This window comes from Acinetobacter sp. UC24323 (genome assembly GCF_024151445.1).
Taxonomy (GTDB): domain Bacteria; phylum Pseudomonadota; class Gammaproteobacteria; order Pseudomonadales; family Moraxellaceae; genus Acinetobacter; species Acinetobacter baumannii.
In genome coordinates, this window is sequence record NZ_JAHIBY010000007.1 from 1 (window position 1) to 57,671 (window position 57,671).

A 57,671-nucleotide genomic window follows, 5' to 3' on the forward strand; every position below is an offset into this window, starting at 1 on the left:
ATGTCAGTAGAATTAATCCACCCAATCGCAATGGACCCAGGTCTACGTTTTGCGATCCGTGAAGGTGGTCGTACTGTAGGTGCTGGTGTTGTTGCTAAAGTAACTGCATAATCACTTTTCAGTGAAAAAAGCGCTCCTTTTGGGGCGCTTTTTTTATATCGAATTGTTAGACAATTCAGTTGAAAGCTGGCCTTAACTGATACTTCAATGTCCCTATTTGCACTTAAGCCTTTTTATTAAGTTTGTATGATAAGAATCAAGAAAACGAACAATAAAGTTTAAGTAACTTAGGTTACTGGTAAGGAGCTTTCAATATGAATGCTAAAGTGAATATCACAAATCGTGCAGGGGCAAGCTTTCCTGTACGTCGTATGAACTTTGATTTTAATGATGTGCCAGAATACTGGATGAATGGTTCCGCTGGACTTACACATTTTATGACAGCGTTATCCGCGCTATTTCCGGCTGGTGAAAAGTTCTTTATTGATAGTGTGCGTGCTGTGCGTTATCACCCAGCAATTAAAGACAATGAAGAGCTACAAAAAGAAATTAGTGCTTTCATTGGTCAAGAGGCGATGCATACTCAAGAGCATGTAAACTTTAATGCTTCTGCCCAAAAATTTGGTCATGATGTTGAAACTTTAGAAAAGTTCACCGATACGGCTATTCAAACTGCCCGTAAAACTTTTGCAAAGCTCGTAAAACCATTTGGTATGACGCAAGAAATGGTGGACCTGACTGCTACTACAGCCCTTGAACATTTTACTGCAACCATTGCATCTCAGCTTTTAGTTAATACCCATATTCAAGAGTTGATGACAGATAAAACGATGTCAACCATGTGGTATTGGCACGCAATAGAAGAAAATGAACATAAAGCAGTCGCATTTGATGTGTATGAAGGTGTCTTTGGTAAAGGTGTAAAAGCTTATGCTTTACGTACAAGTTCACTTGTTTTCGCAATGGCTCTTATTTTCGCAATTCAATCTTCGTTTGTGGTTCGTCTTTTAAAGCAAGACCATAAATTAAACTTAGATGAGTTGTTTGTGATTTATAAATATGGTTATAGCCCGTCGAAAGGCATTATTACAGGTATGGCTAAAGAGATGTTGGCTTATTTTAAGCCAGGTTTCCACCCGAATGATTTAGATACGGTTAGTTTGTTAAAAACTTGGAAATCTAAACTTGGACTTTAAGCTGAAAATAAATGAAAAGGGCTGTTAGCAGTCCTTTTTTATTGTCTATAAATTATGACTCACTTTTAAAAGATACTTGTTAATTTTGCCCTAGTATGAGGCTATTGATGACCTCATCTGATAATTTGCTGGCCTCATCTGCACTTAAATAGCGCCTTTAAAGGCGTATTATTATAAATATTAAGAAAATAAATAAGGATATAAGTGAATTTTCGATTCGCTTAAAGGAGTCTGACATGAATGCTAAAGTAAATATTTCTAATCGTGCCGGAGCAAGTTTCCCTGTGCGTCGTATGGACTTTGAGTTTGCTCAAGTTCCACGCTATTGGGCAAATTACGATGCAGGATTAACTCATTTTATGACAGCATTATCGGCTCTTTTTCCGGAAGGAGAGCAGTTCTTTGTAAACAGTACTCGTGCTGTGCGAAATGATCCTAAACTGGCTGATCCAGCACTTCAAAAAGAAATAAGTGCTTTTATTGGCCAAGAAGCTATGCATTCTAAAGAGCATCTTGCATTTAATGCTTCTGCGCAGGCGTATGGATATGATGTTCGTAAAATGGAAAAACAGACAGGTAAAGTTATTAAAGTAGGTACTGCAGTTGTAACCAAGCTAATGAAACCTTTTGGTTATACAAAAGAAATGATTGATTTAACAGGTACCTGTGCTTTAGAACATTTTACCTCAACTATTGCGGCGGAGCTTTTACAAAACCCTGAAATTCAAGCCATGTTCCAAGATGACACTATGTATCACTTATGGATGTGGCATGCGGTAGAAGAAAACGAACACAAAGCTGTAGCGTTTGATGTGTATACCAATATGTATGGGCAGGGGCCAAAAGCTTATTTTATGCGTTCAACTGCTTTAATCATTGCAATGGCCTTAATCTTTGCTACTCAGTCTTATTTTACTGCTAAGTTACTTAAGACTGATGATAAATTAACATGGAAAGATACCAAATACATGCTTAAGTTCATGTATGGCCGTAAAGGTTTTATGACCCGTCAAATTCCAGAATTATTAGATTTCTTAAGACCAAAATTCCATCCAAATGATTCGGATACGACAGCTTTATTGGCCACTTGGCGTGAAAAATTAGGTCTTTAAAAAACTGACTGGAAAAGAGCAATTTAATTGCTCTTTTTTTTACTCGTTTTTTCTATTTAAGTTTCTATAATACGTTTACTTTGAAATCTAAAAATGTGTTGAAACTCATGATTCGTACTATGCAAGCCTCAGATATTGATAGTGTTGCTCAAATTGAGAAGCTTGTTCAAACACACCCATGGTCTAGGCAGCAATTTGTAGAATCTTTAAATTCTTACCAATGTACGGTAATAGAATTAAATAATAAGGTGGTTGGTTTTTGTATTTTACAACCTGTATTAGATGAAGCGAATTTATTGCTCATGGCAATTGATCCTCAAATGCAAGGTAAAGGATTAGGATATCAGTTGTTAGATGCGTCGATTGAGCGTTTAGAAAATCACCCCGTACAAATTTTTCTAGAGGTACGTGAAAGTAATAAGGCCGCTATTGGTTTATATGAAAAAACAGGGTTTCACCAAATTGATGTGCGTCGTAACTATTATCCAACCCAAGAGGGTGGACGTGAAAATGCCGTTATTATGGTAAAAAGCTGTACTGATGATTTTGCTTCTTTATTCTAAGAATGCCTGTCTTGTTGCTGTTTGAACAACAAGACAGAAGCAGGTTATTTAATAATTAAATTATTCCATTCAGAAGGTAATGTGGTCATGAGGGAATTACCCAACTGATTGATCTCTTCTGGTGATAATGACCTATTTAAGCGGCGCCATTGCCCATCAAGTAAAAGTTCTAGCGGTGTATATTGAGATTTATAGTTCATTTTAGCTGAGTGGGGAACCCAATAGCCTAAGTAGACATATTCTAAACCGAGTGTTTTTACATATTCGATTTGATTCAGAATTGAATAAACGCCTAAAGATCTACGATGTTCATCTGGGTCAAAGAACGTATAAACGGCAGATAACCCATCATCCATTAAATCACAAGTCGAAACGCTAATAAGACGATTGTCTTTCCATAGTTCTAAGAAGAAACTATCTGTACAGCTATGGACCAAGAATTTTTCAAATTGATCTAAACTTGGCGGAAACATATCACCATCGGCATGTCGCTCGTTAATGTAACGCTCATATAGATCATAATGAATTTGTGAGGCTTGCCGTGTTGGTAGAACAGTCATGGTGAGATCTTGATTTCGCTTCCATGCTTTTTTTTGCATGCTGTTCATTTGGAAATCGGCAACAGGTACACGACAAGATAAACACTGCCTGCATAAATGACATTCAGGACGGTATACAAAGTCGCCACTACGACGAAAACCTAATCGCGATAATTCAGAAAGCGTCACCACATCAATCCGATGAATCGGGTCTAAAAAGACCATGCGTGCTGATTTATTTTCTAAATAGCTGCAATCATGAGGTGGAGTAATATAATATTGCAGATCATTTAAAAGGGACTTCGGGTGATATGATTTCATGATTGGTCCCTCCTGTTATCATTCCATTAATTTTGCATTTAATGCTATTGTTTTACTTGAAAATACACGTTCTTGATACTTTTTCCAATTGATAGAGGGGTGAATAATTACATCTTGTAACGATTTAAGATATTCTTGCCGAGAAAGTGTACAAGCCCCAAGACTAATTAAGTGACTATTTACAAGTTGACAGTCAACCCAAGGAAGCTGATTTTCTTGACCAATTAACATTAAAGTATAAAAAGCCATTTTGGAAACATCGGTTTGGGTACTAAACATAGACTCGCCAAAACAACCTTTACCGATCGTTACCCCATATAAACCACCTACCAGCTGCTCTTCTTGCCAGACTTCTACGCTATAGCCATAACCGGCATCAAACATTCCACAATAGCCTTCAATAATATCTTCACTAATCCATGTTTCATTAGCATAGCTTCGAGGTAGTGAACATGAGCGAATGACTTGCTCAAAAGCACGATTTACCGTAATGGTGTAATCATATTTTTTCATGTTCCGAATAAGCGATTTACTCGGTTTATAGTTTTGAGGATAAATGATACAGCGTGGTTCAGGGCTCCACCAACAAATAGGTTCATCTTCATTAAACCATGGGAAAAGCCCATGTGTATACGCTTCATAGAGTGTGGAAGGGGAGAGGTCAGCGCCTATACAAATTAAACCATGACCATCTGGATCTGATTCCTCCGGATCTGGGAAAATATATTGAGATAGAGGCAGTGTTTTCATAAAACCAAAATAATATGTGCTTTAAGGCTATGCTATAAAAATTAATACGGGGCAGCCAGTAATTATTATAAATTCCAAAAAAACAGCCGTTATAAAACGGCTGTTTTGAAATATCTAAACTTAAAGGTTGTCTAGATATTTTTCGGCATCTAGTGCAGCCATACAGCCTGAACCCGCCGAAGTAATCGCTTGACGATAGATACTATCAGCAACATCACCAGCAGCAAAAACGCCTGCTACAGAAGTCGCTGTTGCGTTACCTGAAGTACCACTTTGTACTTGGATATAGCCATCACGTAAGTTTAGCTGACCTTCAAACATAGAGGTATTTGGTTTATGGCCAATTGCAATGAATAAGCCTTGAACTTGTACTTCTTGTTTGCTGTCATCTTTCGTAGATTTTAAGCGAACACCTGTTACGCCAGTATTGTCACCAAGAACTTCTTCAACCTCATGGTTCCAAACAATACTGATTTTGCCTTCTTTTTCTTTAGCAAATAAGTGATCTTGTAAAATCTTCTCAGAGCGTAAAGAATCACGGCGGTGTACAAGTGTCACATGTTCAGCAATATTTGATAAATAAAGTGCTTCTTCAACAGCAGTATTACCACCACCAACAACCATCACATTTTGGTTCTTGTAGAAGAAGCCATCACATGTTGCACATGCGCTCACGCCTTGACCCATAAATTTTTGTTCAGACTCTAAGCCAAGATATTGAGCTGTCGCACCAGTTGCAATAATTAAAGCATCACAAGTGTACTCATCCATATCACCTTTAAGAACAAAAGGACGTACATTTAAGTCCACTTCATTAATATGATCATAGACAAGTTCAGTACCAAAGCGTTCAGCATGTGCTTGCATACGGTCCATTAGGATAGGACCAGTCAAACCTTCAGGATCGCCCGGCCAGTTGTCAACTTCGGTTGTTGTTGTAAGTTGGCCGCCAAGCTGTAAACCTGCAATAAGTGTTGGTTTAAGATTTGCACGTGCTGCATAAACAGCTGCACTATAACCCGCAGGGCCAGAACCGAGAATAATTAACCGAGAATGACGAGCACTCATTGAGGGTATCCTTATTTATTTCGAGAATTTTGAAAATTATACGTGAAATTGCCGACCAATAGCGTTAAATCAATGTGGATAATATTGATCAGGTCAATCGAATTAAGTTATATAACAATATAGAAGAGCCTTATGTTAACAACAACTGTAAAGAATCATGCACCTTTTTTGTAAGAACAGGTGCATAATATAAAGTTCAATCGTTGAAGATCTGAAATGTAGGTCTTCACATCTCTAAACCAATAATTAAATGGGTTACAGGACAGTATATGACTGCGGTGTCAAGTGTTTATGCACAGCGCTTATTGATGACATTATTCTTGGTCTCTTTTGGGATTTATATGTTTCTGGCGACAGTAACATATACACCATTTGATCCGGGCTGGATGCATATTTCAAGTGATACTCAGCAAGTATCCAATGCAAGTGGTATTGCCGGTGCATGGATTGCAGATTTGCTGTTTGGCTTTTTAGGTTGGGCAAGTTTACTTATTCCAATCTTCCTATTTGCTGAAGCGATTCAAGTCTGGTGGCCACATAGTTTTCTAAACCGCCCATTCCGTTATGCTGCGCAGTTCTTCTTAATTCTTGTTGTTTCGAGTTTGCTTTACCTTCACTGGAATGTACCTGCAGATACTTTAGATAATGCGGCAGGCGGGATTATTGGTTATGAGTTGGGGCAAAGCTTATCTCAACTGTTAACAATTTATGGTGCGACATTATTTCTCCTTGTTTTCGGAGTGGTATTGTTCACTTTGGCATTTGGGGTGCAGTGGAGCAAAACATGGGTTACGCTCAAAGCAATGCCTGGTTATTTACAAGATTTATTCTATAAAAATGTATCTCCTAACGAATCTGCTTATGACTTAACCACACAGCCTGCGAATAAAGCAGCAACGGTAAAAGTTGCAGAGATGCCTAAAGCAGAAGAAGTTACGGATGAAGTAGAGCTAAATGCCCAACCAGAAAAAGCTCAAAGCAAAGCGAGCTCTACACGACATGATGAAATAGCAGAGCGTTTATTTGCTGACGTTTTAGCTAAAGAACAAAGTCAACCTGAAACAATTGAAGAAAAACCAACTCCTCAGCCAGAAAACTTTGAGCGTACACTTGAGCAAGCCCAACAGCTTAAAAAAGACAGTGAGCGTTTAGTGGCTACGGGAGAGGTTTGGCGTGCTTTACAGCGTGATGATGTAAGCCATAAACAAGAAATTGATGCGCTGTTACGAGCTGCTGATGATTCAAGTGAACAGCCTTCGACTCATGAGCAATTTCAGCAAACAGTTTATCAGGCTAAACAAAATCAACCATCGAATACTCATCAAGGTTTAGATTGGAATGATGATGAGATTTTTGATGAACTACTTGCTGCAGTTCCAAATAGTAAAACAGCAACTGACGTGCATACGCCATTTGTTCAAGATCATCATGTTGAACCAGAAGTTACGCCGCAAGCTCCTCAAACATTAGTTGAGTCATCTGTACCTGTATCGAATTTAAATCAGTCACCTAAAAATTTATCTAATGAAGAAGTCTTTGATGATTTTGACGACTTATTGATTGATGAAGATATCCCGCCAGCAACTCAACCGATCAAGGCAAGTAGCTATGCGCAATCTTCAGCTTTTGTAAAAGCGCCTATTCAAACTACGATTGGTGCTGAGAAGCTGTCAAAAGAAGAATTTATTGAAGCTTGGCAGGAAACTGCTGGAAAGCCTCAGGATGACCTTGAGGATGAGTTTGATTTTGATGCGCCTTTAACAGATGCATCAGGTCGACCAATGTCTCGTGCCATGCAAGTGGCTAAAAAGCGTTTAGATTTACCAACATTACCGGGTTTTGAATTGCTTGATAAGGTTGACCCAAATAAGAAAGTTAACTTTACCGAGGAACAGCTTTCCCGTTTATCTGAATTGCTTGAGATCAAGTTACAAGAGTTTAACGTGAAGGCTCAGGTGGTTGAAGCTCAGCCGGGTCCAGTGGTTACACGTTTTGAATTAGATTTAGCACCGGGTGTGAAAGCATCTAAAGTGACTAATATTTCCCGTGACTTGGCACGTTCAATGTCTATGGCTTCTGTACGTGTAGTAGAGGTTATTCCGGGTAAACCATATATTGGTATTGAAGTTCCAAATAGTGCTCGTGAAATGGTACGTTTGATTGAACTATTGGAAACACCCGCATATCGTGACCCAAGTGCTCTCATTAGTATGGCAATGGGTAAAGATATTTCAGGTAATCCGGTACTAACAGACTTGGCAAAAGCACCGCATATGTTGGTTGCGGGTACTACAGGTTCGGGTAAATCTGTTGCTGTTAACTCGATGATTTTATCGATGTTACTTAAATATACCCCTGACCAATTGCGTCTGATTTTAATTGACCCGAAACAGCTTGAATTAGCCAACTACAACGATATTCCGCATTTATTAACACCTGTCGTCACTGACATGAAAGATGCAGTGAGTGCTTTAAACTGGTGTGTAAATGAAATGGAGCGCCGTTATAAGCTTATGTCATTCCTCAAAATTCGTAAGTTAAGTGACTACAACCGAAAAGTTGAAGAAGCGCTTGCAAATGGAGAAGACTTGATTGACCCGACATGGAAACCAAGTGACTCAGCGACACAAGAGCGCGCGCCTCGTTTAACGCCATTACCATCAATTGTGATTGTGGCAGATGAGTTCGCTGATATGATCATGCAAGTTGGTAAGAAAGCAGAAGAAATGATTACGCGTTTGGCGCAAAAATCTCGTGCTGCTGGTATTCACTTATTGCTTGCAACTCAACGTCCATCGGTAGATGTCATTACAGGTCTTATTAAAGCCAATATTCCAACGCGTGTAGCTTTACGTGTAAACAGTAAAATTGACTCACGTACTATTTTGGATGCAGGTGGTGCAGAAGACTTGTTAGGCCACGGTGATATGCTGTTCTTAGGACCAGGTAAGATTGAGCCAGAACGTGTGCATGGTGCATTTATTAGTGATGATGAAGTTAACCGTATTTGTGATGCATGGCGTGAACGTGGCGAACCAGACTACGTAGATGAGATCTTAACTCCATTTGATGAGGAGCCTGCTTCGCGTGGCTTTGAAGAAGGTGATGGTGGTTCAGACCGTGATGCACTTTATGATCAATGTGTATCGTTTGTTTTAGAAACTCGAAAAGCTTCTACATCTTCATTACAGCGTAAGTTTAGCCTTGGTTATAACCGTGCCGCTCGTATCATTGATCAAATGGAAGAGAATGGTATTGTGAGTGCTATGGGGGCCAACGGTAAGCGCGATATTTTAGTTTAATATCTACAGTTAAAATTAAGCCTCTTCGGAGGCTTTTTTTATGGTTAAAAATAATAATTACTACGGGTAGTTTGAGATTTTATCAAATAGTAAAAAATGCTAATGTGTGCTTCTCAATAAATAACAATGAAACAAATCAGGAGGACAACATGTTAGTCGCGTTAATTACGTTAGCTTTTATTCATTTTTGTGCGCTTATTACTCCAGGGCCTGATTTTTTTCTGGTATCACAGACTGCAGTGAGCCGATCTCGTAAAGAAGCAATGCTGGTTGTTGCAGGGATAACAGCGGGTGTTATGTTTTGGGCTTCTTTAGCATTGATGGGCTTAAATATTATTTTTGAGAAAATGGCTTGGTTAAAGCAAGGTTTACTTATTGCAGGCGGTTTATATCTATGCTGGTTAGGATACCAAATGTTGCGTTCGGCATTTTCAAAAAATCAGCAGGAAGAGGTGACAACTGTTGAATTACCGAAAGCGCCGTATTTATTTTTTATGAAGGGATTACTCACCAATTTATCGAACCCTAAAGCTGTGATCTATTTTGGTAGTGTATTCTCTTTATTTTTAGCAAATCCTCAGCTTGATCAAGTCCATTGGCTGCTTTTTATTATTGTGTCGGTTGAAACAATTTTATGGTTCTGCTTTGTGACTTTTATTTTTTCATTACCGAGCTTTAGAGCCGCTTACCGTAATTTTTCAAAATGGATTGATGGTATTTCTGGGGGAATTTTTACCGTTTTCGGTATTTTCCTGATTGGAAATCGATAATTTTAAATAAGAAAAAAGCCTCTTTATGAGGCTTTTTTATTTTTAAGCAAACTTTGCTAAAACTTCTAAAAACGGTGCTGATTGACGTGGGAATTTAGCAATCACGTCATGAATGCGTTCGCCTTCCGGATTAGTCGCATTAATATCTCGTCCATCTGCAACAAATTTAGTTAAAAGACGTTCATAGTCATTTGGACGCATATGTTTGAAAGCATGGTAGAGCACATGGAAGTCTGCGTTCACACCATTTGGAGGAAGTTGGTTGAGGTAGGCAAAAACACGCTCATCGGACCATTCTTCATTGAAAGTTGCTGGCTGTGATAATGCCATGACAATCTCCTCATTTTAAAAAAGGCAAAATAACTTGCGTTATTTTGCCTTGATTCTGCTTTATTGAATAGTCAGAAATAGAATTATCGTTCTTCAGGTAAATTGATATTCATTTCTAACATTTCGATGTTTGCTTCAGAACGAACTTGCATTTGGATATGCTGTTCGCCTACACCACTAACATAACGACTGACCACCTGCATAATTTCTTTCTTCATTTGGTCAATCTTGTCTTGGCTTAAACGACGGCCTAAACCTTGTTCTGATGCAACAATGACTTTTAAACGATCTTTGGCAGTTTGAGCACTTGATGGTTTTTCTTCACTGCTAAATAATTTACTCCAGAATCCTGCCATATCTACGCTCCAAATAGTCGTGCTAACCAGCCTTTAGGTTGAGCTGTGATGTGTCGATAAGGGCGGTCTTCGCCAAGAAAGCGAGCAACCAAGTCATCATACGCTTGTCCAGCTTTAGTTTCTGAATACAGAATAACTGGCTTACCTTCGTTTGATGCTTGTAATACACTTGGACATTCAGGAATAACACCTAATGTCGGTACGCGTAAAATATCTTTAGAAATATCATCAATCGTCAGCATTTCCTGACGGTCAGCACGTTCAGGGTTAAAACGTGTAATACATAAATGTTTACGTATACGTCCTTCGTTGTGTTCAACTTTTTTAGTTTTGCTATCTAACATTCCGATGATGCGGTCAGAGTCACGTACTGAAGAAATTTCAGGGTTTGTCACAATGATTGCTTCATCTGCATGGTACATTGCTAAAATTGCACCACGCTCGATCCCCGCAGGTGAGTCACAAATAATGTAATCAAATTCTTGAGAAAGCTCATCAATTACACGAGCAACACCTTCGTCGCTCAAAGCATCTTTATCACGGGTTTGGGAAGCCGGCAAAATGTAAAGGTTTTCGATATCTTTATCGCGAATAAGGGCTTGTTGCAGACGTGCTTCATTATTAATTACATTGACGAAATCATAAACAACACGACGCTCACAACCCATAATTAAATCAAGGTTACGTAAGCCTACATCAAAGTCAATCACAACAGTTTTATGACCACGAAGGGCTAAACCTGTTGCAAAAGATGCACTCGTTGTAGTTTTACCTACACCACCTTTGCCTGATGTTACGACAACAATTTTGGCCACCGAATCCACTCCTATTATGGTCATACATACACCCTTAAAAGGGCTGTTTTTTGGTGATTTGCTTAATAAACTAAAGTTCTAGAGCTTCAAATTCAAGCTCTTGCTTTTCATTTAAATAAATATGTACTGGCTTTTTTACCACATGTTTAGGGATATCATCTGCGACACAATATGTTCCGGCAATGGAAACGAGTTCAGCCTCTAAAGATTGGCAAAAAATGCGTGCAGCAGCGTGCCCACCCGCACCAGCAATGACTCTACCACGAACCGTGCCATAAATATGTATATTTCCTGAAGCAATCACTTCGGAACCACTATTCATGCCAGCTTTTAAAATAATATCGCCTTGGTCTTGTACAAGAGATTGGCCTGTACGCAAAATTTCATCATGATAAGAGGTAATATGGGCAACTGCATTATTATTTAGTGGTTTTTTTGTTTCTACTGAAGCTTGTGTAGAGGTAGGCTTCTCTACAATTGCAACTTGCTCTGCAGTTGGTTTAATACGTTGTAATGGCTGATCTGCCGGTAATACAGGGAACTGAATGGCGCGTGCTTCGTCGCCTAAAATACCGTCAATGACAGCCATAGGCTGTAAGCCCATGCTGACTAACAGCTGAATTAAAGCAATAAGCTCTTGTTCAACAGTACTATCTATAATAACGACAGTTCCCTGATAGGAACCTTCATTTAATATATTTGATAATTGCTGGCGGATCACATCATGATCATTCGTATCGAAGGTTATCCTGCTAAAGTTAACCATTCTGCCGGTAATCCGGATATCAGCCATAAGTCTTCCTTCAAGGCGTTAAAACGAGCTGTAATATCGTTAAGTTTATTGTAAATAGAGCAAATGCTAGAACAAATCGTACCAATTCTCTAGCGTGATTTATAAAAAAATAAATAAATGCTTATTCTTTGATTCGATCATACTCCGCGAGTGTTTGTTGCCACTGTTTAACTTTAACTTGTTTACGGACAGCTTCTAGCGTTTCAAAAACGACAGACTCAACCAGCTGCTCAAGTTCATGGTTATCAATATTTATATGGCTAATTTTTTGAGAAATTAATTGATAAGTTGAATTAGGATGTGCGGCTGAACCTTCAATTAACGGTTCTATTAAACCAGCACTGATATTTTCACCAAGACGTTGACCAATACTTTGAATTTGTTGCTCAATACGTCCCCCTACAAGTGGAATAAGCCTTAATAATTGTGTTAATTCAGGCGTATCTTCTATTGCCTGATCTACGATTTGTCCGACAGCTCGGGTGATTGCAGGCTTTTGTTCTTTTAAAGCAGTTGCTAAAGATTCTTGTAATAGGGAAGTTAGGGTTACGGTAAATTGTTCACGATGATGATTAACCAAATCATGAATAATTTGTTTATGGCTAGAACTCGTTTCAAGCTCGTATCGAATACCGTCAATTACGGTAATCACCACGCGGTCCGACAACTCTTCCATAACCACACGGTAATAAAAGAGCCCTGTCTTTCTCCAGCTTTCAGGAATAACCGGGTAACCAAGTTCGTGTAAACGGTATGCAATAATCCCGGCACGGAATAAACGTAGAAAACGTAGCTGAGGAATAATAGCTAAAATTTCATACCAGTGAATGAAAGGGAAGAAGAACCAACGCTTATGATGTTTATAAACGATAGCAATTCCCCAACGGACCAGTAGTTCAATAATTAGAAAACCAATAAACCAGGCTTCAGAGGTAATAACCCACGGATGTAAATGGGTACGGTAGAAAGACAATATTTGGGGCAAATGGATATGTTCAAAGAACCATGCCCCAATACTGCTCATTAAAAAGAAATTGGCTGCAAGACAGAACAGATTGAAAATGATAATAAACACCATAAAGATGTCGTAGACCAAAAACAGCTTAAATGAAAGGCTGCTTGAATCTACACGGTGATATTTCGTTTGCTTTCCAGAACTGTTTTGCATAAAAGTGGATTCTTTTTTAAAGATTCGTAGTCGCGTATTGAGCTTTCATTTTCTCGATGAGCTGATCTTTTTCAGTCCAGAGTTCATGTACCCATTGTTGAAAACGTTCACGGTAAACTGGGTCATCTTCATAATTACCCCCGAGAACCCAGTCTGGTATTTCAATTTTTCGAAGATTGACCGCAATTTTTGAAACGTCGCCTAGCCAGAAATCGCCATAACCTGGTACGCCATCAGGGTAGACAATGGTCATATCAACTAAAGCATCAATTTTGTCGCCCAAAATATTTAACGCCAGAGCCAAACCACCTGCTTTAGGTTTTAATAAATGTTTATATGGTGATTTTTGTTGGTCGTGTTTTTCCTGAGTAAAACGAGTCCCTTCCAAATAATTTAATAATGTAAAAGGTTGACTTAAGAGCTGTTCACACGCTTTACGTGCTTCCATCATATCGCGGTCTTTGAGTTCAGGGTTTTTCGCGATTTGCTCTTTTGTATGACGCTTCATCATTGGGAAGCCTAAGATTTTAAAAGCTTGACCCACGAAAGGAATAAAGATGAGTTCCCACTTGGTAAAAAAGCGGGTAAGCGGCATACGGGTTAACCCGAAATATTGGTTTACCGTGGTATCAACCCAACTTTGATGGTTACAAGTCATTAAATAACGACCTTGCATATTCAGATCAAGGCCTTCGTCAATGCTAATGTCCCATTTTAAATTAGGTAAAACATGATCAATCAGCCAATTATTAACACCAAGCCAGCTATTAGTAATTTGAATATTGGTTTCATCAATTTTTGAAGACTTTTTAAATAGCTTTGTTAAACCTAAAGCTAAGACAGGTGGTCCATGAAAAAAAGTGCTACCTGTGATGACTGTACCTACAGTGAGTCCACGTGTAATTTTTTTTAGCGCAGATTGCTTATTGGGTGCAGTTGACATATAAATGGCCCCGAATATCCAAAATCCATAGAAAGTTGTTCAACTATAACTATCGTGAAATGAAATACAACGGTATCTTAGACAACAATGAAGAAATTGTGATGAGTGCACACCTTAAAGTGCATCAAAATATTACAAAAAAATAACTAAACTGTTTATTATTAACAAAATATCAATGTTTTATACTTCCTTTTTGTTTCATTATTCATTCAACAACAAAACACTCAAAGTGAGGAGGCATGCAATGCGTGCATTAGTTATTTCAACAGTGGTAGGGGCAGCAGTAGTACTTTCTGGTTGTCAAACAACAGGTAATAACCTTGGTGGCGTTGAATACGATAAAGCCGCATTAGGTACTTTGATCGGCGCAGCAGCTGGCTACGGTATTTCTAAATCAAATGCAAACTCTAGCCGTCAAAACAACCGTGCTGCGGCAATTGGTGCAGTTCTTGGTGCAGCTGGCGGTTTATATCTTGACCAAAAAGAGAAAAAATTACGCGAACAAATGGCTGGTACTGGTGTAGAAGTAGGCCGTAACCCAGATGGTTCTGTTCAATTGATCATGCCTGGTAGCATTACTTTTGATACTAACAAATCAAACATCAAGCCAAACTTCTATGCAACTTTGGACAAAGTAGCTCAAACATTGGCTGAAGATAACAAGAGCGCGATTTTAGTTACTGGTTATACAGATAACACTGGTAATGACTCTATTAACATCCCATTATCTCAAGCGCGTGCTCAGTCAGTTAAAAACTATTTAGCTGGTAAAGGTGTTCCATCTAGCCGTATCGATGCACAAGGTTATGGTTCTTCTAACCCAATCGCAGACAACTCAACTGCTTCTGGTCGTGAACAAAACCGCCGTGTAGAAATCAGCATTTATGCTAAACAATAAGATCTAGTTTATTGTTTAAAAAACCACCTTCGGGTGGTTTTTTTATGGGTGAAGTATAAAAAATAATCACGACATTCTGCGGCGCATAAATTGCATTATTAGACATCATTTATACATATCCGTAGATTTACTATTGGGATTCTAAAAAAGAGATGACTATAATCATGCTCGAAAAATTAAGAGGTAATACACGATGTCATCTGCCAGTCAACTGAACAACAAGCAAGAAGAAGCCATGAAATATACTCAAGGCCCTTTATTGGTGCTTGCTGGCGCTGGTTCAGGTAAAACATCGGTAATTACGCGTAAAATTGCTTATTTGGTGCAACATTGCCGTATTCCTGCGCATCGTATTACAGCGATGACCTTTACCAATAAAGCTGCACGCGAAATGAAAGAGCGTGTCACTAAGCTTTTATCACGTGAAGAAGCAAAAGGTTTGTCCGTTTCGACCTTCCATACTTTTGGTTTAAATCTTTTACGTTTAGAACTTAAAAATTTACCTTTAAAAGCTAATTTTTCGATTTTGGATGCAGATGACTGTAAACGTATTTTGATGGATTTGATGCATCGCGACAATTTATCGGGTGCAGAGAGTAAAGAACTAATTGCCAAGGCAATGAAGAAAATTTCAGATTGGAAAAACGATCTGATTTTGCCTGAACAAGCACATTCGACGTGTGAAACTCCTGAAGATGTCCAGTTTGCCCATCTTTATCAACTTTATGAACGTAATTTACGTGCTTACAATGCAGTTGACTTTGATGACCTCATTGTTATGCCAACCCGCTTATTGCAAGAAAATGCAGAAGTACGTGACAAATGGCAAAACCGTGTTCGTTACTTGCTAGTGGATGAGTATCAAGATACCAACACCGCGCAATATATTTTGGTGAAATTACTAGTTGGCGTAATGGGGCAGTTTACTGCCGTAGGTGATGATGACCAGTCAATTTATGCATGGCGTGGGGCTAAGCCTGAAAACATGGCTTTGCTTAAACAGGATTTCCCAAATCTTCATATTATTAAGCTTGAACAAAATTACCGCTCGACCAGCCGTATTTTGAAAGCTGCGAACTGTGTAATTCAAAATAACCCGCATATTTTTGATAAAAAATTGTGGAGTGATAAAGGCCATGGTGAGGTCATCAGAATTATTACCTGTCGTAATGATGATGATGAAGCAGAACGTGTAGTCAAAGACTTACTGACTCACAAACTTATGAATGGTAAGAACTGGAAAGATTACGCTGTATTGTACCGTGGTAACTTTCAGGCGCGTGTATTGGAAACACAACTTCGCCAAATGCAAATTCCGTACAAACTCTCTGGCGGTACATCGTTCTTCGCTCGTGCAGAAATTAAAGATGTAATGAGTTATTTACGTCTTATTATTAACCCAGAAGATGACAGTGCTTTCTTACGTATTATTAATACGCCTAAACGTGCGATTGGCCCAGTTACTCTTGAAAAACTAGGTTTATTTGCACAAGAAAACAATTTGTCTTTACTTGGTGCTTCTTCTGACCAACGCTTAAGTATGGTGCTTCCTAAAAAGGCAGAAACTCAATTGCATGAGTTTGCTGATTTTATCTCGACGTTTACACGTGAGTTGTTGGAAGATGATGAGCCTGTGCCTAAAGTTCGTCAAATGATGAATGAAGCGGGTTATATCGACTATATTCGTGAGCAGTCCGCAACGCCTGCGCAAGAGAAAAGTAAACTCGATAATATCGAGAACTTGTTTAGTAGTATTCAAAACTTAATTAATCGTGCTGAAGATGTTGATGAAAAGAACATTGAAAGTGTGATTCGAAAACTAGTCTTGCTTGATATGTTAGAGCAGCAGCAAGAGGAAGAAGATACTGATAAAGTGAACTTACTTACTCTACATGCCGCTAAAGGTTTGGAATTCCCATATGTCTATATTATGGGTCTTGAAGAAGAGCTGTTGCCGCATAAGAATTCGATTGCTGCTGAAACAATTGAAGAAGAACGCCGTCTTATGTACGTGGGAATTACCCGTGCACGTCAAGGCTTAACTTTGACTTTGGCAGAGCAGCGTAAAAATGGTGGTCAAATGAAACAGATGACCCCAAGCCGTTTCCTCGATGAGCTTCCGCAAGATGAGCTCGAATGGTTAGGGCGTAAAAAGAAAATTGCAGCAAATGTTGATCCTAAAGAACAGGCTCAACAATATTTGGCAAATTTAAAAGCTTTATTAAAGCGTTAATTTTTTTAATTTTTAGGAAATCCCATGAAAGTTCAAGTTAAATTGCTCGATCCGCGTTTAGGTAAAGAGTGGCCTTTACCTTCATATGCAACAGCAGGGTCAGCAGGTTTAGATTTACGTGCCTGTTTAGATGAAGCAATTGAGATTGAACCAGGCCAAACTGTTTTGGTTAAAACAGGTATGGCAATTTATATTCATGATGTGAATTTTGCTGGTTTAATTCTACCGCGTTCAGGTTTAGGCCATAAACACGGTATCGTGCTTGGCAACTTAGTTGGTTTGATTGATTCGGACTATCAAGGTGAGTTGATGGTTTCAGTGTGGAACCGTGGTCAAACCACCTTCCGTTTAGAACCGGGTGAGCGTTTAGCACAGTATGTTTTAGTTCCAGTAGTTCAGGCTGAATTTGAGCAAGTAGAGGAATTTGAAGAAACTTTACGTGGCGCAGGCGGTTTTGGTCACACTGGTAAACAATAATTAATTTATAAAAAATAATGAAAAGAAACGCTTGTTTTACAAGTGTTTCTTTTTACACCTTGAATGTTACAATGAATTATATTACAAAACGCTTTACTCATATTCTTTTAACTTTTTTTAGCAAATACCCATTTTTCAGATTTTGAATACTCTATGTTTTTGCGATAGATCAAATTGATCTTTAAATAGAAGATACGCTATGAATGTAAGACACTCATTTCCAAAAAATATTTTCCGTGCTTACGATATTAGAGGCAAACTTTCTTATTTAACTACGGACGTCGTCCGTTCAATTGCCTATGGATTGGCACAACAATATAAACAAGCAGAACAAACTCAACTGATCATTGGTTATGATGCGCGCCTAACGAGTCCGGCTTATGCGCATTTAATCGAAGAGATATTAGTAGAGCAGGGTTTAAATGTTACAAATATTGGTTGTTGCTCAACCCCGATGATGTACTACATTGCACGGGAGTTTGGTGGTAATGGCATAATGGTAACAGCTAGCCATAACCCTAAATCAGATAATGGTATTAAATGGATTTTAAGAGGTGAACCTCCATCTCCTGAAATGATCCAGCAAGTAGGTGAATTTGCGCAAACTTATGTACCTACTCATACAATTTCATTATTAGAATTATCAACTCCTCAATTTAATTCAGAATTTTGTAAAAAATACCAACAAGCAATCTTTAACGATATTCAACTTAAGCGTCCTTTAAAAGTTGTATTAGATGGCCTGCATGGATCGGCAGGGCACTGCTCAAAACTCGTACTTGAAAAAATGGGTTGTGAAGTCATTGCTTTACGTACAACTCCAAATGGTGAGTTTCCTGATCATGCACCAGACCCTTCACATGCTGCGCATTTAAAAGAACTACGTAAAACGATTATTGAACAGGGGACAGATATTGGTATTGCCCTTGATGGTGATGGCGACCGTGTCGTATTACTTGATGAAAAAGCCAATATACTTACCGCTGACCGTTTATTGTCACTATTTGCACAAATGTGTCTGGAGCAGCAACCAGACAAAGAAATTGTATTTGATGTGAAATGCTCGCTCATGGTTCAAAGAACCGTAGAACGACTTGGTGGTAAACCCAAAATGATTCGCACGGGAAGTAGCTTCCTCCGCACGTATTTATCTCAATCAAATGGTAACGCCATTTTTGGGGGCGAATACGCGGGTCATTATGTATTTAATGATGGGCGTGGTTTTGGGTATGACGATGGTTTGTACGCTGCATTACGTGTAATGGAATATTTCACTAAGTCGAGTGCGACAACAATTTCTGATTTATTTTCTAATTATCCTGAAAGATGCTGTACCGAAGATACTTATATTGGCACCCATCAGTCCGACCCTAAACATGTACTACAAGATATTGAAATTTTAAGCCATCGTTTGGGTGCTCGAATTAGTAAAATTGATGGCGTACGTCTTGATTTTGATGATGGTTTTGGCATTATTCGAGCATCAAATACAGGTGAGTATTTTACCGTAAGATTTGACGCTGATAATCCTTTACGTTTAAAGGAAATCCAGCAAAAATTTATTGATATGTTGCAAGAGCGTTATCCGCAAATTGCACAAGAACTTTCTGAGGCCTAATAAGGAGAGGCGCAATGCCACAAGATCAGCATCTCGGCGTCGACAAAGCAAAAATCTTGATTGAAGCTTTGCCATATATTCAACGTTTTTCTGGTAAGACGCTGGTGGTGAAATACGGTGGTAATGCGATGACTGATCCTGAATTGGAAAGTTCATTTGCCCGCGATATCGTTTTACTTAAAACTGTGGGTTTAAACCCGATTGTTGTGCATGGCGGTGGCCCACAAGTTGACTCTTTCTTAAAGCAATTAGGACGTGAGTCTGACCGTATTGATGGTATGCGTGTGACCGATGAAGCTACGATGGAAGTGGTTGAAATGGTCCTAGGCGGTAGCGTAAACAAATCTATTGTTAATTTGATTAATAAACACGGCGGCCGTGCAATTGGCTTGACTGGTCAAGATGGCAACCTATTACGTGCCCGTAAATTATTAATGGAAAAACAAGAAGAGGACGGTTCTATCAAACATATCGATTTAGGTATGGTTGGTGAGGTGACCGGGGTTAAAACTGACGTATTAGAGATGTTTACTCAAAGCGACTTTATTCCTGTTATTGCTCCATTAGGTGTTGATGAAAAAGGTAATACTTACAATATTAATGCTGACTTGGTGGCTGGGAAGGTCGCAGAAGCATTAGGCGCAGAAAAATTAATTCTGCTGACTAATATTAGTGGCGTATTAGATGAAAACAAAAACCTTTTAACCGGTTTAACGACACAAGAAGTTGACCGTTTAATCGAAACAGGCGTAATTTACGGTGGAATGATTCCTAAAGTAGGCTGTGCGCTTGACGCTGTAAAAGGTGGTGTTGTGAGCGCACATATTGTTGACGGTCGTGTACCGCACGCAACATTACTTGAAATCTTTACAGATCACGGGGTCGGTACGCTCATTTCTAACCGTACACAAACGACTCACTAATCCTTATTAGTTTTTATTAAAAGATCATGCTAAGTGGTCTTTTTTTATGCCATTTAATTTTGGTCATTTTTTTGTCATGAGCTTTGACTAGTGTAGTGGGTGTCACTAGGAGCGTTCATTATGCTGGAAAAATTTAATCAATATCGCCAAACCTGGACTTTACCTTTAAATCGCCATAAGGCTAACAATCAAACACAATTCCGCTTTGAATGGGTTGATAATTTAAAAGAATTACAAGATGTACAACGGTTTCGTGCACAACAATTTAGTAAACAATTCGGCATTCAATTTGAAGATAATTTAGATCAAGATATTTACGATTTTGGCTGTGAGCATGCTGTATTAAGAGAAAAATGGACAGGAGAGATAGTTGCTTATACACGACTTAAGCTCTTCCAAGGCCATGAAATAGGGCAAAGTTACAGTGCTAATGAGTTTGATATTGTTCCACACTTGTCGCATTTGCCAAATGTATTAGAGATAGGGCGTACTTGTGTACATCCACGTTTTCGTAATGGTAAGGCACTTTCAACATTATGGCTGAATCTTGCACCTAAAGTATTGTGGTCAATGCGTGCTAAATATTTGATGGGATGTGTCAGTATTCATCTGCAAGATAATTTGGCTAGAGCGTACTATACGCACCGTCAAATTCAGCAGTTACCGGACACTAAAACCATCGATATTCGTTCTAAGAAAATCTATGAACCTGAATATCCGGAGTTTAGTTTCCCTCAAGATGAGCGGATGCCGAAACTATTCCAAATGTATTTGAGTATGCAGTCTAAATTATCCAAAGATGCCTTCTTTGATGCTGAATTTAACTGTCTCGATTACTTTGTATTTTTAGAAGTGAATAAAATTGCCACTTCGTTTGTAATGAACAAAATGGCCCAGCGATAAAGTTATCTTATATTTTGTAATAGCGAGCGCATATTGGGATTTACAAGCCAATTTACTCTCATGCACAATAGTACGCATGGGGTAATGAAGTGAAAGTTTAAAAACAATATGTGCCAGCTATTAGGAATGAATTGTGCAACACCAACGGATATCACTTTTTCTTTCCGTGGTTTTTCACAACGCGCAGGAATTACCTCTGACCATAGTGATGGTTTTGGTATTGCCTTTTTTGAAGATAAGGCATGCCGTTTATTTGTAGATAACCAGTCTGCAGTTGAATCACCAATTGCTGATCTTATTCGTAATTATCCCATTAAATCACGTAATGTAATCGCACATATTCGTAAGGCGACTCAAGGCAAAATTACGCTTGAGAACTCACATCCTTTTATTCGGGAGTTATGGGGACGTCACTGGATTTTTGCCCATAATGGCGATTTACATGATTTTAATCCACCCTTAAGCGGACGTTTTACGCCGGTAGGGAATACCGATAGCGAAAGAGCATTTTGTTATTTATTAGATCAACTGGTAGAAGTATTTGGTTATGAAGAACCAACGCTTGAGCAGATATTTGAAGTATTAGAAAAGATTTCCCCTCAAATTGCAGAATATGGGACATTTAATTTCTGTTTATCGAATGGTAAAGCTTTATTTAGTTATGCAATTACTAAATTACATTGGTTAGTTCGAGAATATCCATTCAATAATGCACATTTAATTGATTTAGATGTTGAGGTTGATTTTAGTCAGGTGACGACTCCTGAAGATCGAGTTGCAGTAATTACCACGGAACCTTTAACTCATAATGAAACATGGATTGCTTATCAACCTGGTGAAATGATTTTATTTCAACATGGTAAACCTATAAAAAAAGCGATTACTCAAGTTGAAAGATTAATACGTGAAGAGAAAAATCCTGAACTTAAGCGTATTACTCGTGCTGACCAATATTAATTTTTTATTAAAAGAAATGTAGTTTCTTGAGAAATATATATTTTTGTTTATTTAATAATAAAGTATTTTGTTTAAAAAATACTTTATCTTTTTAGTTGGTTAATATTAATTAATTTTTTAAAAATCAAAATCTTAACTATTTATTCATTTTTATTTATTTAAAGCCGACAAAATAGCTTTGTTTTTATTTATACCCTTTAAAGATAAGATGCGGTTTATGCAACAGTCATTGAACATCATTGGGGGTGATGTATGAAAATGAAATGGGCTTCAGAATATAATACTGGTATTGACGTTATTGATGAGCAACATAAACGAATACTGGATTATATTAACGAGATTGATGATGTAAAAGATGATGAGGATAGACGTCGTATTAAAGATGTTTTAGACAATATTATTGATTATACACAATCACATTTTACCTTTGAAGAAAGTTTACAAGAGGAAGCAGATTATAAATATAGAGTGCCTCATAAACGTGTACATGACTTATTTATTAAAAAAATAGAGTTATATCGTGAACGTTTTGAAATGGGCCATACCATTGAAGCAGAATTACAAGAGATCTTGGCTAAATGGTTAATTAACCATATTCAACATGATGATGCCGATTATGTGGGGGCAGTAAAAGAAAATATGATGGGGATTATTAGAGAAAAAGAAAAGAAGAAAGGAAAGAACTGGTTCGCCCGTTTTTTCTCATAACCTTAACTAAAAAAACTCTAATATACAGTTAGCGCGGCAAACTATCGTTTCGGTGGTTTGCTTTTTTTATTGTGCAAACTTTGATTTTCATGCATGAGACGGGCAAAATATCTATAGACTTTTTCAAGGAATGCATAATGCAGGACATACCTATGTCACGATGGTTATCGCCTCTTATGGCGTTTTGCTTATCTTTTGTCATCATGGCCACTTTGGCACCAACCATGGGAATCCAGATTGATCGTCAAATCGATTTCTGGTTATTGTGGTTTGGCACTATGTTGTTATTGGCATTACCAGTTTGTTATTTGGAAATTGCTTTAGCAAAACGATCAAAAACAACCGCTTTAAATGCGTTATCGAGTTTAACTCGTGAAGCTGATAGTTCCCCTAAATGGCGTGTGGTTGGCTGGCTTGCTGTTGTTTTTATTCCTTTCTTAGCGGGTAACGTTCTAAGTACTGCAAGCAATATATTAGTTGCGCAGTTTGCCCCAAGCATTTCCGGTCAAATTATTTTTGCAGGCCTTGCAGTTGCTGCCTTGGTATTATCTTTTATTCCACGCCAAATACTCATTTTATTAATGACCTTAGGAGTAATCGCTTCTATTGTGTTGGCAAATACGATGGGCTCGACTTTACAGCCTTGGCATTGGACCAGTGTTGAGTTTAAGGAGTGGGGTAATGCAACTGTACTTGCACTTGTCGCGAGCGGGTTAGGTTTAGGGCTTTACTGGCAAAATAGTGTAGGTGCTGTTCAGGCGCAAGAAGGCGCAACAAAAACTGTTCTTCCAATTTGGTTAGCTCAGCTCATTGCTGTGGTTGCTTTTGGCTTTTTCTCGCTTCAGGCTCAATTACCCGTTTTAACGTGGATATTTACCGGAGTAATGACATCCGCGTTATTTGTGCAGTTGGCTAGAGAACAACTTGCTCAGCGACAGCTTATGTCTGTTTTACAATGGGTGATTATTGTTGTAGCAATTGCAGTTTGGGCGGTGCCGGAAGTTCATAATTTATTCACGCTTATTCTTATGCTGTGGGGCTTACTTATTTGCTTAATCTATGCAGTTTTTGCAGGTTGGATTATGAAAATTAGCCACTTACGTAAATCGATGAATTTTAGCAATGAGCTTTTTTATAACTTGTGGCGTATTGCTGTACGTATCGTATTGCCGCTTTCAATTATTGTGGCAATGATTGCTGTAATTGGACAAAGTATCTAATGGAACGTACACAACAAGTTTGGGTCGCTTTTGCGGTACCGGAACAACAGTTTTTAATTTCTGTTCCATTTGAAGAGGGAATGACTGCTGCACAGGCAGTTCAAGCAAGTGGTTTATCAAATCAAGTTGATTTGCCTGAACCACTTCAGCTCGGCATTTTTGGAGTAAAAGTAGAAACTGATGCGGTATTACACGCGGGTGATCGAGTTGAGGTTTATCGACCATTAACGATTAATCCAAAAGATATTCGCCGGAAACGTGCTGCGAAAAACCCTGTAGGCAGATACATTAAAGGCAATCGCTTTAAGCAATCAGCTCAATAAGCAAAACCCCTCAAGTATTTCACTAGAGGGGTTTCTTTTTATTAGAAAAAACGATTATAGTGGTGGGGCAGTTAAAATTGCTTCTTTGGAAGCAGGTAAACCTGGTTGCGATTCTGGAATAGTCTCTAAACCTTCAATTTTAGTTACGGTTCCAGTTTCATCAAAGTAAATTTTTAAATGCTGACCATGTGCTGCGGGGATTTTCGCTTTTTTAGCATATGTTCCCGGGATATAGTTGTAGATATAGTCCCAACGTTGTGGATTGAGGGGATCAGTCACTGTTGGGCTACCAAGCAAAAAGCGCACTTGCTGGAAATTCATGCCGACCTGTACTTGAGAGGCTTGAGCTTTAGTCAATGGAGTCCCTTGAGGAATATCAACCTTATATACACCAAAGATTGAACAACCAGCTAGGAGTGAAGTGACGAATAACGTCAGCACGAGTTTTTGCATTTTGCTACACTATCCCAATAAATTATGATGCATTTGATCAAAGGATAGATCATACTTCATCTAAATTCTATTGCCTATTCCAACTTGAGATTTGTTGAGAGACCTTTTTTCATGCCTATTTCCAATCAAGATTTGCGCAAAGCTGGACTTAAAGTTACCCTTCCACGAATTAAGATTTTGGAATTATTAGAAAATTCAAAACAACATCATCTTAGCGCCGAAGATATTTACAAAACTTTGTTAGAGCAAGGGGAAGATGTCGGACTTGCAACAGTTTACCGTGTGTTAACACAATTTGAAGCTGCGGGTATTATTCAACGTCATCATTTTGAAAATAACCATTCTGTTTTCGAAATCATGCAAGAAGATCATCACGATCACTTAGTATGCCAAAACTGTAACAAAGTCATTGAATTTACTAATGATGTTATCGAGAAAGAACAGCATTCTGTAGCAGAACAACATGGGTTTACCTTAACGGGTCACTCATTAAATCTCTATGGTTACTGTAATGAACCTGAATGTCAGGAAGCATTGCGCAAGAAATAATCGTTTTCACATAAAGAAAACAAATAAAAAAGGAAGGTTACGTTTAACCTTCCTTTTTTTATGAAGAAATTACTGGCGGTCAAAAGTTAAATGCTGTTTCCCGTCTGATAATTGATCAGGACCTTCATTTGCAAGTTTAATGGTTAAACGTAAATCGTTCGGTGAGTCAGCATGTTTAAGTGCATCTTTGTAGGTAATTTGACCAGCTTTATATAAATCAAATAAAGCTTGGTCAAAGGTCTGCATACCAAGTTCACGTGAGCGTTTCATCAAATCTTTAATTTCATGAATTTCACCTTTACGGATGTAGTCTGAAATTAATGGTGAGTTAATTAAAATCTCAATTGCTGCACGGCGTGAATTACCATCTGGTGTTGGAATGAGCTGCTGCGCAATCATTGCCTTTAAGTTAAGTGACAAGTCCATATAAAGCTGACTATGACGGTCACTTTCAAAAAAGTGAATAATACGGTCGAGCGCTTGGTTGGCGTTGTTAGCGTGCATGGTAGCTAATACAAGATGGCCTGTTTCAGCAAAGCCAATCGCGTAGTCCATGACTTCACGAGAACGGATCTCACCAATTAAGATCACATCCGGCGCTTGTCGTAGTGTATTTTTCAAGGCAATTTCAAATGAGTCGGTATCGATCCCGACTTCACGCTGAGTAATGATGCAACCTGCATGTTCGTGAATAAACTCAATCGGGTCTTCAATGGTAATGATATGGCCCTTAGAGTTATGGTTACGATGGCTGATCATTGAAGCCAATGAAGTGGATTTACCTGTACCTGTCGCGCCTACGAAAATAATAATGCCGCGTTTGGTCATCGATAAATCTTTAAGTACAGGCGGTAACTGCAAGTCATCAATTGAAGGAATCTTGGTTTCAATACGACGTAGTACCATGCCCGGCATGTCGCGCTGCTGAAAAGCACTGACACGAAAACGCGCCGTTTTTTCACGGTTCATAATGGCAAAGTTACATTCACGAGTTTCTGCAAATTCTTTGCGTTGTTTTTCGCTCATAATGGAATGTAACAGTTGACCAATCACTTCCCCAGAAAGACTGTTTTTTGAAATTGGAACAATTTGCCCGTTAATCTTCATAGAGGGCGCAACGCCATCTGTAATAAAGAGATCGGAAGATTTTTTTTCAACCATCAGATTGAGCAAGTCATTAAAATCCATAATTGTATTCTCGCTATTTTGTTGTTTTTATAGGAATGATTCAGGCTGTTTTGCCGCAGTACGTGCGGTTTGCGGGCTAATTACACCGCGAGCGACTAAGCCTTTTAAGCTTTGGTCGAGTGTGGTCATGCCATGATTGGCACCAGTTTGAATGGCTGAGTACATTTGCGCGACTTTGTTTTCACGAATTAAGTTACGAATAGCCGGAATACCAATCATGATTTCATGGGCTGCGACACGGCCACCGCCATTCTTTTTAAGCAGGGTTTGTGAAATAACCGCTTGTAAAGATTCTGACAGCATGGCACGAACCATGTCTTTTTCTTCGGCAGGGAATACGTCAATCACACGATCAATAGTTTTTGCTGCCGACGTGGTGTGGAGCGTACCAAACACCAAGTGACCTGTTTCGGCAGCGGTTAATGCCAAGCGAATAGTCTCAAGGTCACGCATCTCACCGACCAAAATAATATCAGGGTCTTCACGCAGTGCTGAGCGAAGTGCTTCATTAAAGCCGTGTGTGTCACGATGCACTTCACGCTGGTTAATGAGACATTTCTTAGACTGGTGTACAAATTCGATTGGGTCTTCCACCGTTAAAATATGGTCATAGCGGTTTTCGTTAATATAATCGAGCATCGCTGCAAGCGTAGTTGATTTACCCGAACCTGTTGGCCCCGTCACCAGTACAATACCGCGAGGATAGTCGCAAATATCTTTAAAGATTTGTCCTAGACCTAGATCTTCCATGGTGAGGACTTTAGACGGAATGGTACGAAATACTGCACCAGCACCACGGTTTTGGTTAAATGCGTTAACACGAAAACGAGCAACATTAGGTACTTCAAAAGAAAAGTCAGTTTCGAGTTTTTCTTCATAGTCACGGCGCTGTTTATCATTCATGATGTCGTAGACCAAACGGTGGACATCTTTATGTTCTAGAGCTGGTAAGTTAATACGACGAACTTCACCGTCAACACGAATCATTGGTGGCATGCCAGCAGAAAGATGTAAATCGGACGCGCCATTTTTCACAGAGAAGGCGAGTAGCTCTGTAATATCCATAATTTCCCCAAGTAAATCAAAATATGTCATTATTTTGTAGAATAATATACGGCTTTCACCGAGGCTTACCAACACCTCGCTTTAGGTGAAAAGCAAAAAAGTTTTTTGAAAATGAGAACCTTGTCAATGAATTACCTGCAAGATGCGCGACAGCACGTATTACAGCAAATCAAAACAGCTTGTGAACTTGCTCAGCGTGCGCCTGAAACTGTGCAACTTTTAGCCGTATCGAAAACTCATCCGAGTGAAAGATTGCGTGAAATGTATGCAGCAGGACAAAGGGCATTCGGCGAAAATTATTTGCAAGAAGCTTTAGATAAAATTGATACTTTACAGGATTTGGATATTGAATGGCATTTCATTGGTCATGTTCAGCGGAATAAAACTAAGCATTTGGCCGAGCAGTTTGATTGGGTTCATGGGGTAGATCGTTTAATTATTGCAGAACGCCTATCTAACCAACGTGGTGATGACCAAGCTGCGCTTAATATTTGTTTGCAAGTCAATATTGATGGGCAAGACAGTAAGGATGGTTGTGCACCGGAAGACGTTGCCGAGTTGGTTGCTCAAATGAGTCAACTACCGAAAATCAAGTTACGTGGTTTAATGGTGATTCCGGCTCCTGACAATACAGGTGCTTTTGCAGATGCCAAAAAATTATTTGATGCGGTAAAAGTCCAACATGCTCACCCAGAAGACTGGGATACATTGAGTATGGGAATGTCAGGGGATTTAGAAGCCGCAATTGCCGCTGGTTCAACCATGGTACGTGTAGGCACAGCTTTATTTGGGGCTAGAGACTATTCGCAAAAAGGCTGATGTAAGCGATTTCTTACAGAAATTGCGGCCTTTTGCGGCTATGGCAGACAATGCTTTTTTTGTACTATGAACTCATCAGGAAACAGGATGTTTCTAAGAATAACAATAAAAAGTCATGAATGGATGCAGACAGGTACGACAGGAGTCATACCAACGCAGAATCTAAAAAAGCCCCGACAGGATGTCGGGGCTTTTTATTTTTAACCCACTATTTCAATGGTACTTGCACCAGCGCCAAGTGGTTTCACTTGAATTTGTACAGGAATGCGTTCATGCATTTCTTGAATGTGTGAGATGAGAATGACCTGACGTCCCTGATTTTGCAGTTGGTCTAAAGCATTCATGACCATGTGCAAAGATGAGGCATCTAAAGTACCAAAACCTTCATCAATAAACAGTGATTCAATTTTCATTGAACCCGATGCCATATTGGCAATCGCTAAAGACAAGGCAAGGGCAGTTAAGAACGACTCACCGCCAGATAAAGAGGCAACTGAGCGGGTTTCTCCATCCATGTCGTGGTCAATAATGGCAAGACTTAAGGACTGATCAAGACGTTTTAGCGTATAACGCTGAGAAAGCATCGCCAGTTGTTGGTTGGCATGTTCAACTAAAATATCTAGGTGATATTGCTGAGCGTAGTCACGGAACTCTTTACCTTTAGCATCACCAATCAAGCCTGAAATTTTGCTCCAGCGATGTTCTTCTTGTTGAATGTTTTGAATTTGCTCAGCGTATTTTTGCTGTTTGGCAAGGTTTTGCTGATGTAATTCAAGCTTCAGCTTTAGCCCGTCACGCACTTCAAGCTGTGCTTTGAGCTTTGCAATATTGTCTTGAATGAGGGTAACGAGCTTTTCGTATTCAATATCTGGCTGAGTTTGTAAGTGCTCGCTTAATTGCTCTTGCATCGTTTTAAGGGCAGAAGAGGCTTCACTTAATAAACGCTCGGCATGATTAAGACGGTTACGAATATCTTGCTCTTGAGCTGAATTAATCTGTATGAGTGCCGTAAGATCAGATGCTTGAAAATCAGTATGGGCTTTTAACCAGTTTTGAATTTGCCCATCAATCTGCTGTTGATGTTGTCCTGTGTGTTGATGCTGATGTTTAAGTTGATCGAGCGCCTGTTTTTGCTGTTCAAAGTGTTGTCTGGTTTGTTCGAAACGCTGTTTAGCCTCATGATACGCCGTTTGTTGTTGCTGACGTTTAGCGTCATGCTCAATTAACCATTCATGCGGCTTAATATCCGAACGGCCTGTCATTTGCTGAATGAGCGATACCGCTTTTTCATTATTTTGTTGGCCTTTAAGCGTAATCTCTTGGAGATTTTGATCGATCTCATCAATTTGCTTGGTCATTTGCTCAAGGCTAGCAGACAGCATTTTAAGTTCTTGCTGCTGTTGTTCAAAACGCTGTGAAAGCTGTTCTTGTTGTTCAAGTTGCTTAGCACGTGCATCAAGAATAGCCCAAGTCTGCTTAGCTGTTTGGCTACTTGCTTGCTGCCATGCGTGCTGTTCGGTTTCTGATAAACACTCGACAATATGTTGAACTTGTTGTTGCCATTGCTGTGCGGTATTAAGCAAACTTTCATTACACTGAATCGTTTGAACAAGCTGATTGTGTTGTTTAATCGCTTGGGTTAAACGCGCATTTTCTGAATCAAATAAACTTATGGCAGTTTGTGTCGTTTGTCTCAGCTCATTAAGTGTTTGTAAGATTTGTTCAGGAGCTTGATTAAGCTCAATGTGTAATTGATTGAGGTTAAACGCTTGCTCAAGTTCTTGCTGTAAGTGCGTCTGTTTTACTTGCAGTTGAGCTAGATATTTCTGAACTTGTTCAAGCTCGGCCCGGCACTGAGTAAGTGCATGTTGCTGGGTTTGCCATGCATTAAACTTAGTTTGTTCGAGTGCAATAGCTTGTTGCTCTTGCTGTTGCTGTAAATCGAACAAGGCCTTGGAGACTGCACTGTCATCAATACGATAAGGATGGTGGGTGCTTCCACAGACCAAACACGCTTCACCTTCTTTAAGATTGGCACGTAACTGTTCAATATTTTCGGTGTGTAGTAAACGTTGCTGTTGCAGGATGTGCTGTAACTTTTCACGTTCAGTTTTTGCTGTTTGGTAGTCTTGTTCAGCTAACTGGCAAACGGTTTTAAGTTGGTCTTCTTGCGCGGAGGCTTGAGTATGTTTTTCGGTGAATTGCTGAAGCTCAGCATATAGCTCATGATAAATTTTTATTTTCTGTTGAATCAGATCTAACTGTGTGACTTGAGCAAGTTTCTGATCTTTATCTTTACGCTGTTGTTCAAGCTTTAACTCAACTTGTTCAACTGTGCCTAGTGAAACTGTGAGTTGTTCGAGTTCACTTTTAGCTTCCGATAGCTTTTGGCGAGCAAGGGTAGGGTTACCGAGCTGTTCTTCAATCGTTTGGTAATTTTGAATAAATTGCCCAAGTTGATGAAGATGCGCTGAAAGGCCCTTATCTAATACAGCATATTGCTGAGTCTGGATCAGCTGCTGTTGTAGATGAATTTTGTTCTGCTCAAGCTGTGCAATATGCTGTTGTACAGCTTTTTGCTGCTGTTGTAGTGGGCATAGGTTTTGCTCAAGTACCTGTCTTTTTTCTTTGCACTTTTTATATTCATCGGCAATAAAAGCGCGTTCTTGAATGGACTGTCGAACTTGATTTAAAGCATGTTGATGCTGTTGCTCAAAATCGAGTGTTTGTTTGAGCTGTTGTTCTGCAAGTTGATATTGTTTTTGTCCCGTTTCAAAAATTTGCACCAACTCATTAAATTTGGTTTGAGCTTGCTGAATTTGCGGCTCAAGTTGTTGCAGTGTTTGTAAATTTTGAGCTTGCTGAAAAACTTGTGGGCGTATTTCAGAGAAAACTTCAAGACGTTTTAATTGCTCACGTTCACTAGCCAGTTGTTGATGATGATTTTGCTGAGTTTGAAACTGTTGCTGTTTCGCTTGAACTTCTTGCTCAAGTTTTGCTTTACGTTCAAACCACTGTTGCTGTTTGTCTAAGACATGTTTTTGCTGTTCTAACTGTTGATAGTTTTGTTCGGCTTGCTGGTATTGCTCGGTAAATGCAGCAATCTCTTCATCAGACAAAATTTCAATATGGCCTAAAAACTCTTCCAGCTGTTTACGCTGCTTTGCAATATCGGCTGTTTTACGAAAAGCCAGTTCACCGATTTTGGCGAAAATGCTGGAGTTGGTCAGGTACTCAAGTAATTCACCACGTTCGCTGTCTCGAGCTTTTAAAAATGCAGTGACTTCTGACTGCGCAAGTAATACGGCACGAGTAAACTGCTCAAATGAAAGCTGGGTAATTTGCTTAACTTTTTCATCAACCGCTTTGGCTTTGTCGGCAAGTACCACACCGTCGGTTAAGCATTTTAAGTGGCGCTGCACACTTTGTAATTTACCATTTGGGTTTTCACGTGCACGTTTAATTTCCCAACGAGCCAAATAACGTTTTTGATCTTGAGCAATAAAGCAAAGTTCAGCAAAACCATGTCCTGTACCACGACGTAAGACAGTTAAAGGAGAGTTGGTCAGCAACTCAGAGCCATCAACATCTTTTAACTTACCATCGCTGTCTTTAAGGCGAGGAACCCGATTAAATAAGGCCAGACACATCGCATCTAAAATGGTCGACTTACCTGCGCCAGTTTTCCCCACAATTGCAATGAGACCTGCATGGGCCAGAGGTGCGCTTTCAAAGTCAATAAAATGTTCATCAGCAAGCGATGCCAGATTTTTTATTCGAATGGATAAAATTTTCATGGCATATCCTTAATGGCTTGCATCATTTTCAAGATGTTTTTGTGCTTCTTGTACCAGACTCAGAAAATCTTTTAAGACCGCATCATCGGCGCTGTAACCTTGTTTTTCCCAAATATTTTGAAAGAGTTTTTCTGGTGTTGGCGGTTCAAGAGCAATGTGTTGGGTGGTATTTGAATTAGTCGTGTCTTTGTTTACGTATTGACGTGAAATACGCACTAGACGATAGCGGTCAGGTGGCAGAGCTGCTTCAAACTGCTGACGTAAATTAGGCTGTGGCGGCGTTAAACTATAATATTCAATATCGACATATTCACGGTGGTCAATATTTTCAATCACGCCGTGAGGCAAGGCTTTGAGTTGTTGCAGTACCTCGTTTAGCTCACCACGAATGCGGTGCAATTGTATGCAACGCGGAATTTCGACAGCTTCAAATTGCAAACGGCTGTCTGTGTCTTGAGCTGGGTCAATTTTGACCTCAACCACTTGGTGTTTATAGTTAATTTCGCTAAAAGAAAGCGGAATGGGTGAACCGCTATAACGAATGTGTGGCTGACCTACTTTTTGTGGTTTATGTAAGTGCCCTAAAGCGACATAGTCGACAGCATCTTCAAATAAAGTCGTCGAAAGTGCCTCTTCATTACCAATAATAATTGGACGTTCAGAGTCAGATGTTTCTCCACCTTGCATATGCGCATGCGACATCAAAATCAGGGCTTGGTCTGGTGTCTTGCGACGTTTGGCTTCGGCAATGAGTTGCTGGTGCAAATAGGCAATCGCATTTTTGCTATTGGTGGTATGTTCGTTAAAGCCCGTAATTTCAGCCGAACGTAAAAAAGGCAGGGCAAGGCACCACGCCACAATATCTTGATTTTGGTTATAGATAGGTAAAAGCAGTCGATCGAGATCTAGGGTTTTATCTTCATTCCAGCGAACCACACCTACGGTTTTTGCATTGTATTTTTCTAAAAGCGGTTCGACCTGTTCAATACGGTAGCCTGAGTCATGGTTACCCGCAATCATGAGTGTTTGCATGTGCGGTGCAATACGATGGGCATCTGCTAAAAATTGGTAGAGTTGTTTTTGTGCTTGTGAACCCGGGTTAATGACATCAAAAATATCGCCAGCAATAAGCAGGGCATGTGGTTGTTTTTCTTGAATTTGAGTGAGCAACCAGCTTAAAAATTGTTGGTGTTCGTAGTGTCGTGAATGATTATAAAAAAACTGCCCCAAATGCCAGTCAGAAGTATGTAGAAAATGTACGGACATAGAAACAGACATCAAGCCAAAATAAACACAGATACGTTAGCATAAATTGGCAGGAGATTTTATCAAGACATTTTAAAGTGCTCGTTATTTAAGCCCCCAGTAAAACTTGAATTAAATTTTTCACTTTAAACTTTGCTTTGTTACTATCAGGTCAAACCATGAACTTTGAGAATAAAATGACTATTCATAAATACGAAGTAAAAATACAGTGGGAAGGCAATACGGGTACAGGCACTTCATCTTATCGTTCATATAAACGAGACTTTAGTATTCAGCATCCTCAAAAGACCACTATTCAAGGTTCATCAGACCCTGCCTATTTAGGTGATGTGACCAGATGGAACCCAGAAGATTTATTGGTCGCGTCAGCTTCTGCTTGTCATAAGCTTTGGTATTTACACCTATGTGCAGTCAATCATATTCACGTTGTGAGTTATGTCGATCATGCACTTGGTTTTATGGAAGATACAGATCCGATCAAACGTGGTCATTTTACCCAAATTATTTTAAGACCCGAGGTTGTTTTAGAAAAAGGTGCTGACCAAGAGCTTGCAGCAAAACTGCATGAAGAAGCACATCACGAATGTATGATTGCCAATTCGGTGAATTTCCCAATTATATGTGAAGCGAGTTTTAGCTTTGCTGAATAAACCATATGAAATAGCCACCGATAAAAGCGGTGGCTATAAATTAAAAATAAATAAAATATTTAAGCTGCATTTTCATCGACTTGGAAAATACCAAAAACGTTGTGGTCTAAATCGACAAAGTAACCATGCCAAGCGCGGCCCGGAATAGCGAATTTATCCATTGCCACAATGCCACCTTGCGCTAAAATTTTTGCAGCCACTTCATCGAAGTTTTCCACCTGAACCGAACAAGTAAATGCATTGGTGCCATATTCCATTGGCGGTGTTTGAGCAGGGCGTTTTAAGAGTCCTCCCATAATTGAAGGTGTCTCTATGCGGTAATATTCAATCGGTAAGCTTTCATCGAGTTTAAATTGCCAACCAAACACAGCTTGATAAAACTGCGCATCGCGGGCAGGGTTTGAAGACTGGATTTCAAAATAGGCAATATTGTTCATATTATTTAAATCATATTTTTATGGTGTAAAAAGTATACGCATAGCCTTTATAGCCACGAAAGCACTATTGTGTATGGTGAGCGTAAAATAAATGAAAGTGCTAGAAAATAAAAACCGACGATTCGAGTGATGAGAGAATCGTCGGTCAAAAACTTCATCAAGGGTTTCGGCTGCTAACAAAACCTAATCCGAAGGAAGAAAGAGTCGTAATGAAAGGTCACCGAAACAATTTTGCGGATGCCGTGCAAAGGAAGTATTCGGTTGCTGCGACCTTGTTACCCTATATAACGTCAAGAGATCAGGATTGGTTGACAGAAAAATGAAAAAAAATCGAAAAAAATTTATAATTATTTTTTGAACCCATAAATTAGGCAAAAATATGACCAAATTACGTTCTTACTTTCTCTGGTTTTTTGCTTTATGCATTGTGCTAACCTTAATTGTCGGTGTGATTGCAGCACTATTACCAGCGAGTGTAGGCGGTATTTTAACAGCCGTTCCATATTTAGGCGCAATGATTTTTGTCTTATTTAGATTTTTAAAGAAAGAACGCCGTGCACCGACTGTATCAGAAAAAAAGAAATTTACGTTAGGTTTTACTCTCATATTTTGGGGCTATAACTTGTGTGGTGTTTTATTTGGTCTGTTTTTATTTTCAAGAAAAGACCCTGAGATTTTGCAAAACTTTATGCTTTACCTCAAACAGCCTCAGTTCTTAAGTATTATGGTGATTATGCTTTTAATGTTAGCTATTCCACTTTATTTAATTACTTATTGGTTTTATGGCAAACAAGCACAGCGCATGGCTAACAAAATGTTTAATGTGTCATAACTCACCACAAAAACTGATACGATTAGATCGTTATTAAATTTTATAACTATATTAATTAAAAACTGCTGTCCTCGGTTTTGGAGGAAATATGAATAAGAATGTATTAATCACAGGTGCCAGTGGCTTTATTGGAACGCATTTAATTAGGTTCCTGCTACAAAAAAATTATAACGTGATTGCGGTGACACGGCAGGCTGGAAGGGAATCTGACCATCCTGCCTTACAGTGGGTACAAAAGTTCGAAGATATTTCGACCCGTCAAATTGATTATGTGGTGAATTTGGCCGGTGCAAATATTGGTGAGAAACGCTGGACCGAGTCACGTAAAAAACAACTCATTGAAAGCCGTGTAAATACGACCCAAAAACTGTATGCATGGCTCAAGCAATCTCAAATTTTTCCTGAAGTGATTGTCTCTGGTTCTGCAATTGGTTATTACGGTATAGATGCTCAAGAAAAGTGGACAGAGGTGTGCACTGAACAAAGTTCGCCACAGCCCATTTTCATGTCTCAGCTTTGCCAAGAGTGGGAACGCGCAGCGTTAGCAGACTCTCAGCAAAATACTAAAATTATTCGTTTAGGCGTTGTGTTTGGGCAGGGTGGCGGCATCTTGCCTAAAATGTTGCTTCCTATTCGACTCAATTTAGTCGGTCAAATTGGTCATGGCAGTCAACCTGTAGTGTGGGTACATATTGAAGACGTATTAAACGCAATTGAGTTTATATTCAAGCATCCTCAATCTGCTCAAATTCACAATGTCGTGGCACCAGAAAATGTGACCCAAAAGGTATTTGTTGAACAAGCTGCCAAAGTTTTGAATAAGAAACCAATGTTGTCGGCACCTAGTACAGTTTTTCGCTGTTTGTTAGGAGAGCAGTCGCAATTGATCTTAAATGGGCAATACGTCAAACCCGCAGCTTTACAAGCAGAAGGATCTGAGTTTGCTTATCCTCAATTAAAAATGGCTTTAGAAAATATACTCGCCTCAGGCTAAGATTTTATTTTGCAAGCGCTCTGGTGAATATGCTTTGGCATCAACTAAGGCTGGTTGACCTAGCATAAGCTGACGAAGCAATTGCGCAGAACCTGCGCCCATACACAAACCATTTCTAAAGTGACCAAAGTTTGCCCACAGGTTATCCATTTCAGGCATTTTGCCAATGTACGGAACGCCATTTGGTGAACTTGGTCTGAGGCCTGCCCAGCGATGTACAATCGGGAAATCGGCCAGTTCAGGCACCATTTCTAAACACGCTTCTAAAATATTGTGCTGCGTAGTTTCATCGGTAGAGGTGTCAAAACCACGATGTGCCATGCTAGAACCGCACACGATATGACCGTCCATACGTGGAATCAAATACATGACTCGATTCATACACATGGTCGGTAGCCAGTGAGCAGGGGTTTTAAATAACAGCATCTGACCTTGCACAGGTTCGACTGGAATGTCGAGTTGTAATTGTGAGTTCCAGTAATGGCTCCAAGCGCCCGAAGTTATTACAAAATGGTCTGCTGTATGTTTGCGACCATCTTCGGTTTGGAGCGCTTGTATCACATCGCCTTGTTGAATCAGTTTTTTAACAGGAGTGTGTTCGAAAAACTCAACATTTGGATGTTGCTTTAAATAGCTAATTAGGGACTGTAATACGCGTGGATTACGAATATTAGACAGTTCAGGGAAATAAATCGCTTCTTGAAACTGATCGGAGATATGAGGATTAACTTGTTCTAGCGCATCTCTTTGTAAATATTCACAGCGCTGCATCGGTTCTTGATGCTGCTCGGCGTAGGAAAGCCCCACGTCAAAATCTTCTTCATCAAAAATCAGCATGCCTGTGTCATGAATTTCAAAATCAATCCCTGTAACAGGGTAGAGCTTTTGGTTCCATGCTTGATAAGAGGCTTTGCCAAATTGGGCAAGTTGGTTCACTGCATGCACATAGCGCCACGGGTACATCGGAGAGAGAATGCCTCCACCAGCCCAAGAGGCTGCTTGTCCCGCTTGTTGTTGATCAAAAATGCTGATGGTACAGCCTTGTTCAACCAACTCCAGCGCAGACATTAATCCACTTATGCCCGCGCCAATGATTGCAATATGCATGCAGTGTTATCCTTTCTCTGCGAACTTAGTTCATTTCCTTGAGTTTTTCAGCAGCGGTTTCTGCAAAGTAAGTCCAGATTCCGTCTGCACCAGCGCGGCGGCAGCACATGAGCGATTCTAAAATCACTGAGTCTGATAACCAGCCATTTTGAATTGCGCCAGCTAACATTGCGTATTCGCCACTCACTTGATAAATGAATGTCGGAATACCAAAGGTATCTTTCACCTCACGTACTACATCCAGATATGGCATGCCCGGTTTTACAATCACCATGTCAGCGCCTTCTTGAATATCAAGCGCAATTTCATGTAACGCTTCGGCACGGTTGGCAAAGTCCATCTGGTAGTTATATTTATTACCACCTTTTAGGTTGGATGCAGAGCCAACAGCATCACGGAACGGACCATAGAAGCTAGACGCATATTTCGCAGAGTAGGCCATGATGTTGGTATAGATGTGACCATTGGCTTCTAAAGCTTGACGAATTGCGCCAATACGGCCATCCATCATGTCACTTGGTGCAATTACTTCGGCACCTGCTTCTGCGTGACTTAATGCTTGTTTAATCAAGCATTCTACAGTCTCGTCATTGAGCACATAGCCAGTTTCATCAATAATGCCGTCTTGACCATGAGTCGTGTACGGGTCGAGTGCACCATCGGTGATTAGCACCATTTCTGGTAATTCTTTTTTAAGCAAACGACAAGTGGTTTGAACTAAACCATCTTCACGCCATGCAGCTTCTGCGGTGAGGCTTTTATCTTCTTGAGGTGTTACAGGGAAAAGAGCCAGTTTGGATACGCCTAATTCCAGAAGTCTTTCAGCTTTTTTCAGTAATAAATCTGCCGACAAACGCTGAATGTTTGGCATACTTGGAATATCTTGGGTTTGATTTTGTCCCGGTAATACAAATACTGGATAAATCAAGTGATTGGTAGTGAGCTGTGTTTCGCTGACCATCGCACGCAACTGGTCATTTTTACGGATACGGCGCATGCGAGTAGCTGGAAATGCAGGACGATTGAACGTATAAGTCATAACAATCTCGATGTTCGGTATTACACTAGGATAGGTTGGCGGATATTCCATTACTGTCAACCGACTGCTGTATTGTAGCCCCATAATGCTGGATTTGTACAAAATTATGGGTGTTTATCATGCTTTTAAATTTAGGCAACGTATGAGTGATGAAAAGAAAAATTGGACGGGGAACATACAATTAGGCGCCAAAACTGACCTAAATGTGGTTCTCAACCAATTGTGTAAGGCGTTTAATAGCTGTCCATTTTTTAAGCATAGTGGAATGATTATGCGTGTGGTAGATGGGCACATTGAAGGCTATGTTGAAATGCAACCTGACCTCATTGGCAATTTGGCTTTTCAGGTTTTGCATGGTGGTGTGGCTGCAACTTTGCTCGATAGCATTGGTGGAATTGTGGCAATGGAACATCTCTATCGCCGTTCAACCCCCGAAACCCTGCCTGAAACCATTAAACAGGTTACACGCTTGGCAACTGTCGATATGCGTGTAGATTATTTGGCACCGGGGCGTGGTAAATATTTTATTGCACGTGCCGAAGTCCTACGTTTAGGCCGCAAGGGCTGTACCATGCGCATGACTATGGTCAATGATGAAGATAAACAGATTGCTGCCGGCATTGCTTCATACGCCTATTAATCTAGGCATTTTAAGCATTTAAAAAGCGCTCAGGGCGCTTTTTTTCATATTAAAAAAGATAAAAATTTCACAAAAACTTTGAGATAAACATTAATTTAATTAGAACGAACGCATTAGTTATATTTTTTTATTCTCATATCATGAGGTTTTAGCGTTAAAATTGTCTCCTTTGACAATGCGGTATGTCTTGTTTATAGAAAAATAAAAACTCTATAACAAGGTGTAGTGCGAGATTGATGGCAAAGCCAACTCATCTTTAGGAACATACCATGACTGATGCACAAAGCAATGTACAAGAAACAGTGCCAACAACATCTGCCTCGGATGACAACATGCAAAACAAGCGCAAAAAATTTCTTGGTTTCTTTGCGCTGATTTTATTGATCGCCGCTATTTTATATGCAATCTGGGCATTATTTTTAAATCACTCGGTGAGTACGGATAATGCTTATGTCGGTGCAGAAACCGCGCAAATTACCTCAATGGTTAGCGGACAGGTCGCTCAGGTTTTGGTAAAAGATACTCAAACAGTACACCGCGGTGATGTGCTGGTTCGTATTGATGACCGTGATGCCAAAATCGCGTTGGCACAAGCCGAGGCAGAGCTTGCCAAAGCAAAACGCCAATACAAACAAACTGCGGCAAACAGTAGTTCTTTAAACTCTCAAGTGGTGGTTCGTGCTGACGAAATTAACAGTGCCAAAGCACAGGTTGCTCAAGCACAAGCCGACTATGACAAAGCGGCTTTAGAACTGAACCGCCGTGCACAGCTTGCTGCCTCTGGCGCTGTGTCTAAAGAAGAACTCACCAAAGCACAAAGTGCGGTTGAAACTGCTAAAGCCGGACTAGAGCTTGCTAAAGCCGGCCTTGCACAAGCGACTTCTAGTCGTAAGGCAGCGGAAAGCACTTTAGCTGCGAACGAAGCGTTAATTCAGGGTGTAAGCGAAACCTCGACTCCGGATGTACAAGTTGCACAAGCGCATGTAGAACAAGCTCAGCTTGACTTGGAACGTACCGTGATTCGTGCACCAGTTGATGGTGTGATTACACGCCGTAATATTCAAGTTGGACAACGCGTTGCACCGGGTACAAGCATGATGATGATTGTGCCGCTCAATGATTTATATGTTGATGCTAACTTCAAAGAAAGTCAGTTGAAAAAAGTCCGCCCAGGTCAGCCAGTCACATTAACGTCAGATTTATATGGTGATGATGTTGAATACCACGGCAAAGTGGTGGGCTTCTCTGGTGGTACAGGCTCTGCCTTTGCCTTAATTCCGGCTCAAAACGCAACAGGTAACTGGATTAAAGTGGTTCAACGCTTACCGGTTCGTATTGCACTTGACCCGAAAGAACTTGCTGAGCACCCATTACGTGTTGGCTTGTCGATGGAAGCAAAAGTCGACTTATCTGCGAAGTAAACGCTTATGAAAACGCAAACACCTTTTGCCGAGTTAAGCGGTGGCCGTTTACTACTGGCAGCGTTTGTTATTGCCTTGTCGAACTTTATGGTCGTACTTGATACGACCATTGCCAACGTCTCTGTACCGCATATTACCGGTAACCTTGCTGTTTCAAGCACACAAGGAACATGGGTCGTTACTTCATATGCAGTTGCAGAAGCGATTTGTGTACCTTTAACGGGCTGGCTAGCTGGCCGCTTTGGAACGGTGCGGGTCTTTATCTTCGGTTTAATTGGCTTTACGGTCTTTTCTTTCCTATGCGGTTTGGCAACATCGTTAGAAATGTTGGTGTTTTTCCGTATTGGGCAGGGCCTTTGTGGTGGTCCACTTATGCCACTCAGCCAAACCTTGCTTATGCGTATTTTCCCTCAAGAAAAGCATGCGCAGGCAATGGGCCTATGGGCAATGACCACAGTCGTCGGGCCAATTTTAGGACCAATTTTGGGTGGTCTGATTAGTGATAATCTGTCTTGGCACTGGATTTTCTTTATTAACTTACCGGTTGGTATTGTCTGTGTATTAGCAGCAATGCGCTTGTTAAGAGTAGCCGAAACAGAAACCATTTCTTTAAGAATCGACACTGTTGGTTTAGGTCTGTTAATTCTGTGGATTGGTGCGTTACAACTTATGCTCGACTTGGGGCATGAACGCGACTGGTTTAATAGCACCAGCATTGTGGTTTTAGCTTTAACTGCCGCCATTGGCTTTGTGGTGTTCCTGATATGGGAGCTGACCGACAAACACCCCGTGGTAGATGTCAAAGTCTTTAGGCATAGGGGCTTTGCCATTTCGGTACTGGCCTTGTCGCTCGGCTTTGGCGCATTCTTTGGCAGTATTGTACTGATTCCGCAGTGGCTGCAAATGAACCTTTCCTATACCGCAACGTGGGCCGGATATTTAACTGCAACCATGGGCTTTGGTAGTTTGACCATGTCACCGATTGTGGCAAAACTTTCGACCAAACATGACCCGCGTGCACTGGCGAGCTTTGGTTTAATTTTGCTGGGTATTGTGACCTTAATGCGGGCATTCTGGACCACAGATGCCGACTTTATGGCACTGGCTTGGCCACAAATCCTGCAAGGTTTTGCAGTACCGTTCTTCTTTATTCCACTGTCAAACATTGCACTTGGTTCGGTGTTGCAGCAAGAAATTGCATCTGCTGCGGGCCTCATGAACTTCTTAAGAACCATGGCAGGGGCGATTGGCGCTTCAATTGCGGTGACCGTGTGGGACGATCACGCCAAAGTTGCCCGTAGTGAAATGGTGTCAAACCTACATACGACTGAAGTACAAAACACACTTTTGCAAAATGGTTTTACGGCTGACTCGACTTTAGGCATTATTTCAAATCTAGTCGATAAAGAAGCTATTACCATGTCGGCAAACCATGTGTTTTTGCTATTTGCGATTGTGTTTGTATTTGCAGGGCTGGTTATTTGGCTGTGTCCGAAACCCAAACAAGTCAGCGGCATGCCTTCTCACTAAACATCAAAAAGCATCTCTTCGGAGGTGCTTTTTTTTAGGCCTACTACAAAATGAGCGAGTTTATAAATAACAGATTTTGCCTGTATTTAAAGAAATAAAGCATGCCAGAATTGGGCAAATCAGTTATAAAAGAGTGTGATAACAAACAAGGAGACATCACACAGAGCACAAAATAAACACCCTTAATCATTTAATATTATTAAAACTTTATTTTTATCAAAGATTAAAAAACTGAAGACCTGAAAACAAAGAAGCTTGCATGGCAATTGCATGGATAGGCAGGCGTATATATTGGAGTTATCACGTGAATAAAAGATATTCATTTTTGTTCAGTAGTTTATTAGCAGTCGGTTTATTACAAGGATGTGGAGATGACTCCTCGTCAGATCAGCCCAAGGATGATTCAAATACAACCCCGCCCAATTTAATTGTAGATAATGACCCGACCAGTTGTAGCAAACTGGCACAAGACGGTTCAAGCGTGGTGGTTGGTTCAAACCAAAATGGTGACCCCGCCGCGCCAGAAGGTGCTTCGGGTTATAGACTCGGTAACACGGTTAAATACGCAGATAAATATATGGTGGTGGCAAACACGCCACTTGCGGTAAAAGCAGGTTGTGATGTGTTAAAAGCAGGCGGTAGCGCAGTCGATGCAGCCGTTGCGGTACAAGCCGTGCTTGGTTTGGTCGAGCCACAGTCGAGTACCATTGCCGGTAGCGGTTTTATGATGTATTACGATGCCAAAACCAAACAGATCACCGCTTATGATGGCCGTGAAACCGCACCAGCAGCAGCCAACGAATTTTATTTAATTCGCCAAAATATATATGACCCAAATTCACCTCCGCCTGTACCAAGTGCCCGCCGTAGTGGTCGTTCGATTGGTGTGCCGGGTGTGATGCGTTTGCTTGAACAAGCACAAAAAGAGCATGGCAAACTTAAGTGGAACCAACTTTTTGGTGAAGCGATTGGTTTGGCTGATAACGGATTTCGCATACCGGAGCGTTTAGCAGATGCCATTGCAAGTAATGCAAGCAATTTAGCGCTCGATGCAAATGCAATGGCGACTTATTTCTACCCAGATGGATCACCACGTAAAGTCGGCGAGACCATGACCAATAAAGCCTATGCCAGAACACTTGAAGCACTCGCTTCACAAGGGGCAAACGCACTGCACACTGGTCCAATTGCGCAAGCCATTGTGGCAAAAGCAGGGCAAACCGTGGGTGACGACCAAGCAAAAACTCCAATTACCCCAAGTTTGATGACCTTGCAGGATTTATCGAACTATCAGGTGAAAAAACGCGACCCGATTTGTACGACGTACCGTGACCGTTACTATGTATGTACCATGCCACCTCCATCTTCGGGAGGGATTGCAGTTGCACAGACGCTGGGTATTTTAGAAAACTTTGATATGTCGCTTTACCCACCTAAAAACCCTGAAAATGAAGGCGGTGTGCCCGATGTGATGGGCGTGCATTTAGTATCTGAGGCAGAGCGTTTGGCCTATGCCGACCGTGACAAATATGTCGCAGATACCGACTTTGTTCGTTTGCCGGCACAGGGTATTCCAAGTTTTATTGATAAAAACTACTTGAAGCAGCGTGCAGCACTGATTAACCCGAACCAAAGTATGGGCGTAGCACCAGCAGGTAATTTCAATACAGCGGCAGGTGTAGATACCACTGTTGAACATGGCACAACTCAGTTCACGATAGTAGATGCCTATGGCAATGTGGTTTCAATGACATCGACTGTTGAATCGAGCATGGGTTCTTTCCACATGGTGGATGGTTTCTTGCTGTCGAACCAGTTAACTGACTTTAGCGCGAATCCTTATGACAGCACTGGGGCGCTGGTTGCCAACCGTGTAGAAGGCGGCAAACGCCCACGTAGTACTATGGCACCAACTTTAGTATTTAAGGGCACCACGCCAGATGAATTTTATATGGCAACAGGTTCACCAGGCGGCGGTACGATCATTCAATATGTGGTTAAAACTTTGGTGGGTGCATTAGACTGGAACTTAAATGCACAGCAGGCCACTTCGCTTGTTAACTTTGGCGCAACCAATAGCAAAAACACCAATGTAGATAGCTCGAATGTACAGCTTTCCTTAGTTGACCTAATTGAAGGCTTAAAAGCAAAAGGGCATGGCATTTCTAACACTGCGCAAACCAGTGGTATTTCAACGATTATGAAAGTAAATATAAATAATCAAAGTAAATACGCAGGTGGGGTAGACCCACGCCGTGAAGGTATTGTGTTAGGTAATGGTGCCTTATAGATTAAACTTAAAAAAAAAGCTGTCATTTTTGGCAGCTTTTTTTAAGGGGCCTTGAAAAAAACAAAAGGCACTCAATTATGTAAGTATGTTCATCAGTGGCAGACTGTTGATAAAATGCACAGCATTTTATTTTAGTTATGCTATGATGTGCAGACATTCATGGGGATGTTATTGGCTTCGACGCCGGTGATGAAACTCATAGATGCATGCCGAGAGCGCATTTTCTCTCGTAAATAAAATTTGCATTTAAATAGTCGCAAACGACGAAACTTACGCTCTAGCTGCCTAAGGGCCGCTTGTCCGCTTCCTAGAATACTTGTGGTCTGGGAACCCGACTGAAGCGCACGCACACAAGTCCGTATAGAGTCAAGCCTCGGGGCTTTATACCAAACTTAGAGGATCGCACCTTGTACCCTGTTCGTCGGGTCACTTGGTGTTAAAACAATAGACGATATCTAAGCATGTAGTATTCTCGAGCGTAGTGCTGGCGGACGCGGGTTCAACTCCCGCCATCTCCACCAAGATTCGTGAAAAGCCCTGAAACGTAAGTTTCGGGGTTTTTTTATTGGCTTTAAATTAATATTTTATTAAAAAATAATAAGTTTGCTTTTATTCGAAATTATGAGTTTAAAGTTAAAAGAATATATAATTTATTAATTTGCATTAAATTAGTAAGAAAAAATGGCTTTAAATAATATTGAAAACCAACTGGATAGATCAACTGTAACTTATTGGTTCGTGGGAGCAACCTTTGGTCGCAATGAAGATCAATTTGAGCGCTTTATTAGTCAAAGGATTTGGGAAAATGGATACGAAAATGAGTTAACAGATAAAGTCCAGTCAATGAAAGTAGGGGATAAAATAGCTATCAAGTCCAGTTATGTTCGTAAAAATGGACTGCCATTTGATAGTAGAGGTAATTTCGTTTCAGTAATGGCTATTAAAGCTATTGGGACTATAACAGCAAACCGTAATGATGGTCACTTCGTAGATGTAGATTGGGAAGTATTTAAGCAACCTAAAGAGTGGTATTTTTATACGAATAGAACAACTTTATGGGAAGTTAAGTATGAAGCTGACTATGCTAAAAAATTAATTGATTTTACTTTTGGAAATAGAACTCAAGATTTAGTTTTCTTCCGAAATGAGCCATATTGGAAGAATCGTTTTGGAGATATTATTAAGAAAGAAATTACTTGGGCGCCATTTTTGGTTGATTTATCTAATAAACTATTAATATATAAACAGAATAGAACTACTTTAGTCGAGAAAATTAAGCTTATTGCTGAAAAACATAATTTATCTTATTTATTGAATAAAAAATTGAATGATATTTGTCCATTTACTGTGGTGGGTATGATTAATAGACAAATGACTATTGCTAATAGAAAAGCAATTGCCGCTGATTTAGCACAAGTTTTGTCTATAGAGTCAGAGTTGCCTACTGATTTTGATGGGGTTCCAGTTTTAAATAACATGAAATCTTGGTTCTTCTCTTATGAACAATTTCAGCAGCCCAACGATGTACAAAATTTATGGAATTTCTTTGAATCATCAATTTTGTTTGCAGATGGAGAAGATACTGTTCAAGCAACACAGATATTTATAGATTCTTATAATAACCTTTTAAAGCAAAAGGGTATTGGTTGGAATATTACGATGGCATTGTTTTGGATACGGCCATGGGATTATTTAAGTCTAGATGGTAGTTCCCGTAAGTTTATTGAAGAAGAATTAAAAGTTAAAATTCCATATAGTGGTATTAAGAAAACTATAGATGGTAAGAATTATTTAGGATTGATTAGTAGTCTCAAAACAATGTTTGAAAATGATAATTCCATTGTAAAAAGTTTTCCTGAGTTAAGTATTAAAGCTTATGACCCTGATATCTTAGAACAAGATGAAATTGCTGATGAATCATTAATCATTGAAGAGTTTGAGATATCTTTAACTGATATTGTTGCTAATCAATGTTTTATTGAGGAAGAAAGACTCAGCCAGATTGTTCGTAGAATTAAGTCAAAAAAGAATGTTATTTTCCAAGGGGCAACAGGTACTGGCAAAACTTGGATTGCAAAACAGTTAGCGGAATATATTGTTGGGCATAATAAAGAAAATTTTATTCATGTTCAGTTCCATCCGACCACCTCGTACGAGGATTTTGTTAGAGGTTGGAGGCCTAATTCTGACGGAAAATTACAACTTGTTGATGGTCCTTTTCTTGAATTGATAAATCGAGCACGTCATAACCCTTCACAAAACTTTGTTATTTTAATAGAGGAAGTTAACAGAGGAAATCCTTCGCAGATATTTGGTGAAATGTTGACGCTAATAGAAAACTCAAAACGAACTCATCAATATTCATTAGAGTTAATTTATAAAAAAGATAAAAATGAAAAAATTTATGTACCTGAGAATGTTTATGTATTAGGCACAATGAATATTGCTGATCGTTCATTGGCCAAACTAGATTTAGCATTTCGAAGACGTTTTGCTTTTGAAGAGTTGGAACCAACTTTTAATGAAGTTTGGATGAAAGTTGTTAAGGAAAATGTTGTTCAAGTAACTTCAGAACAACTCCAAAAGTTACGTTTTAATATTGAGGAATTAAATAATGTAATTAAAAAAGATCCTCGCTTAGGTAAACCATTCTGCATAGGTCATAGTTTCTTTACATCAGTTCAAACCTTTTCAAGTATACAAGAGTGGCTTGATGATGTTGTAGAGTCAGAAATCAAGCCATTGTTGTTAGATTATTGGCCAGACAATGAGTCTCAAGTTTCAAATTTTTGTAATGAATTAAAGGATATCTAAGTAGCATGTTAGATATCCACTACCATTACATCACTAAATATGGCATACCTATAAAAAATGTTTGGTTATTAATTCTTTATGCATCAGAAGTCTACAAAACTTCTGAAGATAAATTTTTTAATATTGAGGAAAATCTTGAAGACTTATATACCGTTATATTAGAGTTATTATGCAATCAATTTGATAAGAATATTTCTAAAGGATTTTCAAGTAATTATATTACTAGGAGTGAAAATTTAACTCGTGTACGAGGCAGTATTAACTTTTTAATAACTGAAAGTAAGATGTTGATGCAAAGAGGACAGGTCAATTGTTCTTATGATGAGCTTACTCTAAATATCCCACGGTACCAATATGTACTTATAACTTTAAAAAATGCACTTTTCTTAAAAGGCATAGAGGGAGTTAAAGAGAGGCTTTTACAAAATATTAATATTCTTGAAGGACTAGGAGTAACTTGTCCACTAATTCAAAACTATGACCTTAGATCAGATCGATTCGGACATTTTGACTATTCTGAACAGGCCCTTCTCCAAACATGTCAGCTGCTAAATGAACTAAAAATTCCTACAATGCAAAAAGGAAATCATTTAATTCCGAATTTAGAGGAAATGAGTGAAGAGTGGCTAAGAAAACTATTTGAGAAAGCAGTTTATGGATTTTATTCTAAAAATTTACCTGCTAATGTTTGGGATGTAAGTCATAACAAAAAATTGCAGTGGAAGCTAGACACTGATTCATTGATTACAGATGTGTTGCCTCAGATGGAGGCTGATATCATTATAAGAAATAGACAAACGGGACAAGCGACTATCATTGATACTAAATTTAATAAAATTTTAGTAAGCAATCGTTTTGGCCGAGAAAAGTTCAGGAGTGGTTATATCTATCAAATATATACGTATCTAAGGTCACAAGAAGAAGAGGGATGTCCAGTATTTCAAAGAGGAGTGTTACTTCATCCAAGTGTTGGAGAAAAAATATTCGATAAAGTGAAAATTCAGGGCTATTTGTTAGAGTTTCAAACAATCGATTTAACAGAAATGGCAAAAGAGATTAAAGCTAGACTAATCGAATTGGCCTAGCTTTTTATTTTAGTTTTTTAAACTTATAGCAACGGATTTAAAAGACTCTAACGCAGCTTCTAAATGCTCAATAATTTCTTGCTGAAGAACTTCTGGTGAGGGTAAATCATCAAGATTGTCTAAACTGTTGTCCTTCAACCAGAAGATATCTAGACTGGTTTTGTCACGAGCAATGATTTCATCATAGCTGAAATATTTAAATCGTTCAGTCTCCTGACGTTCAAAGCGATTTTCAGGGTTATAACACTGAATAAAATCACTCAAATCAGATTGACGTAATTGACGAGTTTTGAGCGTAAATCGTTGATTGGTCCTAAGATCATAGAACCAGATTCCTTTCGTTTGAATCTTTTCAGATTTAGGTTTGTTATCGAAGAAAATAACGTTTGCTTTTACACCGTTTGCATAAAAGATACCTGTTGGTAATCGCAAAATGGTATGTACATCGCATCCAGCAAGTAATTTTTTACGTACACGTTCACCAACACCACCTTCGAACAATACGTTATCTGGTAATATTACAGCTGCTTTTCCATCTTTTTTTAGCATACTCACAATATGCTGGAGAAAATTAAGTTGCTTATTTGATGTAGTTACCCAAAAGTCTGAACGTTCATAGGTGAGAGATTCTTTATCTTCTTCACCTTCCTCGTTAGTAACAGTCATACTGCTTTTCTTACCAAAAGGAGGATTAGCTAAAACATAGTCTGCTTTTATGGTTGGTTCACTAATCAAAGCATCAGCACGAACAATAGAGGGTTCATCTGTAAGGTGTCCAACATTGTGTAAGTACAGATTCATGAGACATAGACGTCTTGTACTTGCAACAATCTCGTTACCAAAAAAAGTATTTTCTTGAAGAAATTTAGCTTGTTTATTATCTAGTTTCTGAGCCAACAGGTATTTATGTGCACCAAGAAAAAAGCCACCTGTACCACACGCTGGATCAGCAATGGTTTTCAACGGTTGAGGACGAATACATTCTACGATTGCATCGATGACAGGACGAGGAGTGAAGTACTGTCCAGCACCACTTTTTGTGTCTTCTGCATTTTTTTGTAAAAGGCCTTCGTACATGTCACCTTTTACGTCAGCACCAATACCACTCCATGTATCTTCATTGATAAGCTGGACTAAACGATGTAATTTAGCTGGATCTTGTATTTTATTCTGTGCTTTAAAGAAAATAGCACCCAACATGCCTGACATTGTACCAAGCTTATTGAGTACTTTAAGGTAGTGATCTTCTAGCTCAGCACCTTTTAGGCTAATGAGGCTTTCCCAACCATAACCAGCAGGAATACCAATATCGACTGACTCAAATGGATTCAATGTTTTTTGTTCATGAGCCATTTTTAAGAAAAGTAAGAATGTCAGTTGTTCTAGGTAATCACCATAGCCCACACCATCATCTCGTAAGGTATGGCAGAAATTCCATATTTTGGAAATCAGTGTAGTTGCATTCATACTTTCTATATTTCTGACAATTTAAAAAGGTTTGATTTTAACATACGACATATAATGTTTGACTTTTAAAGTAAATTTTCTATCCATGGCATAGAGCCTCGAAAACGACCTATTGATGCTCTGAAAAATTGAGAGTATTCAGCTTCAGGTGACAGAAAACTATTTATAGCATCTAAGGTCTCAGAGGAGCAGTTATTAAATCCTATTTGATGACATAGTAAGATTAGAGCATCTAATCTAGCTCTTTCACTCTTTTTGTTTTCAGGCATTTTAAAGCTATTTAAACCTAAGATATGTATTGTATATTCTGCTCTTAGGTGGTTAATATCGGTTGATACTAAACAACTCGGTTTAACTTCTCCATCAGTTGTATGCGCTAATAATTGACAATCTGAAGCAATAATAGGATCAAGCAGCATGGGCTCTTCAAGTGAGAGATCATCATTTGGATTTGTACAACGATAAGTTTCGATGACCAAAGGAAAGTCATTGTGTTTCCCATGAACTAAATTAGTAGCATGATCTGTTTCAGGTCTGTTGCAGCGTTGGCAACTTAATCGATAATTTGTCCATTCATATGCAAGCCACCAGTACCCCGGATGTTTTTTACCAGCCAAGGGGTGAGGAATAGAAAACTCTAATTCAACTCTATTTATAGTTACACCAAGTTTGGGTCTAAAGTGCTCTACATCCATTGGAGATCTTATAGATTTCGATTCACAGAACCAACATTTGTCATGACTAAGTGAAGATAACCAATTTTTTAATAGTCCCCATCTGTTAGAACCGTTATCAATATATGTTTTTTTACTATCCCAGTCAGACTTATCCAAAAGTTTTTCAGTAAATGTTTTACGTGTATTTTTTACAAAATTATCATTGAGAGGTGGTGTTGAAAAATTAATGTACATCATTGTTAAAAATCTTTATTGACTAATACTTTGACAAGATTGTTTAAAGCTTTTAATTTGTTTTCTTGGGTTAGAGTAGGATCTTCACCATCAAAGAAGTTTCCTGTTAATAAGTCAAAACGAGCTCTCATAAACTCTTGTTCTAATCTGTCCCTAGATGCAAAATTAAAATCTAAAGAATTCAAATCATTATTTAACTGGTTTAACTCATTTTTCTCATCATCTGTGAGGTGATCTTTCGTTGATAATTGATGCATGCGAAGAAGTTTATTATTCGTTTTTTTATCAAGTGTACTATTTAACCCAAACATATCACTTGTCAAAATTCCAGCAACTCCCATACCTCTAGGATCGTAGTCAGGTGATTCAATACTAATTTGTCCTGCTTTTCTAGATAAAATCTGAACTTGTTCTTTTTCTAAAGCTGATATTGATAATGGAGAATGAGTTGTGAGTATGACATGGCTTTTATCTTGTACAGCTTCATCAAAAAATATTTTAAGATAATCTAAGAAGTTAATACTCCATTGAGGATTTAGATGTGTATCTGGCTCATCCAATAGAATTAAACTTTCTTTACCTCGAGTAAAATAAATTAAGCCTAAAACAGTTAAGAACTGTAATTCACCTTCACTAAGTTCTCGATGTGTAATAAAGCCAGTATTATCTTTAATTTTAACGTTAATATGAACATCTTTTAGTAAATCGGAGGCAATAGCGCTTTCTAGATTTCTAAATAGGATGTGTGGAGTAGTATCCTTAATGAAGTCTCTAAAGGTTCTTGAATCTTTAATATATAGATATAGATGCTCCTTGTTAGTCTTATTATAAAGTGTTTGAGCAATTGCTTTTTTGACTTTTATGGGTGCCAAAGAAAACTTAATTAATTCTGATAAGAAGTTTTGAACAATTCCACGTGCTTGCCAAAAACGAGCATCACCATCATCAGTTTTGTTTGTCCATGAAGGTTCCATAAGTTCGAATAGAATTGAATCTATACCTAGATCTAGGTCTAAATTTAATACAGATTTTAAAGTATTGTTAATTTCGGGGTTATTTTCAAAAAGGAAAGATAAAAGAACTAATTTACTATGAATAGGCTTAGTATAAAACATACGCTTTAAATCAAGCGAAGTTACACCAGCACGCATTTCATGTTCGTAGGACTTTGTATATCCCTCAAAAATACTTTCTAGACGAGTATTAAAGCCAGAGTAGTAGCTAAAAACAAACTTGGGCAAGTAGGGCATGTCTTCATTTGTAAATTGAGCAAATGAGATCTTTTCTGCTTTTATTGATGGTAAATATTTATCGATATCTTTAAGATATTCTTGATTGTTCACTAGAATATGAGATACAGAATATGAGGTGAAAATATACTTTTTAGTTGTTCTTTTCGGATCAGCGTCGATGATTATATAACGAAGTTGATCTTTATCTCCCATCCAATATTTTATTTGATACTGGTAACGTGGAGCTTTTTTCTTGCTGATTAGATCAGAAAAAATAATTGAAATAAATTCAAGGATATTCGATTTACCAGTACCATTACGACCTAGTAAAACGGTGAACCAATGATTTTCACTAAAGTCAATTGTTATATTATTTAGGTTTTTAAATTGACTTTCAGGAGGTAAATTATTAGCTCCAATGGTTAATTTATTTATTCTCATGTTTATCCTAAATATTTAAACAAATCTTGAGTTTTAAATAGGTCATTATCTGGTTTCACACAAATTTTTTCCTCGAGAGTTAAAGTTTTTAACTCTCGATAGAAGTTTTCAATATCAGTAACATCACTAGAGCCATTGATTCCAAATAATCCTGCTAACTCTTGTCCTGAAATCCAATCTGACTGTTGTTGTAAAATTTCTAGGATACTCTTAGACATACCAACTTCCTTTTTTGATTTTGAGGTTGAGCGTTTTTTCGTGATAGCTTTTTTCGTAACAGCTTCAGCTTCTCGCTGTTGTTGAATGCGTTCTAACAGGACTTGAGCGGGTTCATCATTTGGGTCTTGAGGTACAAGCTTTCCACTAAAAGCATCTTTTAAAATATTAAGTTTTTGATTTGACGTTTGTTTCAGAGTTGTTTCTAAAGAGTCAAATTGGTCAGATATATTTTCTAACTCTAAAGATATTAAATTCGTTAGATATAGTTGTTCTGCTAATGGTGGTAAAGCAATAGGAGTTTGTTTTATATCTTCACCAGAAACACCAGTTTGTCCAGATGTAGTTTTAGCTCTAGATTTTACGTAAGCTCTTGAATGCCCAATATTTGCAGCTAATTCAATCCAATTTGATAATATCTCACCCAAAATAGGTTGAGCTCTGATAAGTTTATCAGGGTGTAGCATAGGCTCATCAAGATCTCTAACAACGCCAAATACACCTAATAAATCTATGCTGCCGTTATAACGAGTTATCAAAATATCATTGTTTTTAAGAATGAAATTTTTAACATCCTCGTAGGGTAAATCAAGATGTCTGCATTCATCTAAGTACACTTTCATTGCTCTTACAGCATTGATTCTTAGAATTGGATAGCCTTTATGCTCAGTATTTGGTTTTGGAGACATCCCGTTTCGAATTGGGTAGGCAAGCTGATCTAAGCTGGCCCATGTCCAATTTTTAGGTAACTTAGGTAAGTTAATAGAGTTGTAGGGGTGAACAGGCTCGGGGTATTTGTCCTGCCAATCTTTAGGCGGATTTTTCCCTTTTTCTGCAAATTCTTTAAGTTTCTCTTGTTCCCAGCTTTCACGGCGTTCTTTTAAAATACGTGCTAATAGTTGTTCACCAGTTTCAGCAAACTCAGCTTGAGTTTCACGCCATTCTTTACTGAGTTCACCTTCAACAGCTGATTTTAATAATGACTGACGATAAAGTTCTAATTTTTTCTGAGCTATTTCAAGCTCCTCAATGCCATTATCTAATTCGCTAAATAGTTCATCAATTTTATCAGTGATACGTTTTTGTTCTTGAAAAGGAGGGAGGTAAAATTCATATTCTTTAAGATTAGAGATATAAATATTTTTTTGTGTAACACCTGAACCTAATTTAGCTAAGTTTTGCTTTGAATAAGCTAGATAATAAAATAAAAATTTTGAATTAAATTCTTTGAAATTAGGTATAGCTGAAGCAATTGCCTGATTTGTTGTAAGTTCTCGGCCAGCAATACCTAATTTACCAATAGACCCATAGAGACCAATCATGACACTATTAGCAGGAATTAATTTTGCTGAGCTATTTTCAATTGCAATATCAGTTAGGTAGTTATGAGTATTAATAACAAGACCATCATTTAGATCGGTGATTGTAACCCAAGGAATATTACCACCATAATAAGAAGAGTTGGATCTAGCCGGAGTTCCTCCACTCATCCAAGTGAATACTTCACCAAGAGTGGTTTTTATCCACTTAGACGGTAAGTTTTTGTTGTTCATGCCACTAACTCTTCATTCAATTCTTTCATTAATGGCATAAGTTTCTCTCGACCAAAAACTTCTGCCGCTTTAAATGCCCCGCCATGACTCGCCAACGAACCTAACTTAAAATCATTCGGTGTTAGCTGACAACTATTTACAATATGATCTTTCATTAAACGTAACCAATTCATTTGCTCTTCAGTAAAAGCCGTTGCATTCTGTGCATTATGTCTAAAGACCCACTTTTTAAAGCGCTTATCGACTTCCTCACTAAAAGGAGAAAGCTCTTGATCTAAGCCAGAAGCAAAACGAATTAAGGATAATAAATCAGTTAATTTACGCTGAGTATTTACCCCTTTGACTTGACTGCCTTTTACTCTTTCATAAGCAGTCCAAAGACGTTCAGTTGTGAGTAATAGCGGAGGACGGCTGAGTTTATCATGAAGCTCTTGAATCATGCTTAACGTCAGTTCACGCCGTTGATAGGGTTGATCATAAAAGAAACTTAAGGCTTCAATTTCTTCTCGGTGCTCTTTTAAATATGCTTCGAACTTTTCGATATCTTCCTGAGCTTTCTGTTCTACATTTGCAGAGAAGCCTCGGTTAATTACCTTATCCAAATTCACCGTATCAATAACCTGTTCTGCATCCTTTTTATCAGTCAGGAGAGAACGAAGTTCAGGATCATCAAAAACTCTATAGGCTTGTTCTAAGAGTTCAGCCATTTTTTCTAAATACTGTTGTTCTGAGATGGAGTCTTCATCCAGAACATTACCTTTTAAAGCTTCATCTAAGATGAGAGCTTGATTAATTGTATCGGGATCAACGGCATTAAGAATGGTTTCTGTAATCTGCTTTAAGCTTTTACCCTTGGTCAATTCAGTAATTTTAAATTGAGTCTCTGCATCTAAGTTTTTGTTTAGCCGAATTAAGCGATTTGCCAGACTTAAAGCAGTATCCTCATCAACATCACCGAGAATGATACCATCCATAAGTTGTTTTAATGTCGTTGATGGTTTTCGTTCCATTTGGCGACTTTCTGTTTTTTGAGACTTCTCAACACCTACAGCATCAATAATGACGAAGCGAGTTTTTGCACCTGAGGCACTTTGAGAGACTTTTTGTAGTCCATCTTTATCTAAGCTACGAACTCCGCGACCTTTCATTTGCTCATAATAACCCTTGGAGCGTACATCTCGCATGAAGAGTAAAACCTCTAACGGTTTTACATCTGTGCCAGTCGCAATCATATCGACTGTTACTGCGATACGAGGGTTATATTCGTTCCGAAAATCACTTAAAACACCATCAGGATCTTTGGCGCTGTAGGTAACTTTTTCACAAAACTCATTACCTTTACCATACTCTTCACGAACAATATTAATAATGTCATCCGCGTGGCTATCAGATTTTGCAAAGATGAGTGTTTTAGGTACTTCTTCTCGATTAGGAAAAATTTCTTGGCTTATTGCGCGTTTCATTTCCCGAATGATATTGCGAATTTGACTTGGATTAACAACCTCCCTGTCTAAATCCTTATGGGTATAGACAATATCTTCTTCTGCTTCAACTAACCGTTTAGCACGAGTTTGACGGTTACGACGGTCAATCCACTGCTTAGCACGAATCTTTTTCCCCTTCTTTGTAATCTCAGTTTCAATCTCATAGATGTCATACCCAACATTAACACCATCAACCACTGACTGTTCATAGCTATATTCTGCAACAATATTTTCGTTAAAAAAGCCATAAGTTCTGTTATCAGGAGTCGCTGTTAAGCCAATAAGAAATGCATCAAAGTAGTCGAGTACTTGTTTCCATAAGTTATAGATGCTGCGATGGCATTCATCAATAATAATAAAATCAAAAGATTCAATTGGCACATTAGGGTTATATTGAATATGTCTTTTAGATAGTCGTGTACTTTCTTCTAAAGTAGTAACTTCATTTAGATTAATATCTTCATCTTGCTCATCTAATTTCTCGCCAGATAAAATGGAATACATTCGTTGAATGGTAGAAATACATACATCGGCTTTGGTATCCAACGTGGATGACATTAATCTTTGAACATTATAGAGTTCAGTGAATTTACGTTTGTCATCGGATGGAGTAAATGCCATAAATTCTTGATGAGCTTGTTTACCTAAGTTCCGTGTATCAACTAAAAACAAAATCCGTTTTGCTTTAGCGAATTTCAATAGACGATATACAGATGAAATGGCAGTAAATGTTTTTCCTGCGCCAGTTGCCATATGAACTAGAGATCGCGGTTTTTGGAGTGCTAAAGATTTTTCTAATCCAGTAATAGCATCAATCTGACAGTCACGAAGATTATCAGTAGCTAATGGTGGCATGTCTAGTAAGTTTTGTCTTAAGTTTTTATTTCTTGTATACAGCTCATGTAAATATTCAGGCTTATAAAAATGAAATAGTTCACGAGATCGAGCTTCAGGATCTCGTTTGTCAGTGAATCGAATAATTTTCGATGTAGCTTGAAATAGAAATGGAAGGGTATTGTATGTCTGTTTGGCTTTAAAGCCAGAAGTAGCGTATCGATCAGTTTGGCGCTCGTGAGCAGTAATATTTTCCCCTTCTTCATCACGTTTAGCTTCAAGTACACCGATAGGTATACGGTTCACGAAAAGAATATAGTCTGCAGGTCCGGTCTTTGTTTGAAATTCACGAACAGCGATACCAAATCCTGCGCTAGGATTATAATTTTTCTTATCGACAACAACCCATCCAGCATCTTCTAGTTTTTTATCAATAACTATACGTGCTTTATCTTCAGGCTTCATGATACTGTTATTTCTAAACTTCTATATTTAGGAAAAGTATACTCATAATTATTAAATTGTTAAACTTGTAATTTAGAATTACTAAATATTACCTTTGATTTAAGTTTATAAATTTTATTAATTAATAAAAACTCTCCATATTGTTAAATTAATCTTTATCTGACTTTAACATAGCTCTTACCTCATCTATTGAAAATGCAGGTTTACGTTGATGAATAATAAAATGGCAATTAGGGCAGACAGGAGCCATATCTTTTATTGGGTCAACAATATATTTTTTTCCAATAGAGCTAATCTCAACCAAATGATGGACATGAATACAATTTTTACCAATGAAACCATAAGTTTTTTCAAAATCAAAATTGCATACAACACATTGATAACCATAAAATTCTAAGCATTTTTTTCTTGCTTCTTTATTACGCTCATAAGCATTAACTACGATTTTTTTAACTGCACCTTCGGTTAAATTATTAAAATTATCTTCATCGTATTCTTCAGCGAAAATAACAAGGCTTTCTTTTAATTTCCAGATACTTCGTCCAGCTATATCTGGTTTTTCAATAATACCTTCACCAGCTAATTCTTGGCGTGCCCAACGAATTTCATTCTCAAATAACGCTCGGCCATGGCGCTTCATAGCCATTTCTTTATTTGTGAGTTGCCATAAATTAACGAATTCAGTGTATACATCTTTAACTTTCATAGGTCCTTTACTAGAAAGTAAATCAACTAACTGAGTTTTTATAACGTTACGATGTGGTATAGGCATTTCACTCTCAATAAATCTATTTTTAAATTTGATA

49 protein-coding genes, 1 other RNA gene and 1 pseudogene are annotated in these 57,671 nt (G+C 38.8%); 28 read left to right on the top strand and 23 right to left on the bottom strand.

Going from position 1 to position 57,671, the window contains the following annotated elements:
- The 4 genes and pseudogenes from KNQ97_RS10530 to rimI form a co-directional block, all read left to right on the top strand.
- Positions 1–111, top strand: a pseudogene (locus KNQ97_RS10530) (elongation factor Tu); the annotation flags it as partial.
- Positions 112–314: 203 nt separating this feature from the next.
- The gene (locus tag KNQ97_RS10535; protein ID WP_000992299.1) at positions 315–1,196 is read left to right on the top strand and encodes a metal-dependent hydrolase; all 882 of its coding nucleotides are present in this window, start codon (positions 315–317) and stop codon (positions 1,194–1,196) included.
- 236 nt (positions 1,197–1,432) lie between these two features.
- Positions 1,433–2,308 (top strand): metal-dependent hydrolase, encoded by an 876-nt coding sequence (locus tag KNQ97_RS10540; RefSeq protein WP_000992291.1) that lies wholly within the window; start codon positions 1,433–1,435, stop codon positions 2,306–2,308.
- A 107-nt stretch (positions 2,309–2,415) separates the two neighbouring features.
- Entirely contained in the window at positions 2,416–2,871 is a 456-nt protein-coding gene (gene rimI / locus KNQ97_RS10545; RefSeq protein WP_000621543.1) for a ribosomal protein S18-alanine N-acetyltransferase, read from the top strand.
- A 44-nt stretch (positions 2,872–2,915) separates the two neighbouring features.
- On the opposite strand, the gene KNQ97_RS10550 is transcribed toward rimI, so the two are convergent.
- The 3 genes from KNQ97_RS10550 to trxB all read right to left on the bottom strand — a co-directional run bounded on the left by KNQ97_RS10550 (position 2,916) and on the right by trxB (position 5,549).
- The gene (locus KNQ97_RS10550) at positions 2,916–3,731 is read right to left on the bottom strand and encodes an arginyltransferase (RefSeq protein ID WP_000844343.1); all 816 of its coding nucleotides are present in this window, start codon (positions 3,729–3,731) and stop codon (positions 2,916–2,918) included.
- Positions 3,732–3,749: 18 nt separating this feature from the next.
- Complete coding sequence (gene aat, locus KNQ97_RS10555; protein WP_000854785.1) at positions 3,750–4,481, bottom strand: leucyl/phenylalanyl-tRNA--protein transferase; 732 nt, start codon at positions 4,479–4,481, stop codon at positions 3,750–3,752.
- Between the two features lie 120 nt (positions 4,482–4,601).
- Complete coding sequence (trxB, locus tag KNQ97_RS10560; RefSeq protein ID WP_065718221.1) at positions 4,602–5,549, bottom strand: thioredoxin-disulfide reductase; 948 nt, start codon at positions 5,547–5,549, stop codon at positions 4,602–4,604.
- Positions 5,550–5,818: 269 nt separating this feature from the next.
- On the opposite strand from trxB, the gene KNQ97_RS10565 reads away from it, so the two are divergent.
- Positions 5,819–8,851 carry a DNA translocase FtsK gene (locus KNQ97_RS10565; RefSeq protein WP_253612198.1) on the top strand — a complete coding sequence of 1,011 codons (3,033 nt, stop codon included), beginning with the start codon at positions 5,819–5,821 and terminating at the stop codon, positions 8,849–8,851.
- 149 nt (positions 8,852–9,000) lie between these two features.
- On the top strand, positions 9,001–9,621 hold the full coding sequence (gene rhtC / locus KNQ97_RS10570; RefSeq protein ID WP_000959259.1) for a threonine export protein RhtC: 621 nt from the start codon (positions 9,001–9,003) through the stop codon (positions 9,619–9,621).
- A 42-nt stretch (positions 9,622–9,663) separates the two neighbouring features.
- Here rhtC and KNQ97_RS10575 read toward each other — a convergent pair whose 3' ends face one another.
- The 6 genes from KNQ97_RS10575 to KNQ97_RS10600 form a co-directional block, all read right to left on the bottom strand.
- Positions 9,664–9,951: a PA4642 family protein gene (locus KNQ97_RS10575; protein WP_001218560.1), complete on the bottom strand. Its 288-nt coding sequence runs from the start codon at positions 9,949–9,951 to the stop codon at positions 9,664–9,666.
- A gap of 83 nt (positions 9,952–10,034) precedes the next feature.
- Positions 10,035–10,307, bottom strand: coding sequence for a cell division topological specificity factor MinE (gene minE / locus KNQ97_RS10580; protein WP_000896934.1), 273 nt, complete (start codon positions 10,305–10,307; stop codon positions 10,035–10,037).
- A gap of 2 nt (positions 10,308–10,309) precedes the next feature.
- Positions 10,310–11,122: a septum site-determining protein MinD gene (gene minD, locus KNQ97_RS10585; protein ID WP_001074362.1), complete on the bottom strand. Its 813-nt coding sequence runs from the start codon at positions 11,120–11,122 to the stop codon at positions 10,310–10,312.
- Between the two features lie 70 nt (positions 11,123–11,192).
- Positions 11,193–11,915: a septum site-determining protein MinC gene (gene minC / locus KNQ97_RS10590; protein ID WP_213069056.1), complete on the bottom strand. Its 723-nt coding sequence runs from the start codon at positions 11,913–11,915 to the stop codon at positions 11,193–11,195.
- A 121-nt stretch (positions 11,916–12,036) separates the two neighbouring features.
- On the bottom strand, positions 12,037–13,083 hold the full coding sequence (locus KNQ97_RS10595; RefSeq protein WP_031997751.1) for a hypothetical protein: 1,047 nt from the start codon (positions 13,081–13,083) through the stop codon (positions 12,037–12,039).
- A 16-nt stretch (positions 13,084–13,099) separates the two neighbouring features.
- The gene (locus KNQ97_RS10600) at positions 13,100–14,026 is read right to left on the bottom strand and encodes an acyltransferase (protein WP_000100973.1); all 927 of its coding nucleotides are present in this window, start codon (positions 14,024–14,026) and stop codon (positions 13,100–13,102) included.
- Between the two features lie 244 nt (positions 14,027–14,270).
- Here KNQ97_RS10600 and KNQ97_RS10605 point away from each other — a divergent pair, with 244 nt between their 5' ends.
- The 10 genes from KNQ97_RS10605 (at position 14,271) to KNQ97_RS10650 (ending at position 24,286) form a co-directional block, all read left to right on the top strand.
- Entirely contained in the window at positions 14,271–14,924 is a 654-nt protein-coding gene (locus KNQ97_RS10605; protein WP_001202415.1) for an OmpA family protein, read from the top strand.
- Positions 14,925–15,117: 193 nt separating this feature from the next.
- Positions 15,118–17,157, top strand: coding sequence for a DNA helicase Rep (gene rep / locus KNQ97_RS10610; protein ID WP_000093035.1), 2,040 nt, complete (start codon positions 15,118–15,120; stop codon positions 17,155–17,157).
- Between the two features lie 24 nt (positions 17,158–17,181).
- Entirely contained in the window at positions 17,182–17,634 is a 453-nt protein-coding gene (gene dut, locus KNQ97_RS10615) for a dUTP diphosphatase (protein WP_000868152.1), read from the top strand.
- 199 nt (positions 17,635–17,833) lie between these two features.
- On the top strand, positions 17,834–19,252 hold the full coding sequence (locus KNQ97_RS10620) for a phosphomannomutase/phosphoglucomutase (protein WP_253612199.1): 1,419 nt from the start codon (positions 17,834–17,836) through the stop codon (positions 19,250–19,252).
- A 14-nt stretch (positions 19,253–19,266) separates the two neighbouring features.
- Positions 19,267–20,175 (top strand): acetylglutamate kinase, encoded by a 909-nt coding sequence (gene argB, locus KNQ97_RS10625; RefSeq protein WP_001135419.1) that lies wholly within the window; start codon positions 19,267–19,269, stop codon positions 20,173–20,175.
- Between the two features lie 120 nt (positions 20,176–20,295).
- Positions 20,296–21,078, top strand: coding sequence for a GNAT family N-acetyltransferase (locus tag KNQ97_RS10630; RefSeq protein WP_000890283.1), 783 nt, complete (start codon positions 20,296–20,298; stop codon positions 21,076–21,078).
- Positions 21,079–21,186: 108 nt separating this feature from the next.
- On the top strand, positions 21,187–22,035 hold the full coding sequence (locus KNQ97_RS10635) for a class II glutamine amidotransferase (protein WP_000336551.1): 849 nt from the start codon (positions 21,187–21,189) through the stop codon (positions 22,033–22,035).
- Positions 22,036–22,287: 252 nt separating this feature from the next.
- A complete protein-coding gene (locus KNQ97_RS10640; RefSeq protein ID WP_000782976.1) occupies positions 22,288–22,743 on the top strand; it encodes a bacteriohemerythrin in 456 nt (151 codons plus the stop codon).
- 152 nt (positions 22,744–22,895) lie between these two features.
- Positions 22,896–23,963, top strand: coding sequence for a hypothetical protein (locus KNQ97_RS10645; RefSeq protein WP_103236092.1), 1,068 nt, complete (start codon positions 22,896–22,898; stop codon positions 23,961–23,963).
- On the top strand, positions 23,963–24,286 hold the full coding sequence (locus tag KNQ97_RS10650; protein WP_000442585.1) for an RnfH family protein: 324 nt from the start codon (positions 23,963–23,965) through the stop codon (positions 24,284–24,286). Before KNQ97_RS10645 ends, KNQ97_RS10650 begins: the two co-directional genes overlap by 1 nt.
- 54 nt (positions 24,287–24,340) lie before the next feature.
- On the opposite strand, the gene KNQ97_RS10655 is transcribed toward KNQ97_RS10650, so the two are convergent.
- Positions 24,341–24,739, bottom strand: a complete 399-nt coding sequence (locus tag KNQ97_RS10655) for an outer membrane protein assembly factor BamE (RefSeq protein ID WP_001170993.1) — start codon at positions 24,737–24,739, stop codon at positions 24,341–24,343.
- Between the two features lie 111 nt (positions 24,740–24,850).
- Between KNQ97_RS10655 and fur the strand changes: the two genes are divergently transcribed.
- A complete protein-coding gene (gene fur / locus KNQ97_RS10660; RefSeq protein ID WP_001122847.1) occupies positions 24,851–25,288 on the top strand; it encodes a ferric iron uptake transcriptional regulator in 438 nt (145 codons plus the stop codon).
- Between the two features lie 69 nt (positions 25,289–25,357).
- Here fur and KNQ97_RS10665 read toward each other — a convergent pair whose 3' ends face one another.
- Both KNQ97_RS10665 and KNQ97_RS10670 read right to left on the bottom strand, forming a co-directional pair.
- Positions 25,358–26,476, bottom strand: a complete 1,119-nt coding sequence (locus KNQ97_RS10665) for a PilT/PilU family type 4a pilus ATPase (protein ID WP_111810919.1) — start codon at positions 26,474–26,476, stop codon at positions 25,358–25,360.
- 27 nt (positions 26,477–26,503) lie between these two features.
- The gene (locus KNQ97_RS10670; protein WP_000355489.1) at positions 26,504–27,541 is read right to left on the bottom strand and encodes a type IV pilus twitching motility protein PilT; all 1,038 of its coding nucleotides are present in this window, start codon (positions 27,539–27,541) and stop codon (positions 26,504–26,506) included.
- Between the two features lie 126 nt (positions 27,542–27,667).
- Between KNQ97_RS10670 and KNQ97_RS10675 the strand changes: the two genes are divergently transcribed.
- A complete protein-coding gene (locus KNQ97_RS10675) occupies positions 27,668–28,360 on the top strand; it encodes a YggS family pyridoxal phosphate-dependent enzyme (protein ID WP_253612200.1) in 693 nt (230 codons plus the stop codon).
- Positions 28,361–28,560: 200 nt separating this feature from the next.
- On the opposite strand, the gene KNQ97_RS10680 is transcribed toward KNQ97_RS10675, so the two are convergent.
- Complete coding sequence (locus KNQ97_RS10680) at positions 28,561–32,157, bottom strand: SbcC/MukB-like Walker B domain-containing protein (protein ID WP_253612201.1); 3,597 nt, start codon at positions 32,155–32,157, stop codon at positions 28,561–28,563.
- A 9-nt stretch (positions 32,158–32,166) separates the two neighbouring features.
- On the bottom strand, positions 32,167–33,435 hold the full coding sequence (locus tag KNQ97_RS10685) for an exonuclease SbcCD subunit D (protein ID WP_002060799.1): 1,269 nt from the start codon (positions 33,433–33,435) through the stop codon (positions 32,167–32,169).
- Positions 33,436–33,599: 164 nt separating this feature from the next.
- Here KNQ97_RS10685 and KNQ97_RS10690 point away from each other — a divergent pair, with 164 nt between their 5' ends.
- Positions 33,600–34,073 carry an OsmC family protein gene (locus KNQ97_RS10690; protein ID WP_253612202.1) on the top strand — a complete coding sequence of 158 codons (474 nt, stop codon included), beginning with the start codon at positions 33,600–33,602 and terminating at the stop codon, positions 34,071–34,073.
- Between the two features lie 59 nt (positions 34,074–34,132).
- On the opposite strand, the gene KNQ97_RS10695 is transcribed toward KNQ97_RS10690, so the two are convergent.
- Entirely contained in the window at positions 34,133–34,510 is a 378-nt protein-coding gene (locus KNQ97_RS10695) for a VOC family protein (protein ID WP_001059437.1), read from the bottom strand.
- A 379-nt stretch (positions 34,511–34,889) separates the two neighbouring features.
- On the opposite strand from KNQ97_RS10695, the gene KNQ97_RS10700 reads away from it, so the two are divergent.
- Both KNQ97_RS10700 and KNQ97_RS10705 read left to right on the top strand, forming a co-directional pair.
- On the top strand, positions 34,890–35,342 hold the full coding sequence (locus KNQ97_RS10700) for an ABZJ_00895 family protein (protein ID WP_000164156.1): 453 nt from the start codon (positions 34,890–34,892) through the stop codon (positions 35,340–35,342).
- Between the two features lie 88 nt (positions 35,343–35,430).
- On the top strand, positions 35,431–36,336 hold the full coding sequence (locus KNQ97_RS10705) for a TIGR01777 family oxidoreductase (RefSeq protein WP_253612203.1): 906 nt from the start codon (positions 35,431–35,433) through the stop codon (positions 36,334–36,336).
- Here KNQ97_RS10705 and KNQ97_RS10710 read toward each other — a convergent pair.
- Together KNQ97_RS10710 and hemB are read right to left on the bottom strand one after the other, a co-directional pair.
- Positions 36,328–37,443: an FAD-binding oxidoreductase gene (locus KNQ97_RS10710; protein WP_253612204.1), complete on the bottom strand. Its 1,116-nt coding sequence runs from the start codon at positions 37,441–37,443 to the stop codon at positions 36,328–36,330. The two genes, KNQ97_RS10705 and KNQ97_RS10710, sit on opposite strands and share 9 nt — an antisense overlap.
- 25 nt (positions 37,444–37,468) lie before the next feature.
- Positions 37,469–38,482 (bottom strand): porphobilinogen synthase, encoded by a 1,014-nt coding sequence (gene hemB, locus KNQ97_RS10715; protein WP_000222569.1) that lies wholly within the window; start codon positions 38,480–38,482, stop codon positions 37,469–37,471.
- A gap of 142 nt (positions 38,483–38,624) precedes the next feature.
- Here hemB and KNQ97_RS10720 point away from each other — a divergent pair, with 142 nt between their 5' ends.
- From KNQ97_RS10720 to KNQ97_RS10750, 7 genes are all read left to right on the top strand, one after another.
- Positions 38,625–39,122, top strand: coding sequence for a thioesterase family protein (locus tag KNQ97_RS10720; RefSeq protein WP_002156418.1), 498 nt, complete (start codon positions 38,625–38,627; stop codon positions 39,120–39,122).
- 269 nt (positions 39,123–39,391) lie between these two features.
- On the top strand, positions 39,392–40,543 hold the full coding sequence (locus KNQ97_RS10725) for an EmrA/EmrK family multidrug efflux transporter periplasmic adaptor subunit (protein ID WP_000128703.1): 1,152 nt from the start codon (positions 39,392–39,394) through the stop codon (positions 40,541–40,543).
- Between the two features lie 6 nt (positions 40,544–40,549).
- Positions 40,550–42,073, top strand: a complete 1,524-nt coding sequence (locus KNQ97_RS10730) for a DHA2 family efflux MFS transporter permease subunit (RefSeq protein ID WP_000857095.1) — start codon at positions 40,550–40,552, stop codon at positions 42,071–42,073.
- A gap of 304 nt (positions 42,074–42,377) precedes the next feature.
- Positions 42,378–44,363 carry a gamma-glutamyltransferase gene (ggt, locus tag KNQ97_RS10735; protein WP_253612205.1) on the top strand — a complete coding sequence of 662 codons (1,986 nt, stop codon included), beginning with the start codon at positions 42,378–42,380 and terminating at the stop codon, positions 44,361–44,363.
- A 161-nt stretch (positions 44,364–44,524) separates the two neighbouring features.
- Positions 44,525–44,884: a transfer-messenger RNA gene (ssrA, locus tag KNQ97_RS10740) on the top strand.
- 160 nt (positions 44,885–45,044) lie between these two features.
- Positions 45,045–47,177, top strand: a complete 2,133-nt coding sequence (locus KNQ97_RS10745; RefSeq protein WP_253612206.1) for an McrB family protein — start codon at positions 45,045–45,047, stop codon at positions 47,175–47,177.
- A gap of 5 nt (positions 47,178–47,182) precedes the next feature.
- A complete protein-coding gene (locus KNQ97_RS10750) occupies positions 47,183–48,262 on the top strand; it encodes a hypothetical protein (RefSeq protein WP_104079289.1) in 1,080 nt (359 codons plus the stop codon).
- A 9-nt stretch (positions 48,263–48,271) separates the two neighbouring features.
- Here KNQ97_RS10750 and KNQ97_RS10755 read toward each other — a convergent pair whose 3' ends face one another.
- The 6 genes from KNQ97_RS10755 to KNQ97_RS10780 all read right to left on the bottom strand — a co-directional run bounded on the left by KNQ97_RS10755 (position 48,272) and on the right by KNQ97_RS10780 (position 57,637).
- The gene (locus KNQ97_RS10755; protein ID WP_253612207.1) at positions 48,272–49,729 is read right to left on the bottom strand and encodes a class I SAM-dependent DNA methyltransferase; all 1,458 of its coding nucleotides are present in this window, start codon (positions 49,727–49,729) and stop codon (positions 48,272–48,274) included.
- Between the two features lie 65 nt (positions 49,730–49,794).
- Complete coding sequence (locus KNQ97_RS10760) at positions 49,795–50,643, bottom strand: hypothetical protein (RefSeq protein WP_253612208.1); 849 nt, start codon at positions 50,641–50,643, stop codon at positions 49,795–49,797.
- A 2-nt stretch (positions 50,644–50,645) separates the two neighbouring features.
- Complete coding sequence (locus KNQ97_RS10765) at positions 50,646–52,313, bottom strand: AAA family ATPase (protein WP_108509439.1); 1,668 nt, start codon at positions 52,311–52,313, stop codon at positions 50,646–50,648.
- A 2-nt stretch (positions 52,314–52,315) separates the two neighbouring features.
- Positions 52,316–54,082 (bottom strand): restriction endonuclease subunit S, encoded by a 1,767-nt coding sequence (locus tag KNQ97_RS10770; protein WP_253612209.1) that lies wholly within the window; start codon positions 54,080–54,082, stop codon positions 52,316–52,318.
- Positions 54,079–56,865, bottom strand: coding sequence for a DEAD/DEAH box helicase family protein (locus tag KNQ97_RS10775; protein WP_253612210.1), 2,787 nt, complete (start codon positions 56,863–56,865; stop codon positions 54,079–54,081). Before KNQ97_RS10775 ends, KNQ97_RS10770 begins: the two co-directional genes overlap by 4 nt.
- Positions 56,866–57,013: 148 nt before the next feature.
- On the bottom strand, positions 57,014–57,637 hold the full coding sequence (locus tag KNQ97_RS10780; protein ID WP_253612211.1) for an HNH endonuclease: 624 nt from the start codon (positions 57,635–57,637) through the stop codon (positions 57,014–57,016).
- Positions 57,638–57,671: the final 34 nt, after the last annotated feature.

Coding starts and splice junctions, on each gene's coding strand:
- aat (WP_000854785.1), bottom strand. CDS start 4,481: ATGAAAACACTGCCTCTATCTCAATATATTTTCCCAGATCCGGAGGAA.
- rep (WP_000093035.1), top strand. CDS start 15,118: ATGTCATCTGCCAGTCAACTGAACAACAAGCAAGAAGAAGCCATGAAA.
- fur (WP_001122847.1), top strand. CDS start 24,851: ATGCCTATTTCCAATCAAGATTTGCGCAAAGCTGGACTTAAAGTTACC.
- KNQ97_RS10770 (WP_253612209.1), bottom strand. CDS start 54,082: ATGAACAACAAAAACTTACCGTCTAAGTGGATAAAAACCACTCTTGGT.
- KNQ97_RS10595 (WP_031997751.1), bottom strand. CDS start 13,083: ATGCAAAACAGTTCTGGAAAGCAAACGAAATATCACCGTGTAGATTCA.
- minE (WP_000896934.1), bottom strand. CDS start 10,307: ATGGCAGGATTCTGGAGTAAATTATTTAGCAGTGAAGAAAAACCATCA.
- KNQ97_RS10705 (WP_253612203.1), top strand. CDS start 35,431: ATGAATAAGAATGTATTAATCACAGGTGCCAGTGGCTTTATTGGAACG.
- KNQ97_RS10775 (WP_253612210.1), bottom strand. CDS start 56,865: ATGAAGCCTGAAGATAAAGCACGTATAGTTATTGATAAAAAACTAGAA.
- KNQ97_RS10550 (WP_000844343.1), bottom strand. CDS start 3,731: ATGAAATCATATCACCCGAAGTCCCTTTTAAATGATCTGCAATATTAT.
- KNQ97_RS10620 (WP_253612199.1), top strand. CDS start 17,834: ATGAATGTAAGACACTCATTTCCAAAAAATATTTTCCGTGCTTACGAT.
- minC (WP_213069056.1), bottom strand. CDS start 11,915: ATGGCTGATATCCGGATTACCGGCAGAATGGTTAACTTTAGCAGGATA.
- trxB (WP_065718221.1), bottom strand. CDS start 5,549: ATGAGTGCTCGTCATTCTCGGTTAATTATTCTCGGTTCTGGCCCTGCG.
- KNQ97_RS10725 (WP_000128703.1), top strand. CDS start 39,392: ATGACTGATGCACAAAGCAATGTACAAGAAACAGTGCCAACAACATCT.
- KNQ97_RS10745 (WP_253612206.1), top strand. CDS start 45,045: ATGGCTTTAAATAATATTGAAAACCAACTGGATAGATCAACTGTAACT.
- KNQ97_RS10575 (WP_001218560.1), bottom strand. CDS start 9,951: ATGGCATTATCACAGCCAGCAACTTTCAATGAAGAATGGTCCGATGAG.
- KNQ97_RS10600 (WP_000100973.1), bottom strand. CDS start 14,026: ATGTCAACTGCACCCAATAAGCAATCTGCGCTAAAAAAAATTACACGT.
- KNQ97_RS10710 (WP_253612204.1), bottom strand. CDS start 37,443: ATGCATATTGCAATCATTGGCGCGGGCATAAGTGGATTAATGTCTGCG.
- KNQ97_RS10650 (WP_000442585.1), top strand. CDS start 23,963: ATGGAACGTACACAACAAGTTTGGGTCGCTTTTGCGGTACCGGAACAA.
- dut (WP_000868152.1), top strand. CDS start 17,182: ATGAAAGTTCAAGTTAAATTGCTCGATCCGCGTTTAGGTAAAGAGTGG.
- rimI (WP_000621543.1), top strand. CDS start 2,416: ATGATTCGTACTATGCAAGCCTCAGATATTGATAGTGTTGCTCAAATT.
- KNQ97_RS10730 (WP_000857095.1), top strand. CDS start 40,550: ATGAAAACGCAAACACCTTTTGCCGAGTTAAGCGGTGGCCGTTTACTA.
- KNQ97_RS10720 (WP_002156418.1), top strand. CDS start 38,625: ATGAGTGATGAAAAGAAAAATTGGACGGGGAACATACAATTAGGCGCC.
- KNQ97_RS10675 (WP_253612200.1), top strand. CDS start 27,668: ATGAATTACCTGCAAGATGCGCGACAGCACGTATTACAGCAAATCAAA.
- hemB (WP_000222569.1), bottom strand. CDS start 38,482: ATGACTTATACGTTCAATCGTCCTGCATTTCCAGCTACTCGCATGCGC.
- KNQ97_RS10780 (WP_253612211.1), bottom strand. CDS start 57,637: ATGCCTATACCACATCGTAACGTTATAAAAACTCAGTTAGTTGATTTA.
- KNQ97_RS10700 (WP_000164156.1), top strand. CDS start 34,890: ATGACCAAATTACGTTCTTACTTTCTCTGGTTTTTTGCTTTATGCATT.
- KNQ97_RS10605 (WP_001202415.1), top strand. CDS start 14,271: ATGCGTGCATTAGTTATTTCAACAGTGGTAGGGGCAGCAGTAGTACTT.
- KNQ97_RS10760 (WP_253612208.1), bottom strand. CDS start 50,643: ATGATGTACATTAATTTTTCAACACCACCTCTCAATGATAATTTTGTA.
- KNQ97_RS10535 (WP_000992299.1), top strand. CDS start 315: ATGAATGCTAAAGTGAATATCACAAATCGTGCAGGGGCAAGCTTTCCT.
- KNQ97_RS10630 (WP_000890283.1), top strand. CDS start 20,296: ATGCTGGAAAAATTTAATCAATATCGCCAAACCTGGACTTTACCTTTA.
- KNQ97_RS10690 (WP_253612202.1), top strand. CDS start 33,600: ATGACTATTCATAAATACGAAGTAAAAATACAGTGGGAAGGCAATACG.
- KNQ97_RS10750 (WP_104079289.1), top strand. CDS start 47,183: ATGTTAGATATCCACTACCATTACATCACTAAATATGGCATACCTATA.
- KNQ97_RS10755 (WP_253612207.1), bottom strand. CDS start 49,729: ATGAATGCAACTACACTGATTTCCAAAATATGGAATTTCTGCCATACC.
- KNQ97_RS10640 (WP_000782976.1), top strand. CDS start 22,288: ATGAAAATGAAATGGGCTTCAGAATATAATACTGGTATTGACGTTATT.
- KNQ97_RS10540 (WP_000992291.1), top strand. CDS start 1,433: ATGAATGCTAAAGTAAATATTTCTAATCGTGCCGGAGCAAGTTTCCCT.
- KNQ97_RS10645 (WP_103236092.1), top strand. CDS start 22,896: ATGTCACGATGGTTATCGCCTCTTATGGCGTTTTGCTTATCTTTTGTC.
- KNQ97_RS10665 (WP_111810919.1), bottom strand. CDS start 26,476: ATGGATTTTAATGACTTGCTCAATCTGATGGTTGAAAAAAAATCTTCC.
- KNQ97_RS10565 (WP_253612198.1), top strand. CDS start 5,819: ATGACTGCGGTGTCAAGTGTTTATGCACAGCGCTTATTGATGACATTA.
- argB (WP_001135419.1), top strand. CDS start 19,267: ATGCCACAAGATCAGCATCTCGGCGTCGACAAAGCAAAAATCTTGATT.
- rhtC (WP_000959259.1), top strand. CDS start 9,001: ATGTTAGTCGCGTTAATTACGTTAGCTTTTATTCATTTTTGTGCGCTT.
- KNQ97_RS10670 (WP_000355489.1), bottom strand. CDS start 27,541: ATGGATATTACAGAGCTACTCGCCTTCTCTGTGAAAAATGGCGCGTCC.
- KNQ97_RS10765 (WP_108509439.1), bottom strand. CDS start 52,313: ATGAGAATAAATAAATTAACCATTGGAGCTAATAATTTACCTCCTGAA.
- KNQ97_RS10655 (WP_001170993.1), bottom strand. CDS start 24,739: ATGCAAAAACTCGTGCTGACGTTATTCGTCACTTCACTCCTAGCTGGT.
- KNQ97_RS10635 (WP_000336551.1), top strand. CDS start 21,187: ATGTGCCAGCTATTAGGAATGAATTGTGCAACACCAACGGATATCACT.
- KNQ97_RS10680 (WP_253612201.1), bottom strand. CDS start 32,157: ATGAAAATTTTATCCATTCGAATAAAAAATCTGGCATCGCTTGCTGAT.
- KNQ97_RS10685 (WP_002060799.1), bottom strand. CDS start 33,435: ATGTCTGTTTCTATGTCCGTACATTTTCTACATACTTCTGACTGGCAT.
- KNQ97_RS10695 (WP_001059437.1), bottom strand. CDS start 34,510: ATGAACAATATTGCCTATTTTGAAATCCAGTCTTCAAACCCTGCCCGC.